This window comes from Klebsiella sp. HMSC09D12, assembly GCF_001808475.1.
Lineage (GTDB): Bacteria > Pseudomonadota > Gammaproteobacteria > Enterobacterales > Enterobacteriaceae > Klebsiella > Klebsiella oxytoca.
Map to the genome: position 1 here is coordinate 1 of NZ_KV793474.1, position 55,158 is coordinate 55,158.

The 55,158-nt window shown below is 54.7% G+C and carries 59 protein-coding genes and 3 tRNA genes (1 of these 62 only partly in view); 39 read left to right on the forward strand and 23 right to left on the reverse strand.

From position 1 onward, the window contains the following. Window positions 1-118 precede the first annotated feature (118 nt). Window positions 119-724 carry a glutathione transferase GstA gene (gene gstA, locus HMPREF3178_RS12685; RefSeq protein ID WP_004102649.1) on the forward strand — a complete coding sequence of 202 codons (606 nt, stop codon included), beginning with the start codon at window positions 119-121 and terminating at the stop codon, window positions 722-724. 42 nt (window positions 725-766) lie between these two features. On the opposite strand, the gene pdxY is transcribed toward gstA, so the two are convergent. From pdxY to anmK, 5 genes are all read right to left on the reverse strand, one after another. After that, entirely contained in the window at window positions 767-1,627 is an 861-nt protein-coding gene (pdxY, locus tag HMPREF3178_RS12690) for a pyridoxal kinase PdxY (protein WP_004102651.1), read from the reverse strand. 61 nt (window positions 1,628-1,688) lie between these two features. Then, on the reverse strand, window positions 1,689-2,963 hold the full coding sequence (gene tyrS, locus HMPREF3178_RS12695) for a tyrosine--tRNA ligase (RefSeq protein ID WP_004102653.1): 1,275 nt from the start codon (window positions 2,961-2,963) through the stop codon (window positions 1,689-1,691). A gap of 447 nt (window positions 2,964-3,410) precedes the next feature. Beyond that, window positions 3,411-4,067 carry a pyridoxamine 5'-phosphate oxidase gene (gene pdxH / locus HMPREF3178_RS12700; protein ID WP_029496813.1) on the reverse strand — a complete coding sequence of 219 codons (657 nt, stop codon included), beginning with the start codon at window positions 4,065-4,067 and terminating at the stop codon, window positions 3,411-3,413. Between the two features lie 57 nt (window positions 4,068-4,124). After that, window positions 4,125-4,448: a C-type lysozyme inhibitor gene (mliC, locus tag HMPREF3178_RS12705; RefSeq protein ID WP_024274269.1), complete on the reverse strand. Its 324-nt coding sequence runs from the start codon at window positions 4,446-4,448 to the stop codon at window positions 4,125-4,127. A gap of 92 nt (window positions 4,449-4,540) precedes the next feature. Continuing rightward, entirely contained in the window at window positions 4,541-5,665 is a 1,125-nt protein-coding gene (gene anmK, locus HMPREF3178_RS12710; protein WP_004102661.1) for an anhydro-N-acetylmuramic acid kinase, read from the reverse strand. Between the two features lie 269 nt (window positions 5,666-5,934). On the opposite strand from anmK, the gene slyB reads away from it, so the two are divergent. Together slyB and HMPREF3178_RS12720 are read left to right on the forward strand one after the other, a co-directional pair. After that, the gene (gene slyB / locus HMPREF3178_RS12715) at window positions 5,935-6,402 is read left to right on the forward strand and encodes an outer membrane lipoprotein SlyB (protein ID WP_004102663.1); all 468 of its coding nucleotides are present in this window, start codon (window positions 5,935-5,937) and stop codon (window positions 6,400-6,402) included. Window positions 6,403-6,631: 229 nt separating this feature from the next. Beyond that, window positions 6,632-7,984: a sensor domain-containing diguanylate cyclase gene (locus tag HMPREF3178_RS12720; protein WP_004113440.1), complete on the forward strand. Its 1,353-nt coding sequence runs from the start codon at window positions 6,632-6,634 to the stop codon at window positions 7,982-7,984. A gap of 41 nt (window positions 7,985-8,025) precedes the next feature. Here the strand turns inward: HMPREF3178_RS12720 and slyA are convergent, their stop codons facing one another. Then, entirely contained in the window at window positions 8,026-8,466 is a 441-nt protein-coding gene (slyA, locus tag HMPREF3178_RS12725) for a transcriptional regulator SlyA (RefSeq protein ID WP_016810099.1), read from the reverse strand. A gap of 171 nt (window positions 8,467-8,637) precedes the next feature. Between slyA and HMPREF3178_RS12730 the strand changes: the two genes are divergently transcribed. From HMPREF3178_RS12730 to HMPREF3178_RS12740, 3 genes are read left to right on the forward strand one after another with little or no spacing between them, the layout of a single operon-like run. Beyond that, on the forward strand, window positions 8,638-8,874 hold the full coding sequence (locus HMPREF3178_RS12730) for a DUF1656 domain-containing protein (RefSeq protein WP_004102668.1): 237 nt from the start codon (window positions 8,638-8,640) through the stop codon (window positions 8,872-8,874). Between the two features lie 10 nt (window positions 8,875-8,884). Further along, on the forward strand, window positions 8,885-9,781 hold the full coding sequence (locus HMPREF3178_RS12735; protein WP_017145745.1) for an efflux RND transporter periplasmic adaptor subunit: 897 nt from the start codon (window positions 8,885-8,887) through the stop codon (window positions 9,779-9,781). Further along, complete coding sequence (locus HMPREF3178_RS12740; RefSeq protein ID WP_017145744.1) at window positions 9,781-11,805, forward strand: FUSC family protein; 2,025 nt, start codon at window positions 9,781-9,783, stop codon at window positions 11,803-11,805. Before HMPREF3178_RS12735 ends, HMPREF3178_RS12740 begins: the two co-directional genes overlap by 1 nt. Here the strand turns inward: HMPREF3178_RS12740 and sodC are convergent. Genes sodC through HMPREF3178_RS12755 form a run of 3 tightly spaced genes read right to left on the reverse strand, consistent with a single transcriptional unit; the run spans window position 11,798 to window position 13,584 of the window. Continuing rightward, a complete protein-coding gene (gene sodC / locus HMPREF3178_RS12745; RefSeq protein WP_004102674.1) occupies window positions 11,798-12,319 on the reverse strand; it encodes a superoxide dismutase [Cu-Zn] SodC in 522 nt (173 codons plus the stop codon). The genes HMPREF3178_RS12740 and sodC overlap by 8 nt on opposite strands. A 59-nt stretch (window positions 12,320-12,378) precedes the next feature. After that, entirely contained in the window at window positions 12,379-13,275 is an 897-nt protein-coding gene (locus HMPREF3178_RS12750) for an aldo/keto reductase (protein ID WP_016810095.1), read from the reverse strand. 48 nt (window positions 13,276-13,323) lie between these two features. After that, window positions 13,324-13,584: a DUF1289 domain-containing protein gene (locus HMPREF3178_RS12755; RefSeq protein ID WP_153675721.1), complete on the reverse strand. Its 261-nt coding sequence runs from the start codon at window positions 13,582-13,584 to the stop codon at window positions 13,324-13,326. 121 nt (window positions 13,585-13,705) lie between these two features. Between HMPREF3178_RS12755 and HMPREF3178_RS12760 the strand changes: the two genes are divergently transcribed. The 4 genes from HMPREF3178_RS12760 to rnt all read left to right on the forward strand — a co-directional run bounded on the left by HMPREF3178_RS12760 (window position 13,706) and on the right by rnt (window position 16,695). After that, on the forward strand, window positions 13,706-14,305 hold the full coding sequence (locus HMPREF3178_RS12760) for a TetR/AcrR family transcriptional regulator (RefSeq protein ID WP_070585228.1): 600 nt from the start codon (window positions 13,706-13,708) through the stop codon (window positions 14,303-14,305). Between the two features lie 53 nt (window positions 14,306-14,358). After that, window positions 14,359-15,456 (forward strand): alkene reductase, encoded by a 1,098-nt coding sequence (locus HMPREF3178_RS12765; RefSeq protein ID WP_004113448.1) that lies wholly within the window; start codon window positions 14,359-14,361, stop codon window positions 15,454-15,456. Between the two features lie 80 nt (window positions 15,457-15,536). After that, window positions 15,537-15,944, forward strand: coding sequence for a lactoylglutathione lyase (gloA, locus tag HMPREF3178_RS12770; protein WP_004102689.1), 408 nt, complete (start codon window positions 15,537-15,539; stop codon window positions 15,942-15,944). Between the two features lie 106 nt (window positions 15,945-16,050). Further along, window positions 16,051-16,695, forward strand: a complete 645-nt coding sequence (gene rnt, locus HMPREF3178_RS12775; RefSeq protein WP_004102691.1) for a ribonuclease T — start codon at window positions 16,051-16,053, stop codon at window positions 16,693-16,695. Window positions 16,696-16,745: 50 nt separating this feature from the next. Here the strand turns inward: rnt and grxD are convergent, their stop codons facing one another. Further along, window positions 16,746-17,093 (reverse strand): monothiol glutaredoxin 4, encoded by a 348-nt coding sequence (gene grxD, locus HMPREF3178_RS12780; protein ID WP_004102692.1) that lies wholly within the window; start codon window positions 17,091-17,093, stop codon window positions 16,746-16,748. A 339-nt stretch (window positions 17,094-17,432) separates the two neighbouring features. Between grxD and HMPREF3178_RS12785 the strand changes: the two genes are divergently transcribed. Together HMPREF3178_RS12785 and sodB are read left to right on the forward strand one after the other, a co-directional pair. Further along, window positions 17,433-18,287: a C40 family peptidase gene (locus HMPREF3178_RS12785; RefSeq protein ID WP_016810094.1), complete on the forward strand. Its 855-nt coding sequence runs from the start codon at window positions 17,433-17,435 to the stop codon at window positions 18,285-18,287. Between the two features lie 311 nt (window positions 18,288-18,598). Next, window positions 18,599-19,180 (forward strand): superoxide dismutase [Fe], encoded by a 582-nt coding sequence (gene sodB / locus HMPREF3178_RS12790; RefSeq protein ID WP_004102696.1) that lies wholly within the window; start codon window positions 18,599-18,601, stop codon window positions 19,178-19,180. 56 nt (window positions 19,181-19,236) lie between these two features. Here the strand turns inward: sodB and HMPREF3178_RS12795 are convergent, their stop codons facing one another. After that, window positions 19,237-20,403 (reverse strand): MFS transporter, encoded by a 1,167-nt coding sequence (locus HMPREF3178_RS12795; RefSeq protein ID WP_016810093.1) that lies wholly within the window; start codon window positions 20,401-20,403, stop codon window positions 19,237-19,239. A 170-nt stretch (window positions 20,404-20,573) separates the two neighbouring features. Further along, a complete protein-coding gene (locus tag HMPREF3178_RS30925) occupies window positions 20,574-20,663 on the reverse strand; it encodes a cytochrome bd-I oxidase subunit CydH (protein ID WP_049082851.1) in 90 nt (29 codons plus the stop codon). 296 nt (window positions 20,664-20,959) lie between these two features. Here HMPREF3178_RS30925 and purR point away from each other — a divergent pair, with 296 nt between their 5' ends. Beyond that, window positions 20,960-21,985, forward strand: coding sequence for an HTH-type transcriptional repressor PurR (purR, locus tag HMPREF3178_RS12800; protein WP_016810091.1), 1,026 nt, complete (start codon window positions 20,960-20,962; stop codon window positions 21,983-21,985). 18 nt (window positions 21,986-22,003) lie between these two features. Here the strand turns inward: purR and punR are convergent, their stop codons facing one another. Further along, window positions 22,004-22,915, reverse strand: a complete 912-nt coding sequence (punR, locus tag HMPREF3178_RS12805; protein ID WP_004102702.1) for a DNA-binding transcriptional activator PunR — start codon at window positions 22,913-22,915, stop codon at window positions 22,004-22,006. Window positions 22,916-23,027: 112 nt separating this feature from the next. On the opposite strand from punR, the gene punC reads away from it, so the two are divergent. Together punC and cfa are read left to right on the forward strand one after the other, a co-directional pair. Continuing rightward, on the forward strand, window positions 23,028-24,212 hold the full coding sequence (punC, locus tag HMPREF3178_RS12810) for a purine nucleoside transporter PunC (RefSeq protein ID WP_004102704.1): 1,185 nt from the start codon (window positions 23,028-23,030) through the stop codon (window positions 24,210-24,212). Between the two features lie 300 nt (window positions 24,213-24,512). Beyond that, window positions 24,513-25,661, forward strand: coding sequence for a cyclopropane fatty acyl phospholipid synthase (gene cfa, locus HMPREF3178_RS12815; RefSeq protein WP_004113452.1), 1,149 nt, complete (start codon window positions 24,513-24,515; stop codon window positions 25,659-25,661). Between the two features lie 29 nt (window positions 25,662-25,690). Here the strand turns inward: cfa and HMPREF3178_RS12820 are convergent, their stop codons facing one another. Continuing rightward, window positions 25,691-26,332 (reverse strand): riboflavin synthase, encoded by a 642-nt coding sequence (locus tag HMPREF3178_RS12820; protein WP_004113453.1) that lies wholly within the window; start codon window positions 26,330-26,332, stop codon window positions 25,691-25,693. Between the two features lie 232 nt (window positions 26,333-26,564). Here HMPREF3178_RS12820 and mdtK point away from each other — a divergent pair, with 232 nt between their 5' ends. The 11 genes from mdtK to HMPREF3178_RS12875 all read left to right on the forward strand — a co-directional run bounded on the left by mdtK (window position 26,565) and on the right by HMPREF3178_RS12875 (window position 35,152). Beyond that, window positions 26,565-27,938, forward strand: a complete 1,374-nt coding sequence (gene mdtK / locus HMPREF3178_RS12825) for an MdtK family multidrug efflux MATE transporter (protein WP_017145742.1) — start codon at window positions 26,565-26,567, stop codon at window positions 27,936-27,938. Between the two features lie 209 nt (window positions 27,939-28,147). After that, a tRNA-Val gene (locus HMPREF3178_RS12830) sits at window positions 28,148-28,224 on the forward strand. Between the two features lie 4 nt (window positions 28,225-28,228). Then, window positions 28,229-28,305 (forward strand) — tRNA-Val (locus HMPREF3178_RS12835). 4 nt (window positions 28,306-28,309) lie between these two features. After that, window positions 28,310-28,386 (forward strand) — tRNA-Val (locus HMPREF3178_RS12840). Between the two features lie 441 nt (window positions 28,387-28,827). Continuing rightward, window positions 28,828-29,013 (forward strand): con-10 family general stress protein, encoded by a 186-nt coding sequence (locus tag HMPREF3178_RS12845; protein ID WP_004136767.1) that lies wholly within the window; start codon window positions 28,828-28,830, stop codon window positions 29,011-29,013. Window positions 29,014-29,103: 90 nt separating this feature from the next. After that, the gene (locus HMPREF3178_RS12850) at window positions 29,104-29,601 is read left to right on the forward strand and encodes a YciE/YciF ferroxidase family protein (RefSeq protein WP_004102712.1); all 498 of its coding nucleotides are present in this window, start codon (window positions 29,104-29,106) and stop codon (window positions 29,599-29,601) included. Window positions 29,602-29,633: 32 nt separating this feature from the next. Further along, entirely contained in the window at window positions 29,634-30,140 is a 507-nt protein-coding gene (locus HMPREF3178_RS12855; protein ID WP_004102713.1) for a ferritin-like domain-containing protein, read from the forward strand. A 19-nt stretch (window positions 30,141-30,159) separates the two neighbouring features. Further along, window positions 30,160-31,032: a manganese catalase family protein gene (locus tag HMPREF3178_RS12860; protein ID WP_017145741.1), complete on the forward strand. Its 873-nt coding sequence runs from the start codon at window positions 30,160-30,162 to the stop codon at window positions 31,030-31,032. Window positions 31,033-31,104: 72 nt separating this feature from the next. Further along, entirely contained in the window at window positions 31,105-32,508 is a 1,404-nt protein-coding gene (locus HMPREF3178_RS12865; protein ID WP_004102715.1) for a cytochrome ubiquinol oxidase subunit I, read from the forward strand. Continuing rightward, on the forward strand, window positions 32,508-33,518 hold the full coding sequence (cydB, locus tag HMPREF3178_RS12870) for a cytochrome d ubiquinol oxidase subunit II (protein WP_004102716.1): 1,011 nt from the start codon (window positions 32,508-32,510) through the stop codon (window positions 33,516-33,518). Before HMPREF3178_RS12865 ends, cydB begins: the two co-directional genes overlap by 1 nt. A gap of 8 nt (window positions 33,519-33,526) precedes the next feature. After that, the gene (locus tag HMPREF3178_RS12875) at window positions 33,527-35,152 is read left to right on the forward strand and encodes an alpha-amylase family protein (RefSeq protein WP_017145740.1); all 1,626 of its coding nucleotides are present in this window, start codon (window positions 33,527-33,529) and stop codon (window positions 35,150-35,152) included. Here HMPREF3178_RS12875 and HMPREF3178_RS12880 read toward each other — a convergent pair. From HMPREF3178_RS12880 to HMPREF3178_RS12895, 4 genes are read right to left on the reverse strand one after another with little or no spacing between them, the layout of a single operon-like run. Next, window positions 35,149-36,138: an SDR family oxidoreductase gene (locus tag HMPREF3178_RS12880; protein ID WP_016810083.1), complete on the reverse strand. Its 990-nt coding sequence runs from the start codon at window positions 36,136-36,138 to the stop codon at window positions 35,149-35,151. The two genes, HMPREF3178_RS12875 and HMPREF3178_RS12880, sit on opposite strands and share 4 nt — an antisense overlap. 21 nt (window positions 36,139-36,159) lie before the next feature. Then, complete coding sequence (locus HMPREF3178_RS12885; protein ID WP_004102720.1) at window positions 36,160-36,678, reverse strand: 2-oxo-tetronate isomerase; 519 nt, start codon at window positions 36,676-36,678, stop codon at window positions 36,160-36,162. Between the two features lie 12 nt (window positions 36,679-36,690). Beyond that, window positions 36,691-37,137: a DUF421 domain-containing protein gene (locus HMPREF3178_RS12890; RefSeq protein WP_004102722.1), complete on the reverse strand. Its 447-nt coding sequence runs from the start codon at window positions 37,135-37,137 to the stop codon at window positions 36,691-36,693. Window positions 37,138-37,146: 9 nt separating this feature from the next. Next, entirely contained in the window at window positions 37,147-37,650 is a 504-nt protein-coding gene (locus HMPREF3178_RS12895; RefSeq protein WP_017145739.1) for a hypothetical protein, read from the reverse strand. 344 nt (window positions 37,651-37,994) lie between these two features. Between HMPREF3178_RS12895 and HMPREF3178_RS12900 the strand changes: the two genes are divergently transcribed. From HMPREF3178_RS12900 to HMPREF3178_RS12920, 5 genes are all read left to right on the forward strand, one after another. After that, window positions 37,995-38,993 carry a LacI family DNA-binding transcriptional regulator gene (locus tag HMPREF3178_RS12900; protein WP_029496811.1) on the forward strand — a complete coding sequence of 333 codons (999 nt, stop codon included), beginning with the start codon at window positions 37,995-37,997 and terminating at the stop codon, window positions 38,991-38,993. A 46-nt stretch (window positions 38,994-39,039) separates the two neighbouring features. Beyond that, window positions 39,040-40,704 (forward strand): alpha-glucosidase, encoded by a 1,665-nt coding sequence (locus tag HMPREF3178_RS12905; RefSeq protein ID WP_017145737.1) that lies wholly within the window; start codon window positions 39,040-39,042, stop codon window positions 40,702-40,704. Window positions 40,705-40,711: 7 nt separating this feature from the next. After that, a complete protein-coding gene (locus HMPREF3178_RS12910) occupies window positions 40,712-42,109 on the forward strand; it encodes a PTS transporter subunit EIIC (RefSeq protein ID WP_017145736.1) in 1,398 nt (465 codons plus the stop codon). A gap of 116 nt (window positions 42,110-42,225) precedes the next feature. Then, window positions 42,226-43,800, forward strand: a complete 1,575-nt coding sequence (locus tag HMPREF3178_RS12915) for a carbohydrate porin (RefSeq protein ID WP_070585230.1) — start codon at window positions 42,226-42,228, stop codon at window positions 43,798-43,800. Window positions 43,801-43,983: 183 nt separating this feature from the next. Then, window positions 43,984-45,594: an FAD-NAD(P)-binding protein gene (locus tag HMPREF3178_RS12920; protein ID WP_029496809.1), complete on the forward strand. Its 1,611-nt coding sequence runs from the start codon at window positions 43,984-43,986 to the stop codon at window positions 45,592-45,594. A gap of 36 nt (window positions 45,595-45,630) precedes the next feature. Here the strand turns inward: HMPREF3178_RS12920 and HMPREF3178_RS31290 are convergent, their stop codons facing one another. Beyond that, the gene (locus HMPREF3178_RS31290) at window positions 45,631-45,780 is read right to left on the reverse strand and encodes a hypothetical protein (protein ID WP_004102735.1); all 150 of its coding nucleotides are present in this window, start codon (window positions 45,778-45,780) and stop codon (window positions 45,631-45,633) included. 21 nt (window positions 45,781-45,801) lie between these two features. Further along, on the reverse strand, window positions 45,802-46,194 hold the full coding sequence (locus tag HMPREF3178_RS12925) for a YdeI family stress tolerance OB fold protein (protein WP_004102737.1): 393 nt from the start codon (window positions 46,192-46,194) through the stop codon (window positions 45,802-45,804). Window positions 46,195-46,565: 371 nt separating this feature from the next. Between HMPREF3178_RS12925 and HMPREF3178_RS12930 the strand changes: the two genes are divergently transcribed. Then, entirely contained in the window at window positions 46,566-47,450 is an 885-nt protein-coding gene (locus HMPREF3178_RS12930; RefSeq protein WP_004113469.1) for an SDR family oxidoreductase, read from the forward strand. 21 nt (window positions 47,451-47,471) lie between these two features. On the opposite strand, the gene HMPREF3178_RS12935 is transcribed toward HMPREF3178_RS12930, so the two are convergent. Continuing rightward, the gene (locus HMPREF3178_RS12935) at window positions 47,472-48,278 is read right to left on the reverse strand and encodes an MBL fold metallo-hydrolase (protein WP_017145733.1); all 807 of its coding nucleotides are present in this window, start codon (window positions 48,276-48,278) and stop codon (window positions 47,472-47,474) included. Between the two features lie 104 nt (window positions 48,279-48,382). Beyond that, window positions 48,383-49,018, reverse strand: coding sequence for a carbonic anhydrase (locus HMPREF3178_RS12940; RefSeq protein WP_004102756.1), 636 nt, complete (start codon window positions 49,016-49,018; stop codon window positions 48,383-48,385). A gap of 225 nt (window positions 49,019-49,243) precedes the next feature. Between HMPREF3178_RS12940 and HMPREF3178_RS12945 the strand changes: the two genes are divergently transcribed. Next, window positions 49,244-49,873 (forward strand): LysE family translocator, encoded by a 630-nt coding sequence (locus tag HMPREF3178_RS12945; RefSeq protein WP_004102757.1) that lies wholly within the window; start codon window positions 49,244-49,246, stop codon window positions 49,871-49,873. A 13-nt stretch (window positions 49,874-49,886) separates the two neighbouring features. On the opposite strand, the gene HMPREF3178_RS12950 is transcribed toward HMPREF3178_RS12945, so the two are convergent. Then, window positions 49,887-50,657: a DeoR/GlpR family DNA-binding transcription regulator gene (locus HMPREF3178_RS12950; RefSeq protein ID WP_004113471.1), complete on the reverse strand. Its 771-nt coding sequence runs from the start codon at window positions 50,655-50,657 to the stop codon at window positions 49,887-49,889. A gap of 94 nt (window positions 50,658-50,751) precedes the next feature. On the opposite strand from HMPREF3178_RS12950, the gene HMPREF3178_RS12955 reads away from it, so the two are divergent. From HMPREF3178_RS12955 to HMPREF3178_RS12980, 6 genes are all read left to right on the forward strand, one after another. Beyond that, window positions 50,752-51,135, forward strand: a complete 384-nt coding sequence (locus HMPREF3178_RS12955) for a VOC family protein (protein WP_017145732.1) — start codon at window positions 50,752-50,754, stop codon at window positions 51,133-51,135. Window positions 51,136-51,165: 30 nt separating this feature from the next. Further along, the gene (locus HMPREF3178_RS12960; protein WP_016810075.1) at window positions 51,166-51,804 is read left to right on the forward strand and encodes a CatA-like O-acetyltransferase, family 1; all 639 of its coding nucleotides are present in this window, start codon (window positions 51,166-51,168) and stop codon (window positions 51,802-51,804) included. Between the two features lie 298 nt (window positions 51,805-52,102). Next, window positions 52,103-53,326 (forward strand): SfnB family sulfur acquisition oxidoreductase, encoded by a 1,224-nt coding sequence (locus HMPREF3178_RS12965; protein ID WP_017145731.1) that lies wholly within the window; start codon window positions 52,103-52,105, stop codon window positions 53,324-53,326. A 1-nt stretch (window position 53,327) separates the two neighbouring features. Then, window positions 53,328-54,002 (forward strand): methionine ABC transporter permease, encoded by a 675-nt coding sequence (locus tag HMPREF3178_RS12970; protein ID WP_004102765.1) that lies wholly within the window; start codon window positions 53,328-53,330, stop codon window positions 54,000-54,002. A gap of 22 nt (window positions 54,003-54,024) precedes the next feature. Then, window positions 54,025-54,801 (forward strand): MetQ/NlpA family ABC transporter substrate-binding protein, encoded by a 777-nt coding sequence (locus tag HMPREF3178_RS12975; RefSeq protein ID WP_017145730.1) that lies wholly within the window; start codon window positions 54,025-54,027, stop codon window positions 54,799-54,801. Between the two features lie 62 nt (window positions 54,802-54,863). Further along, on the forward strand, window positions 54,864-55,158 hold the start of the coding sequence (locus tag HMPREF3178_RS12980) for a methionine ABC transporter ATP-binding protein (RefSeq protein ID WP_004113483.1). Its footprint extends 752 nt past the window's final position; 295 of the gene's 1,047 nt are visible here — the first part of the coding sequence; it begins with the start codon at window positions 54,864-54,866; its stop codon lies beyond the right edge, outside the window.

Below are 55,158 nucleotides of genomic sequence, written 5' to 3' on the forward strand. Positions count from 1 at the left end.
CCACCTCCCTAGGAGGTGGTTTAGGGATGACAATTAAACCGCTAACGCTCTGTTAGCGGTTTTTTTTTGCCCCTGGGCGGACTAACATACAGAAAACCGCAGCCACGAGGAGTCACCGATGAAACTGTTCTATAAATCCGGCGCTTGTTCTCTCGCCTCGCATATCGCGCTACGCGAAAGCGGGCTGGACTTTACCCTGCAGGGCGTTGACGTGATGAAAAAACGCCTTGAAAACGGGGAGGATTATTTGCTGGTTAACCCCAAGGGTCAGGTACCGGCGCTGCTGCTGGACGATGACGTGCTGCTGACGGAAGGCGTGGCCATTATGCAGTATATCGCCGATCGCGTACCGGACCGCCAGCTGCTGGCGCCGGTAGGAAGCATCGCCCGCTACCAGACCCTGGAGTGGCTAAACTACGTGGCGACGGAACTGCATAAAGGCTTTACACCGCTGTTTCGCCCGGATACGCCGGAAGATTTCAAACCTATCGCCCGCGCGCTGCTGGATAAGAAAATGCAGTACGTGAACGAATGTCTGCAGGATAAAGAGTGGATTAACGGGCATCGTTTCACCATTGCAGATGGCTACCTGTTCACCGTACTGCGCTGGGCCTACGCCGTGAAGCTGAATATGGAAGGTTATAGCAATATCGCGGCCTGGATGAAACACGTTGCCGCGCGCCCGGCCGTAGCCGCTGCTCTTGAGGCTGAAGGGCTGAAGTAAAACCGATGCTTGCCCGACATGTCGGGCAAGTTCATACCCGCCTTAAAGCTGGGTGGCGCTAAAGTAGTGCTCCGGCTGCGCAATACGATCCTGAGCCGCCACAACCTGAAGCTCATATTCCTGCATGTTTTTAGTCGCCAGCATGATTTCATAAACCGCGGCGGTCACATGCTCCAGCGCATCGCGCAGAGTGGCGCCCTGCAGCAGTTTGACCAGCAGCAGCCCGCTGGTAACGTCACCGACGCCTACCGGCTGGCGCATGCCAAAATCCACCAGCGGACGGCTGATATGCCAGGCTTCCTGCGCGGTAACCAGCAGCATCTCAAAACGATCCATACTCAGTCCGGCACGCGAGAGATGCTTCACCAGCACCACTTCCGGCCCCTGAGCAATCAGCTCGCGCGCGGCCAAAACCGCCTCGTTAACGTTTGCCACCGGATGCCCGCAGAGGATCTCCAGCTCAATCAGATTTGGCGCAATAATATCGCTTGCCGGCAGCGCGTAGCGTACGTGAAACTCCGCTACGCCCGGCGCCACGATGCAGCCCTTTTCCGGATGACCCATTACCGGGTCGCAGAAATATTTCGCAGCCGGATTGGCGGCTTTAACCTGACGCACAATGCCAAGAATATGTTCGCCCTGTTCAGCCGATCCCAGATAGCCGCTTAGCACGGCGTCACAGCGCTGCAGTTGGTTAATATCGGCAATCCCCTGAACAATCTCCGTCAAATGCGCTGGCGGCATCACGCAGCCGGTCCATTTACCGTATTGGGTATGATTGGAGAATTGTACGGTATTAAGCGGCCAGACGTTGGCGCCAAGGCGGCGCATCGGAAATTCAGCGGCGCTGTTGCCCGCATGGCCAAACACAACGTGGGACTGGATGGCGAGGATGTTCTTCATCTTAATTACCTGAGAGCAAAAAATAAGGGGCGCGGTTTCCCACGCCCCTGCCTTTACGCAATTACTTCCAGCAGACCAGACAGTAATTTTTCTTACCGCGGCGCAGTAAGGTGTAGCGACCAAAGAGACGGTCGGCGTCGACAAATACGTATTCCGGGTCGGACTGTTTTTCGCCGTTGATGGTCACCGCATTGGATGCGATGGTTTTACGCGCCTGACCGCGGGACGGCTGCAGTTCAGAATCCACCAGCGCCTGCATCAGATCGGCGCCTTTATCCATTTCGATCATCGGCACGCCATCCTGCGCCAGCTGTTCGAAATCGGCTTCGCTCAAATCGCTCAGGTTGCCGTTGAACAGGCTCTCGGTAATGCGTTTTGCCGCCACCAGACCTTCTTCACCGTGCACCAGACGGGTCACCTGCTCGGCCAGCACGTACTGGGCGCGCGGCGCTTTACCGCTGTTTTTGTCTTCCTCTTCCAGGGCATTGATTTCAGCTATGTCCATAAAGGTGAAGAACTTAAGGAAGCGATAAACATCGGCATCCGCGGTGTTGATCCAGAACTGGTAGAACTTATACGGACTGGTTTTCTTCGGATCGAGCCACACTGCGCCGCCTTCGGTTTTACCGAATTTCGTGCCGTCGGCTTTGGTGATCAGCGGAACGGTGAGGCCAAAGACTTGATTCTGGTGCAGACGGCGGGTCAGGTCGATACCGGAAGTAATGTTACCCCACTGGTCAGAACCGCCGATTTGCAGCGCCACGCCGTGCAGCTTGTTCAGGCAAGCAAAGTCGTAGCCTTGCAGCAGGTTGTAGGAGAACTCGGTAAAAGAGATGCCCTGGTCGTCGCGATTCAGACGCTGCTTCACCGCTTCTTTGTTGATCATTTGGTTTACGGAGAAGTGCTTGCCGATATCACGCAGGAAGGTGAGCACATTCATGCTGCCAAACCAGTCGTAGTTATTCGCGGCGATGGCAGAGTTATCACCGCAATCAAAGTCGAGGAAAGGCGCGACCTGTTTGCGAATTTTATCTACCCACTCCTGCACGGTATCTTCAGTGTTCAGTTTACGCTCAGCGGCTTTAAAGCTCGGGTCGCCAATGAGACCCGTCGCGCCGCCAACCAGCGCAACAGGCTTATGGCCCGCCTGCTGAAAGCGTTTCAGGCATAACAATGGAACAAGATGCCCCAAGTGCAAGCTGTCGGCGGTTGGGTCGAAGCCGCAATAGAGCGCGATCGGGCCTTGCGCCAGTCGCTCTGCTAACGCTTCCTCGTCCGTCACCTGGGCTACCAGCCCCCGCTCCTGCAATTGTTTAATCAAGTTACTGCTTGCCATCAAATTCTCCATCTATAAACGACTGCACCTCTGCCGGTACACGACTTTTCGCCAGACGCGAAAAAAAACATCTATACCCTAAATAATTCGAGTTGCAGGAAGGCGGCAAGTGAACGACAAATTCGTCAGGAACGAATTTGAACAACCGAAGATGACCTTCGGTCAGGGACATGGATGTCCCTGATTCATCCCGATGAGCTTACTGTAGTAAGTGATTCGGGTGAGTGAACGCAGCCAACGCACATGCAACTTGAAGTATGACGGGTATACGCAAAATTGTTCAAGCTGCATCGCGGCGGCAAGCATATGAAAGCTCAGGGAACTTACACAGGTAAGCGACAGAGCGGGCAGGCGCAGCGGATAAAGATGCAGCTTGAAAAATGAAGCGTATAGAATAAAGCGCCAGGCCACGATGCACCAGCGCTTAAGACAACATTTTTGCGTCCTTTATGGCGCCAGTCGGTCGATCTGCCAGCCGCTGTTTTGGCGCTGATAGAGAAAACGATCGTGCAGACGATGCTCTCCGCCCTGCCAGAACTCCATCTGTTCAATACTGACGCGGAATCCGCCCCAGAAGCTCGGCAGCGGAACTTCGCCCTGCTGGAACTTTTGCTTCAGCTCGAGGAACTTACTTTCGAGGATGCCGCGAGCCGAAATACGGCTGGACTGCTGCGATACCCAGGCGCCAATCTGACTGTCGCGCGGGCGGCTGTGGAAATATTTGACTACTTCCAGCGTCGACAGGCGTTCCGCTTTACCGATAACCATGACCTGGCGCTCCAGCATATGCCATGGAAACAGCAGGCTGATGCGGGGATTTTTTTCAATCTGGTGGGCTTTGCGGCTGCCGAGGTTGGTATAAAACACCAGGCCTTTCTCATCGTAGTGCTTGAGCAACACGATGCGCTGGTAAGGCTGCGAGTTTTCATCAACGGTCGCGACAACCATCGCCGTCGGGTCAGCGAGCTTCGCATCACAGGCCTGCCGCAGCCAGCGTTCAAATAATGCCAGGGGTTCGGCAGGAAGGTCGTGGCGACGCAGGCCACCACGGGTATATTCACGGCGCAGATGCGCAATTTGCTGCAATTCTTCGTTATCAGACATGGCAATTGAGAAAGTCATCAATGGGTGGCGTTATTGTGCGCCCCCATGACTGAAATCTCAACGTTTGGCGGTTTGCAGCTGACAGTTTTCCAGCACAATACGGTCGCGTTTATAAACGGTGGCGCTATCGCCTTTAGACCAGAAGACGTATACGCCATCGGTATAGCGCGCGCCGGAGGCGGAGAGACCCTGCTGTAAATTTAACTGCTGGTTGTCGTAAATGAAGCTGACCTGCTGGCGAGTATTATTGAGATGGACGGTTAACGGTTTTTGCTCGCACTGGTACTCGAGGGTATCCGTGTTCATCCGCTCAACAAACTGGTTGTAGTAGCTACAGCCTGCGAGCATAAAAGGTACAGCAAGAATAAGTATTTTTTTCATCAGTATGCCTTCGACTTTCCCGGTCCGGGAAGGCATAACGCCCTCCCTCAACGTTGGCCAGTTTACGAAGAAACCGGCGCGGGTGATTTCAGTTAACTCTGATTTTGCTGCGGATTGGCCGGGAAAATCGCGCCCAGTACGGTTGCCTGCGACGCGCCGGTCACGGAAGGGAGATTGCCGGGTAAGCCGGCGAGGGTACGCCACGCCAGCCACGCGAAAGCCAGCGCTTCCATATCATCACCGCTAATGCCCGCCTCATCGGTCGTCGACACTTCGGTTCCCGGCAACAGCGCCGCCAGACGCGCCATCAGTAGCGGGTTACGCGCACCGCCGCCGCATACCAGTAGACGCTCGCAGCCTCCGCTTAGCAGCACCTGTTCGCTGATGCTGACGGCAGTCAGTTCGGCCAGGGTCGCCTGAACATCCTGGGCACGAAGCCCCGGATAACGCGCCAGATGCTGCGTGAGCCAGCCGTAGTTAAAGTATTCGCGCCCGGTACTCTTCGGCGCCGGCAGGGCAAACCAGGGATCGCTGAGCATATCCTGCAGCAGCGGCAGCACAATTTTCCCCTCGCTGGCCCACTGCGCGTCTTTATCATAGGGTTTGCCGCACTGGCGCCAGACCCACGCGTCCATCAGCATGTTGCCTGGCCCCGTGTCGTATCCACGTACCGGCTGCCCCGGCGCCAGTAAAGAGAGATTGGCAATACCGCCGATATTGAGAATCATGCGGCGCTCTACCGGATGCGCCAGCAGCGCATGATGGAAAGCAGGAACCAGCGGCGCCCCCTGCCCCCCGAGCGCCATATCGCGGCGGCGAAAGTCTCCGACCACGGTTACGCCGGTGCGCGCGGCAATCTGATTATTGTCGCCTATCTGCATAGTGTGCGGCGCATCACCCGTTGGCTCATGCCAGACCGTTTGCCCATGGCAGCCGATGGCGATGATATCTGCTGCCTGTAGCTTTTCCTGAGCCATTAGCGCCAGAACCGCATCGGCAAACAGCCGCCCCAGCCGCGTATCCAGCCGCCCTAGCTGCGAAAGCGTAAGCGGCTGCCCCTGACAGATAGCCAGAATCTGTTCTTTAATCGCAATGGGGATGGGATACGTCAGGCTGGCCTGCTGGGCGACCAGATCTTCATTAATTGCTGCAAGCACAACATCCACACCATCAAGGCTGGTGCCGGACATGACGCCGATAAAGCGGCCTGATTTCATACGCTTTCCTTCATTCCATGACTCTCGTATATCCCCACACTCCACCATAAACGAGGGGGCAATGCTATGCTGCTATAATACTTTTTAACAATACAAGCAGCGCGATGGTACTTAGCGTAAAGAACTTATGTTTAGTTTAGGTTGAGACGACTCTGATTATTATTTTTTGTATAGTCACGGTATCTGCTATGCCAGCAGACGCTTAAATGCCATATAATTGGCTACAAGGAAGTTCAACAGAACGCTTCTTGTGAACAGGAGATTCATAAATGATTTTACGTGTTTTGGCTGTCTCGATGATTGGTTTTACGCTTGCAGGTTGCGTCAGCAACAGCGGCCTGTCCGGCGATGTTTACTCCGCATCCGAAGCCAAACAGGTCCAAAGTGTGACCTACGGCACCATTGTGCATACCCGCGCGGTTCAGATTCAGGGCGGAGATGAAAGCAATGCTATCGGCGCCATTGGCGGCGCGGTGCTCGGTGGTTTCCTGGGTAACACCATCGGCGGCGGCACGGGTCGCTCTCTGGCAACCGCAGCTGGCGCTGTCGCGGGCGGCGTAGCCGGTCAGGGCGTCCAGGGCGCAATGAACAAAACCCAGGGCGTTGAGCTGGAAATTCGCAAAGATGATGGCAACACCATCATGGTGGTGCAGAAACAAGGCAGCACGCCGTTCTCCGTCGGACAACGCGTGGCTATCGCCGGCAGCGGCAGCCAGGTTACCGTATCCCCGCGCTAAATCTTTTCCCTGCGGCCCTTGCGGGCCGCTCATTTATATAAAATATGTATCATTTATCATAATAAATAAACACTGCAAATATATTTATATTTTTCCGCCTCCCATCCACAACTTGCGCCTGCTCAATATTCTCCCCTCCGCTATCAAGTAATCTGCACCCTATATTACGCAAAACATTTACGACAGAGACGTCGTTTTACCTTTGCCCTTTTATTCAGGGATGTTGACTATGTTTATTAATCTCAAACGCTTGCCTGACAGGCTATTTCTTTACGCTGTCGTATGCGGTTTTTCTATTGCTACGATTAATTTCGTTACCGGCTCATTAATTCATCGTATCTCTACAACTTCATCAATGCTGTTTCCCGTATTGACTATCTCACTGATGGGTTTCCATATTATGATTGCCTGTTTTATGGGCATGAAATATCTGTGCGATAAAAAGCAGCTGTACCTGGCGCCAATAGCCTTCGCTTTTGCCTGTTCGGCCCTGTTGATGCTCGGGACCATAGGCAGCTACCCGGACTGGCTGGTATGCGCCCAGGGGCGCCCCATCAACCAGAATGACGCGCTAATTTTTTATTTTTTCCGCAACGTCATGATGGCCGTTTTATTTATAACTTCGATCGTTTTATATCGGCTTCGCCACCGTACCACTCATTCAGGAAAGATTCACGGTCTGGTACTGCTGGGTTGTTTTATTTTGATCGCCGCAACGCTCATATTGTCGTGGGTTCATTCCAGCAACTCACCATTACTGAGCATTGAATTCATTGATAATCTGACCTATACCTTTACGCCGCTATGGCATAACCGGGTTGGCTGGGTATTAATTGGCACATGGTCATTTACGCTGATTTTACTTATTAGCCTGACCCGGCTACGCAATATATTCTGGTACAGCGGCGCTTTTTTTTGTACCGCCTATATATTTACGCTGCTGGTTCTGCTCTCTACGGTCAACGGTAACGCTCATTCCTGGAACCAGGCGCGGCTCTTTGAAACGCTGAGCACTCTGTTTTTGATTTTAGTTCTGCTTGTGGATGTTTTTATCCTCTACCGGGAGTCAAACGAAAGGTACGTTCGCTCGTACCAGAATTCTATTCGCGATCCCCTGACCCGGCTGTATAACCGCAGCTATTTCTACGACACCCTGAATCAACGATTAACAAAAGTCTCTGCATCACAGCCGCTATCGGTCATTGTCTGCGATCTTGACCGCTTTAAGCGCATCAACGACACGTACGGCCACGTGCAGGGAGATAAGGTCATTCAGTTTGCTGCCAGCGTGCTGCAGAATAACGTGCGCCAGGAGGACATTGCCGCGCGTATCGGCGGGGAAGAGTTCGCCCTGCTGCTGGTCAATATCGGCGCCAACGAAGCGCTGGCCATTGCCGAACGCATCCGCCTGTCCGTCAGTGAACAGCATGAAGGGTTACCGGAAAGAATGACCATCAGTATGGGGGTTTTCACCACTCAGGATGCGCATGTTGCGGCGGAGGAGTGCGTCAAGCGCGCTGATACCGCCATGTACGAAGCGAAAAACACCGGGCGTAATCGCGTAGTCGTCTGGCAGGCGTAAATAAAAAAGAGGCCTTGAGAAGATTCAAGGCCTCGTTAAGGTCAATCTTTTGCCTGGAGATCGAGGATGTTGTGTTCAAGTTTACGAATCAAATTGAGCAGCGTTTCCACCTCTTCTTTAGAAACGCCGGCCAGAATCTCATCACGCGTTTTGCCGATAACCTCTTCCATTTCGTTGATCAGGGGTTCGGCTTTTTCGGTAAGCTTGATACGTTTTGCCCGCCGATCGTTTGCACAGGTCTGGCGAGAAATAAGCCCCTTTTCCTCCAGCTGGTCGAGCGTGCGAACCAGCGAAGGCTGCTCAATACCAATGGCTTTCGCCAGCTGAATCTGCGACTGTTCAGGCGGCAGCTGGTGAATGTTATGCAGCGTGACCCAGTGCGTCTGCGTTAACTCCAGAGGTTTCAGGCGATGGTCGATTAGCGCGCGCCAGACGCGTACCAAACGTGCCAGATCAGAACCAAGTGGCGATTCCAATTTCATCTCCTTATAATTAGCTTGCTAAGTTATTATACTGATTTTAGAATAGTGTGCAGCATTTAAATTACCAAAACAAATGAATTACCTGATTCACTAAAATCAGAACAATGATTTACAATGTGAATAATCGCATAACCTGAACATTCATCCTGAAACGGCAAAGGATTTTTGCTTGTGAAACTGAGTCTTAACACTACCGGATTGCCGCTCCAGGACCTGGTGTTCGGCGCTTCGGTCTATTTTCCTCCTGTCTTTAAAGCCGTTCTGCTGGGCTTCTTTATCTGGTTGGTCGTTCATCGTCAGCTGCGGGACTGGATGTACGCAGGTGAAATCTGGCACCCCCTGCTCATGGATCTCTCCTTCTTTGCGCTCTCCGTTTGTCTGGCGCTGGTTTTACTGACTATCTGGTAATGTTCATTACATGAAGAAACTAAAATATTTATCCACGCTGCTGGTCGCCGCGCTGGCCATTATTGCCGCCTGGCTGGTCTGGAATTACTACACGCAGTCCCCGTGGACCCGCGACGGGAAAGTCCGGGCCGAGCAGGTAGGCGTCACGCCGCAGGTGTCCGGGAGCATCCTGCAGCTCAACGTACGCGATAACCAGCTGGTTAAGGCCGGTGAAGTACTGTTCAGAATTGATGATACGCCTTATAAAATTGCGCTGCTCAACGCCCAGGCCCAGCTCGACAAGGCTCGAGCTGAAGTTGCCCGCGCGCAGGCTGAACAGAAAAAAGCCGCCAGCGATGCCGCTCGCCGACGCCATCTCTCCGAGAATTTCATCTCCGCAGAAGATTTAGAAAACGCCAATACTGCGCTTAATACCGCTAATACTAACCTGGCAGCGGCTAAGGCCGTCGTGGGAGCCGCCCTGGCCACCCTCGATCATGCCCAATGGCAGCTCGCGCAGACCGAAATTAAGGCCCCGGTTGACGGCTGGGTAACGAACCTTTCGACCCGCATTGGCGACTACGCAACCGTAGGCCATCCGCTTTTTGCCCTCGTCGACAGCCACTCCTTTTACGTGATCGGTTATTTTGAAGAAACGAAACTGCGTAATATCCGTCCCGGCGATAGCGCGCAGATCGTCCTCTATAGCAGCAAACAAAAGTTACAGGGTCACGTAGGCAGTATCGGACGCGCTATTGTCGATCAGAGCGTAGAGAGCGGAAGTGGTCTGGTGGCGAATATTAAACCGAATATTCCCTGGGTACGCCTTGCCCAGCGCGTGCCGGTGCGCATTGAGTTTGACCATCTGCCGCCGGATATCACGTTGGTCTCCGGTACCACCTGCACCGTTGCCATTGGCCCACAGTAATGAAGCTACAGGCCCTGACGTGGCGCTCTCTTCCCTGGATTAAGGCCAGCCGTCCGCAGTGGCGCTATGCCCTGCGTAACGGGATTGCCATGTGCCTGGCGTTGAGCATCGCCTACTGGCTGGATCTTGACGAACCCTACTGGGCGATGACTTCCGCCGCGGTAGTCAGCTTTCCCACCGTCGGCGGCGTGATCAGCAAAAGCTGTGGCCGTATTGCCGGCAGCCTGCTCGGCGCCTGCGCGGCGCTGCTGCTGGCCGGCCATACGCTCAACGATCCGTGGCTATTTCTTTTTAGTATATCGGCGTGGATAGCTCTCTGTACCTGGGCCTGCGCGATGTTCACCAATAACGTCGCCTATGCATTCCAGCTTGCGGGCTACACCTGCGCGATTATCGCTTTCCCGGTTATCAATATTACCGATGCTAACGAACTGTGGACTATCGCCCAGTCGCGCGTCTGCGAGGTTATCGTCGGTATATTGTGCGGCGGGCTAATGATGATGATTTTACCGAGTACCTCCGACGGCACCACGCTACTGAGCGCGCTAAAAAATATGCATGCCCGCCTGCTGGAACACGCCAGTCTGCTGTGGGTCCCGGAAACAACCGATGCTATCCGCGCCGCGCACGAGAGCGTGATTGGGCAAATCCTGACCATGAATCTGCTGCGCATTCAGGCCTTCTGGAGCCACTATCGCTTTCGCCGGCAAAATCCGCTGCTCAACTACCTGTTACATCAGCAGCTACGAATGACCAGCGTCATTTCGAGCCTGCGGCGGATGCTGCTTAACTGGCCCGCCGCGCCCGCTCGTACTCGCGAGATTCTGGAGTCTTTGCTCAGCGAGTTAGCGCTTTCAAACGCCGATGCTTACAGCGTTGCCCGCATTATCGCGCCGCTTGCGCCGCCCGCCGATGCCGACTACCGACACATCGCCTTCTGGAAGCGCCTGCGCTATTTTTGTCGCCTGTATCTGGAGAGCAGCCGCTGGCTCAAGCGCATCGAAAACGCCACTGCGATCACCGAATTCAACGTACCTTCCGCACCCGCGCTGGCCCGCCATACCGATCAGGCCGAAGCTCTCTGGAACGGAGTTCGCGCTTTTTGCGCGCTGGTGATGGTCGGCGCATGGGGTATAAGCACCCAGTGGCAGGCCTGCGCTGCAGCGCTTACTCTGGCGGCTATCTGCTGCGTGCTGTATTCGGTTTCACCCTCACCGTTTAAATCATTAACGCTTTTAATGCGTACCCTGATCCTGCTTTCGCTCTTTAGCTTTGTCGTGAAATTTGGCCTGATGGTGCAGATAACCGATTTATGGCAGTTTTTGCTATTTCTGTTTCCCCTGCTGACCACAATGCAGTTGCTCAAACAGCAGATGCCAAAGCTCGCCGGACTTTGGGGGCAGTTGATCGTTTTTATGGGCTCATTTATTTCGGTCACCAACCCGCCGGTGTACGACTACGCTTCGTTTCTTAATGATAATCTGGGAAAAATCATTGGGGTAGGACTTGCCTGGCTGGCTTTCGCCATTATCAGTCCAGGTTCAGACGCGCGTAAAAGCCGTCGGCACATCCGTGCGTTACGGCGTCACTTTGTCGACCAATTGAGCCGTCGTCCGCAGCATAGTGAACATGAATTTGAGTCGCTGGTTTATCATCACATTAGCCAGCTTAGCAACAGTCAGGATGCGCTGGCGCGCCGCTGGCTGCTGCGCTGGGGCGTCGTGTTACTCAATTGTTCCCACGTGGTGTGGCAACTACGCGACTGGGAAACGCGCTCCGACCCGCTCTCGCAGGTGCGCGATCTGTGCATTAGCCTGCTGCGTGACGTGATGAGCGAGCGCGGCGTTCAGCAGCGCCCTCTCGCTTCAACGCTGCAGGAACTGCAGCGCATCTGCGACGCGCTTAATCGCCACCACCAGCCCGCCGCCAGAGAGCTGGCGGCGGTTATCTGGCGACTCTGGTGCGCCCTGTCTCAGCTGGAACAGGCGCCGATCGCAGGAACGTTGACGGAAAGGACTACTTGATGACGCCGCAGGCGAAGCGCTCGCCGCCACCGCCGAGAGGCTGCGGGCTGTCGGACATATTATCGCCCCCCACGTGAATCATCAGCGCCTTGCCTTTCACTTCATCGAGGGTTTTTAAACGCGGCGCGACCACCGGCTGGGTGGCTTTTCCGTCGTTATTAACCACCAGGAACGGCAGATCGCCGAGATGACCGGCGCCGTCAGGACCTTCATGCTTTCCGGTGTTTTGCGGATCGTAATGTCCGCCGGCTGCGCCAGCGGCGACGGCTTTACCTTCTTTGATGGCCGGCTGGCAGCTACCGTTGGCGTGAATATGGAAGCCGTGCTCGCCGGGAGGCAGCGCTTTCAGGTCCGGAGTAAACTCGAGACCTTTCGCGGTTTCACTAATTTTCACGCTACCGATGGCCTGACCAACGCTCTGGCTGGTCACAAGATTGATATCGACGCTTTCGCTGGCCGCCTGCGCGCCCGCACAGGCGGCCAGGGTAAGTATGGCGAGAATACATCGTTGCATAACACCTCCTCAATGGCTCTATCACTATTCAGTGTAGGCCATTGCTGAGGTGTCGGTGTTTACGGAACGTCGTAGCCTAAGGCCGCTTTGCGAATGCGGAACCACTGCTGACGGCTCATATTTAGCTTTTCAGCGACAACCGCCGAGCGCACGCGCTCAATTTTTCCTGAACCGATAATTGGCAGCGGCTGCGACGGCAGACGCAGGATCCAGGCGTACACCACCTGCTCAATGCTTTCCGCATTGAGCTCCTGAGCGACGCGGGCCAGCTCATCGCGCAGCGGCTGGAAGCTTTCGTCGTTAAACAAACGACCGCCGCCGAGGCAGGACCAGGCCATCGGTCGGATACGCAGCTGCTGAAGCTGATCGAGCGTACCGTCAAGCAGCAGCGGCTGGTGAACCGGGGAAATTTCCACCTGATTAGTCGCCAGGGTAAACGGCAGGCGCGACTGCAGCAGGGTAAACTGGGCGGGGGTAAAGTTCGACACGCCGAAGTGGCGAACCTTGCCGCTATGATGTAAAGCCAGGAAGGCCTCAGCCACTTCGTCAGCATCCATCAGCGGGTCCGGGCGATGAATCAGCAGCAGGTCCAGATGGTCGGTCGCCAGATTACGCAGCGACTGCTCCGCGCTCAGCACAATATGGTCGCGATCGGTAATATAGTGGCCGATGGTATTTTCTGCCCGCGCTTTCGTGGCAATTCCGCATTTGGTGACGATCTCCATCCGGTTGCGCAGATGGGGCGCCAGCTTTAGCGCTTCGCCAAACGCCGCCTCACAGCGATAGTCGCCGTAAATGTCGGCATGATCGATGGTGGTGATGCCCAGATCCAGGTGTTGCTCCACAAAGCCCACCAGCGCCTGAGCGGACATATTCCAGTCCATCAGACGCCAGTAGCCCATCACGAAACGAGAGAATTCCGGCCCCTGGGGAGCCATAGCAATACGCTGAACCATAACAGCTTCCTCAATAAAAAAGTGTCCTGAGTATACGCAATTTTTTGCTTAAAACAGTGAGGGTTGCTGCGGTTCTTCCGCACTATCCTGCTTAGCTGCGCGTAATTTACGCAGCAGCCGCTGGCGACACAGACGCAGAACATCCTGCTTTTGCGCATCGCTCATTTTCTGCCAGTTGAAACGCTCATCGCGGCTACGCATGCACCCCCGGCAGTAGCCGCGTTCATCAGACTGACAAATCCCCCGGCAGGGACTCTGTACCGGGAAGAACTCCAGTTGTTCAGCCACTTCGCCTCTCCAGCCGCTCATCTCTGTCTTTATTGAAGACGTTTCATCCGCCGTACGCAAATTTTGTTCGTCGCCCTCTGCGCCAGGCAGCATTTTTAATTATGGCTTGCATTAGACCAATCGGTCTATTACAGTGAGCGCCATGAACAAACACAGTGAATGCAATACCCGCGAACATATCCTGGCCACCGGCGAGCAGCTTTGTATGCATCGGGGTTTTACCGGTATGGGGCTGAGTGAACTGCTAAAAACAGCGGAAGTGCCGAAAGGTTCTTTCTATCACTATTTTCGCTCTAAAGAAGCCTTTGGCGTAGCGCTGCTCGACCATCACTACGCCGGATATCTTCAGCGCCTGGTTGAGCATTTTGCCCACGGCGAGGGAAACTATCGCGACCGCCTTTTGGCCTACTATCAGCATACGCTGACCCAGTTTTGCCAGCAGGGCATCATTAGCGGCTGCCTGACGGTGAAGCTGTCGGCAGAGGTCTGCGATCTGTCGGAAGATATGCGCACCGCGATGGATAAAGGGGCCAGTCAGATCATTACCCTGCTGGGCGATGCGCTGGAGCAAGGTCGTCAGGAAGGTAGCCTGACGTTTGACGGTGACGCATTAATGCTCTCACAGGTGCTTTACTCTCTGTGGCTGGGGGCGAATCTGCAGGCCAAGATTACGCACAGCGCAACGCCGCTGGAAAGCGCCCTGGCCCACGCAAAAAAAATTATTGCTGCGCCTGCCCTATAACAGGCGTTTTTATTTAACCCGTTTCAAGACGACCGGTCTACTCAGGAGTCATTATGTCAGAATCAAAGTTGTTTACCCCGTTGAAAGTAGGTGCGGTAACCGTGCCGAATCGCGTGTTTATGGCTCCGCTAACGCGTCTGCGCAGTATTGAGCCGGGGGATATTCCCACCCCGCTGATGGGCGAATACTACCGCCAGCGCGCCAGCTCCGGCCTGATTATTTCCGAAGCGACCCAGATTTCCGCTCAGGCTAAAGGCTACGCGGGTGCGCCAGGGCTGCACAGTCCGGAACAGATTGCCGCATGGAAAAAGATCACCGCCGGCGTCCACGCTGAAAACGGGCGTATTGCCGTCCAGCTGTGGCATACCGGGCGTATTTCGCACAGCAGCATCCAGCCCGGCGGCGCCGCCCCGGTTGCGCCATCGGCCATCAGCGCGGGCACCCGGACTTCGCTGCGCGACGAAAACGGCCATGCCATTCGCGTTGACACCTCAATGCCGCGCGCGCTCGAAACCCACGAGATCCCAGGGATCGTTGATGATTTCCGTCAGGCGGTAGGTAACGCCCGCGATGCCGGATTCGATCTTGTCGAACTGCACTCCGCCCACGGTTACCTGCTGCACCAGTTCCTTTCCCCTTCTGCCAACCATCGTACTGACCAGTACGGCGGCAGCGTGGAGAATCGCGCTCGCCTGGTGCTGGAAGTGGTTGATGCGGTGAGTAAAGAGTGGAGCGCCGACCGTATCGGTATTCGCGTCTCGCCCATCGGCAGTTTCCAGAACGTCGATAATGGCCCGAATGAAGAAGCCGACGCGCTCTATCTGATCGAAGAGCTGGCGAAACGCGGTATTGCCTACCTGCACATGTCCGAACCGGACTGGGCTGGCGGCCAACCGTACAGCGATGAGTTCCGCCAGAAAGTGCGCGACCGTTTCCCGGGCGCTATTATCGGCGCGGGCGCCTACACGGTTGAAAAGGCCAACGATCTGATCGGTAAAGGGCTGATCGATGCCGTGGCCTTTGGTCGCGACTACATTGCTAACCCGGACCTGGTGGCGCGCCTGCAGAAAAAGGCCGCTCTGAACCCACAGCGTCCGGAAAGCTTCTACGGCGGCGGCGCGGAAGGTTATACCGATTACCCTACCCTGTAATCCCTCCATTGATAGCGGCGGGTTATCGCCGCTATACTCAACGCTCTGATGTATCAAAAATAAACTGCATAGGGGACATTATGCGCTTACTTCACACCATGCTGCGCGTTGGCGACCTGCAACGTTCTATTGAGTTTTACACCAACGTGCTGGGCATGAAACTGCTGCGCACCAGCGAAAACACTGAATATAAATACTCGCTGGCATTCGTGGGTTACGGCGAAGAAAGCGATACCGCCGTGATTGAGCTGACCTACAACTGGGGCGTGGATAAGTACGATCTCGGTAACGCGTATGGTCATATTGCGCTGAGCGTTGAAAACGCGGCGGAAGCCTGCGAACGTATTCGTCAGAACGGCGGCAACGTGACCCGTGAAGCCGGCCCGGTTAAAGGCGGTACGACGGTCATCGCCTTCGTCGAAGATCCGGATGGTTATAAAATCGAGCTGATTGAAGAGAAAGACGCCGGAAAAGGCCTCGGCAACTAATCTGCTGCGGGCGCCCGCGGTGCCCGCTGTTTTATCCCCTTCCTGCTGCAAGCCGCGGCAAAATTTGCCATAATGCGCGCTACTTTTTTCCAGCTAAGAGAATCTGATGTCCGAGAACGCTCAACTGAATGGTCTGTGCGACCGTTTTCGCGGTTTTTATCCAGTGGTAATTGATGTTGAGACCGCCGGATTTAATGCCAAAACCGACGCCCTGCTGGAGATCGCCGCTATTACGCTGAAAATGGACGAAGAAGGCTGGCTCATGCCGGACGAAACGCTGCATTTTCATGTTGAACCTTTTGAGGGCGCAAACCTGCAGCCCGAAGCTCTGGCTTTTAACGGTATTAACCCCAACGATCCCGAGCGCGGCGCGGTGAGCGAATACGATGCGCTGCACGCGATTTTTAAAATGATCCGCAAGGGCATGAAAGAGAGCGACTGCAGTCGCGCTATTATGGTCGCGCATAACGCCACCTTCGACCATAGCTTTACCATGGCGGCGGCAGAACGTGCGGGGCTGAAACGTAATCCATTCCATCCGTTCGTCACCTTCGATACCGCGGCCCTGAGCGGTCTTGCGCTTGGCCAAACGGTATTGTCGAAAGCCTGTATCGCCGCCGGAATGGCATTTGACGGGACTCAGGCCCACTCTGCGCTTTACGATACCGAACAAACGGCGCAGCTATTCTGCGAAATCGTCAACCGCTGGAAGCGTCTTGGCGGCTGGCCCTTACCCGTGGCCGAAGAATAAATGAAAAAAAAGCGACTTCACGAGAAGTCGCTTTTTTATTTAAAGCAAAATTACTCTGCTTTCGGCTCGTCAGTTTTGTACTTAGCGGCCGTTTCTTTGATCAGCTGCTGCAGTTCGCCGCGCTGATACATTTCAATCACGATGTCACAGCCGCCGACCAGCTCACCGTCTACCCACAGCTGCGGGAAGGTTGGCCAGTTAGCGTATTTAGGCAGTTCCGCGCGGATGTCCGGGTTTTGCAGGATATCGACGTAGGCAAAACGTTCGCCACAGGCAGAGAGCGCCTGAACGGCCTGAGCGGAGAAACCGCAGCTTGGCAGCTTCGGAGACCCTTTCATATACAGCAGGATCGGGTTTTCAGCGATTTGACGTTGGATTTTTTCTAAAGTCGTGCTCATTGTCGTGCTTCCTTAAACTTCTCTACGGCAGTAATTTGTCATTGTAGCGCCCTGAACGCAGGACCGATAATAACATTTTTTTCACTTGCCACATTTTATCTTCTGTAGGCAAAAGTTGCCTCAAAAATATCATTTTATTGCTATACGCAGCAACGCATTGCGCGTTTTTCATGCGGCGAGCCCGCCGGGAGACGCATTTTTTTGCAAATGTTAACCAAACGAGACTTTAGATACAAAAGAGTATTAACTTTCCACGATTTTATGCTTTAGAATCGATGCGTTTTGTCATTCATCGTCAGGCATAGGTATATGTCTGTAATTTAATCAGGGGATTGCTCAGTGGCGCGTCTTAACAAAATCGCGATTTCGCTCTGTGCATTACTTTTCACATCTATTTCACTTACGCCGCTGGCGCATGCTTCCGGGCATACGCACGCTTCGGCCACGCCCAAAGCGCATCCGGCTAAAGGCACTACCGCAGAGCGTAAGAAAAAAGCAGCCAGTTCCAAAAGCAAAACCACCGCCAAAACCTCCAGCAAAAAAACACCGACCGCCAGCCGCAGCAAAACAACCGCTTCACGCCAGACCGCCAGCGCCACCAAAAAATGCGTCCTGCGCAAGGGCTACAAAAAGCTGTGCGCCAGCTCGACAAGGTCGATTGCGGAAAGCAAGCTGGCCGCGGCGAGCCTGCAGAAAAAGTGCGTGGTGCGTAAAGGCTATAAAACCCGCTGCAAACCCATTGCCGACGAGCCGCAGCTGACTATCGCCGATGCGCATAAAGCGCGGGTACAAAAAGCGCAAAGCACCGCGATGTCAAAGTTGATGGATCAGATTGGCAAACCTTATCGCTGGGGCGGGACCTCTCCGCGCACCGGATTTGATTGCAGTGGTCTGGTCTATTACGCCTATAAAGACCTGGTTAAAATTCATATTCCGCGCACTGCCAATGAGATGTATCACCTGCGCGACGCTCGTCCAGTGGATCGCGGCGAGCTGCAAAGCGGGGATCTCGTCTTCTTCCGCACCCGCGGGCGCGGGACGGCAGATCACGTCGGGGTATACGTCGGCAACGGCAAGTTTATTCAGTCTCCGCGCACCGGTCGCGATATACAGATTACCTCTTTAAGCGACGATTACTGGGTACGCCACTACGTCGGCGCGCGTCGCGTTATGACGCCGAAAACCATTCGCTAAATGTGCCTTGTCGCTGCGGCGACAGGGTAACTCTCTCTTTTGCCACATCTTTTAATTTGCTACTATTACCTTGCGCAATACAGGGTTATTGCGCGCACCAGACCCAGAATAATTGCAGCAGCATCACAAGACGCCCTGCCGTTTTGAACCGCGCTTGCGCAGGCCCCAAAGGGGCGAGGCTTAAGCCGAGTCTTGCGGCAGCTCAGCGCATCCCGGGAGCGAACAACAGTACATGACCGGGGTAAGTGCAGGTAGTCAACACAGATGCCGCTGGGATTATGAAGGGTATAACGATAAAAAGGAGAGTAGCAATGTCGTTCGAATTACCTGCATTACCATATGCAAAAGACGCCCTGGCGCCGCACATTTCAGCGGAAACCCTGGAATACCACTACGGTAAGCACCACCAGGCCTATGTGACTAACCTTAACAACCTGATCAAAGGCACCGCGTTTGAAGGCAAAACCCTGGAAGAGATCGTGCGTTCTTCCGATGGCGGCGTCTTTAACAACGCCGCGCAGGTCTGGAATCACACCTTCTACTGGAACTGCCTGGCGCCAAACGCCGGTGGCGAACCGGAAGGCGAACTGGCGGCGGCTATCGCTAAATCTTTCGGCAGCTTCGCGGATTTCAAGGCCAAATTCACCGACGCGGCGGCAAAAAATTTCGGCGCAGGCTGGACCTGGCTGGTGAAAAATGCCGACGGTAGCCTGGCCATCGTCTCTACCAGCAACGCCGGTACGCCGCTGACCAGCGACGCTACCCCGCTGCTGACCGTGGATGTCTGGGAACATGCGTATTACATCGACTACCGTAACGCCCGTCCGAACTATCTGGAACACTTCTGGGCGCTGGTAAACTGGAAGTTTGTTGCCGCTAATCTGGCAGCATAAAAGCCTACCGCAGAAGCATTGCTGCTTCTGCGGTTATTATTTCACTTCACGTGAACTTAATGGTTAGCAAACGCCTCTTCCGGTTGCGCCCGCCCGCTGAACAGCACCAGCAGTAGCGCTACGCCCGCGATAATCGCTCCCATCACCGGTACGAACGCATATCCCAGGCCGCCGGATATAACCGCGCCGCCCGCCGCCGCGCCCAGCGCGTTACCAAGATTGAAGGCCCCGATATTAACCGATGAAGACAGCCCCGGCGCCTCATGAGCGACGCGCATCACGCGCATCTGCAAAGGCGGTACCACCGCAAACGTCGCCGCCCCCCAGACAACCATACTTATCGCCGCTCCCACCTGCGACTGAGCCAGCAGCGGGATCGCCAGCATAATGACCATCAGCAGCAGAAGAAAGCCCTTCAGCGTTGCGGTAACGGAACGGTCGGCAAACTTACCGCCGAGATAGTTACCCAGCGAGAAACCGACGCCAATCAGCACCAGCATGGCGGTCACAAACAGCGGTGAAGCGTGGGTGATGGTATGCAGAACCGGGGAGATATAGGTATAAAGCGTGAACATCGCCCCGGCGCCCAACACGGTGGTCAATAGCGCCGACAGCACCTGCGGACGCATCAGCACCGCAAGTTCCTGCTTCACGTCCGGACGTTCGCCGGCGCTGCCCTTCGGTAGCGACAGCCACAGGCCGATCATCGCTACAACGCCCAGCCCCGCCGTTGCCAGAAACGACATTCGCCAGCCGATAGTTTCGCCCAGCCAGGTTGCCGCAGGAACGCCGCCGATATTGGCGATCGTCAGCCCCATAAACATCGTTGCTACCGCGCTGGCCTGCTTATGTTTAGGCACCACGCTCGCCGCCACCACCGAGCCGAGACCGAAGAAGGCGCCGTGGTTGAGGCTGGTAATAATGCGCGACAGCAGCAGCGTAGTGTAATCCGGGGCAATTGAAGAGAGCACATTACCGAGGGTAAAAATGGCCATCAGAAAGATTAGCGCATTTCTGCGCGCGCGGTGGGAGAGCAGCAGGGTCATTAACGGCGCACCGACCATCACGCCGATGGCATAAGCGCTAATGAGCATTCCCGCCGCCGGAATAGACACATCCACGCCTTTAGCAATAACCGGTAATAGTCCCATCGGGGAGAACTCGGTCGTGCCGATACCAAAGGCGCCGATCGCCAGCGCGAGCAGGGGAAAGTTGATTTTCATGCAGGAACTCCATCAGGCCGCCTTCAGCGACGGCATCTTATTCAGAAGTCAAAAGCATGACATCAATCACAGAAAAACAAAAGTAAACGAAATGGCAAAAGATTTTTGCGAAATTGATAATAATAGGCGGGGGGGTAAAGGGAGAGCGGCCCCTCCCTCTCAGTAAAGAATTAGTGCAGTACTGCAGTCAAACCTGCGGCAACAATCAAACCCAGAACAATAATCGTTGTCGTCAGCGAAAACTTTAAATTTGTATCCATCAATTTTTCCCCCTGATTATCCCCACATGAAAAGTGAGCTTGCTCATTTTTACACAGAATAGCGTAAAAATCTTCCGAGATTTAGAGTGATGCACATTTTTGCTCTTCCCCTTTGCCCCAAGATCGGACAAAATCCCACGCTAATTTGAAAGCGTATCGGCCATTGACCCCTTCCTGTCGTTCTGTGTCGTTTTCCCGACGTGATGCCATGATCCATTTTGGCGCCAGGGTGTGTACAGGCAATCGTTTACGTACCGATAGACAGACGATCAGGTCAAGGTCTGGAGTGAGAAGTAATGGCAACTATTAAAGATGTAGCGAAACGCGCAAACGTTTCCACTACAACAGTATCACATGTAATTAACAAAACCCGATTCGTAGCGGAAGAGACGCGCAATGCGGTATGGGCGGCCATTAAGGAGCTGCATTACTCCCCCAGCGCCGTTGCTCGCAGCCTGAAGGTCAATCACACCAAGTCTATTGGTCTGCTGGCGACCAGCAGCGAAGCGGCTTATTTCGCCGAGATTATCGAAGCGGTCGAGAAAAGCTGCTTCCAGAAGGGCTATACCCTTATCCTCGGCAACGCCTGGAACGACCCGGAGAAACAGCGCGCCTATCTGTCAATGATGGCGCAGAAGCGCGTTGATGGCCTGCTGGTGATGTGCTCCGAGTATCCGGAATCAGTTTTAAGCATGCTGGAAGAGTATCGCCACATCCCGATGGTGGTCATGGACTGGGGCGAGGCAAAAGCCGACTTTACTGATTCGGTCGTCGATAACGCCTTCGAAGGCGGCTATATTGCCGGACGCTACCTGGTTGAACGCGGCCACCGCGATATCGGCGTGATCCCAGGCCCACTGGAGCGTAACACCGGTGCGGGCCGGCTGGCAGGCTTTATGAAAGCCATGGAAGAAGCGCAGATCGGCGTTCCGGAAAACTGGATTGTCCAGGGCGATTTTGAACCGGAGTCCGGCTATCGCGCCATGCAGCAAATTCTCAACCAGCATCCTCGCCCGACGGCTATTTTCTGCGGCGGCGATATTATGGCCATGGGCGCCATCTGCGCGGCGGATGAAATGGGGCTGCGCGTGCCGCAGGATATTTCGCTGATCGGTTATGATAACGTGCGCAACGCCCGCTACTTCAGCCCGGCGCTGACCACCATCCATCAGCCTAAAGACTCTCTGGGCGAAGCGGCCTTTAATATGCTGCTGGATCGCATCGTCAATAAGCGCGAAGTCTCGCAGTCGATTGAAGTCCATCCGCGTCTGGTCGAGCGCCGCTCTGTGGCCGACGGCCCGTTTGTCGATTACCGCCGTTAACCTTTCCTGCGGCGTCGGTTATTCCGGCGCCCGCAGCCACTCCCGATTCAGCGTTTCGCTATCGCCAAGATAATCCAGCAGCCATAACAGGGCCGGAGAGGCATCGCTTTGTTGCCACGTCAGACAGCAGGCAGCATCCGGGAATGGGTTCTCCAGCTCCAGCGCCGTCCATTCACCGCTATCGAGCCACGGCTTTGCTAAATGCCCGGGCACCATCCCGACGCACAGCCCCGCGGAGAGACAGGTTTCAGAGGCATCCCAGTCCGGCACAACCACCCTCTTCTGGTTATCGAGCAGCCAGGTGGTCCGCTTCGGCAGCGAGCGTGAGGTATCCTCTCTGACCAGCGATGGCCAGTTGCGCAGGACGTCATCGCTTAAAGGTCCCGTCATTTTGGCCAGCGGATGGTGGCTTGCGACGACGCAGTCCCAGCTCAGCATTCCCATATCCCGAAAGGCGTAGCGGCCCCCGACCGGAATTGAGCGCGTTGCGCCGATCGCCAGCTCCACGCGACCGTCGGCCAGCGCATCCCAGACGCCGTTGAACACCTCCTGAAAAACAATCAGCTCAACGTCATCAAAGTGACGATAGAAATCAACGATCATCTGCCGCATACGCGTTGGCTTAACGATATTATCCACCGCGATAGAGAGCTGTCCGCGCCAGCCGTTGGCTATCTGCTGACACTGCTGGCGGGTGATCTGCATTTTTTTGATAACAGATCGCCCTTCCTGCAAAAACCAAACGCCGGCAGGGGTTAGCTCGACATCCCGATGGCGGCGTTCAAATAGCGGCACCGCCAGCCACTCTTCCAGCTGACGCACGGTATAGCTGACGGCCGAAGGGACGCGGTGCAATTCCTGCGCAGCGGCGCTAAAGCTGCCGTTGCGGGCGACAGCATCGACAACTTCAAGCGAGTATTCAGACCACATTTTCTGCCTGCAAAATTTTTGAATTCACCTGACAAATATTAGCGTTTCACAAGCCTGAATGCACTCCCTACACTCTGCGCCATCGTACCTGCATCACTAAAAAGAGAATGATATGCAACAACCTGGGAAAGGATTTTTAGTCTGGCTGGCCGGACTCAGCGTTCTGGGCTTTCTGGCCACCGATATGTACCTGCCGGCTTTTGCGGCCATGCAGCAAGATCTGCATACCTCAGCGGCGTCGATCAGCGCCAGCCTGAGTCTGTTTCTCGCGGGCTTTGCGCTGGGCCAGCTTTTCTGGGGGCCCATCTCCGATCGTTACGGCCGTAAACCGGTGCTGTTGAGCGGACTGGCCATCTTTGCCATCGGCTGTCTGGGCATGCTTTGGGTCCGCGATGCTACGCTGATGCTGGCGCTGCGTTTTATCCAGGCTCTGGGGGTTTGCGCCGCCGCGGTGACCTGGCAGGCCATGGTGACCGATTATTATCCTGCCCAAAAAACCAACCGCATTTTCGCCGCCATTATGCCCCTGGTGGGATTATCGCCTGCGCTGGCGCCGCTGCTCGGCAGCTGGTTACTGGTTCATTTTGAATGGCAGGCTATTTTTGCCGTTCTGTTCGCCATTACCCTGCTGTTAATGCTGCCAGCCCTGCGCCTGAAGGCGGCGAAAAAAAGGATCGTCAGCGCCCAGCAGAAGCTTACGTTCCTCGCCCTGCTGCGTTCGCGGGAATATAGCGGCAACGTGCTGATCTACGCCGCCTGTTCCGCCAGCTTCTTTGCCTGGCTGACGGGGTCGCCGTTTATCCTTCACGAGATGGGCTACGGCCCGACCGTTATCGGCCTGAGCTATGTTCCGCAAACCATCGCGTTTCTGGTAGGTGGCTACGGCTGCCGGGCGGCGCTGCAAAAATGGCAGGGCCAGCAAATTCTGCCGTGGCTGCTGGCGATCTTCGCCGTCAGCGTGGCCGCCACCTGGCTGGTTGGCCTGCGGGAAAATGCAACCCTGGTGGGATTAATGATTCCGTTCTGCGCCATGGCAGTGGTGAATGGCGGTATCTATCCTATCGTCGTCGCCCAGGCGCTGAAGCCCTTCCCTGAGGCGACAGGCCGCGCCGCGGCGTTGCAAAACACCCTGCAGCTTGGCCTCTGTTTTTTGACCAGCCTGCTGGTCTCCACGCTGATCGCCACTCCGCTGCTAACGACCACCAGCGTGATGCTGGTCTCCATCGTGCTGGCCGGAATCGGCTACCGCATGCAGCATAAGGCCGCGCATCTGGAAACAGAATCGTCACATGCTTAAGGTATTCTGCTGATAGTTGCCAGATCCAGTAGTTAGCTTGCTAAGATATTTTTGTTGAAAGCCTGTTTTTAGCGGCCTATACTGGATCCGGCATCACATAAATAGAAAGATTAGTTGATTTTTAACGGGAGCAGGATGCATCCCGTTTTACCATGGAAGGCCTTTCGGCAAGGGTTATCTCCCTTCCTCTGTTCTACGTCGGATAGCAGCCTTACGGATTATCCGTGAGATTTCTCACAAAGCCAAAAAAGCGTCTACGCTGTTTTAAGGTTCTGATCACTTGGGCGTGATGGAGAAGCTATGAGTTCATCGTGTATAGAAGAAGTAAGTGTACCAAATGATGACTGGTACCGAATCGCAGCTGAATTATTAAGCCGTGCGGGCATTGAAATTAATGGTCCTGCGCCCTCCGATTTGCGGATTAAAAACCCTCATTTTTTTAAACGCGTTTTGCAGGAAGGGTCGCTGGGTTTAGGCGAGAGCTATATGGACGGCTGGTGGGATTGCGAGCGGCTGGATATATTTTTCCATAAAGTATTACGCGCCGGTCTGGAAAATCAGCTTCCCCATCATTTCAAAGATACCCTGCGTATCGCCACTGCACGCTTATTCAATCTGCAAAGTAAAAAACGGTCCTGGATTGTCGGGAAAGAGCATTACGATTTAGGCAACGATCTGTTCAGCCGCATGCTCGATCCCTATATGCAGTATTCCTGCGCTTACTGGAAGGATGCGCAGAATCTGGAAGACGCACAGCAGGCAAAATTAGATCTCATCTGCCGTAAACTTCAGCTTGAGCCGGGGATGCGGGTGCTGGATATCGGCTGTGGCTGGGGTGGACTGGCCTACTATATGGCCAAAAATTACCAGGTCAGCGTTGTCGGCGTCACGATTTCAGCTGAGCAGCAAAAAATGGCCCAGCAGCGCTGCGCAGGTCTTGACGTTACTATCCTGCTGCAGGACTACCGCGACCTGCAAGAGAGCTTTGACCGTATCGTCTCAGTCGGCATGTTTGAACATGTCGGGCCGAAAAATTACGCCACCTACTTCGACGTGGTCGACCGGAATTTGAAACCCGAAGGCCGCTTCCTGCTGCATACTATCGGCTCGAAAAAAACCGACCATAACGTCGACCCGTGGATCGATAAATATATCTTCCCTAACGGCTGTCTGCCCTCAGTACGCCAGATTGCCGAAGCCAGCGAGCCGCATTTTGTTATGGAAGACTGGCATAATTTCGGTGCCGACTACGACACCACGCTAATGGCCTGGTATGAGCGCTTTCTGAATAGCTGGCCGGAAATTGCCGACAATTATTCGGAGCGCTTCAAACGCATGTTTAGCTATTACCTGAATGCTTGCGCCGGCGCTTTCCGCGCGCGCGATATTCAGCTCTGGCAGGTGGTTTTTTCTCGCGGTGCCGAACACGGTCTGCGCGTAGCCCGCTAAAAATTCCCCCGCTTCGGCGGGGGAATTTATTATTCGGCCGCGTTTTTCAGGGCCGCTGCTGCTTCTTTTGCCGCCAGAACGCGCTCAACGGTATCGATAACGGCCTGAGTCTGCGGATCGATCTCAATATTTACCCGGTCCCCCAGCTTTTTCACGCCAAGGGTGGTGCGCTGCAGCGTTTCCGGGATCAAATGCACGCAAAACCGGGTGGGCGTCACTTCCCCTACCGTGAGGCTAATACCATCGACGCCGATATAGCCTTTATAAAGGATATATTTCATCAGCGTCGGGTCCTGAACCTTAAACCAGATTTGGCGATTATTTTCCGACGTCAGAATTTTAACCACTTCCGCGGTGGTCATAATATGGCCTGACATCAGGTGGCCGCCAATTTCATCGCTGAATTTTGCCGCCCGCTCGACGTTAACGCTGTCGCCCTCGCGCAGCGCGCCCAGATTGGTGATGCGCAAGGTCTCTTTCATCAGGTCAAAACTCACTCGCGCGCCATCGATATCGGTGACGGTTAAACAGCAGCCGTTATGAGCTACCGAAGCCCCGGTTTCGAGCCCCGCAAGCATATGCTCAGGCAGCTCCACGACGTGGGTGCGAAAGTTGGGTTTTTCATCAATGGCCACCACTCTGGCGGTCCCCTGCACAATACCGGTAAACATATTTTGCTCCTGTATGAATTCGTAACGGTATCAAGACCGTTTTAGGCTATGACACGAACAATAACAGGTGGCAAAACAGGTTGCCAGCGCACAACGTGTTGTGCGATTTTTTCACTGGCTAAATGGCTAATCCTCGCTACAATAGTCTGGCAAATCCCTCTGCTTTTTCTTCTTGCTGCCCCTGATGGCGGCTTTTTTAGTCCTCCAATAACAACAATATAAAGGTGTTTACGTGCAGAAGTATTTTATTGAAGCGCGTCAGTTATTAGCACTGGCTATACCCGTTATACTCGCCCAGGTCGCCCAAACCGCCATGGGCTTCGTCGATACCGTGATGGCGGGCGGCTATAGCGCCACCGATATGGCGGCCGTCGCCATCGGTACCTCCATCTGGCTGCCGGCAATCCTCTTCGGCCACGGCCTGCTGCTGGCCCTGACGCCCGTTATTGCTCAACTGAATGGTTCCGGCCGTCGCGACCGCATCGCCCACCAGGTACGCCAGGGGTTCTGGCTGGCGGGCTTCGTCTCGATCCTGGTCATGGTGGTACTGTGGAACGCTGGCTACATCATCAGCTCCATGCATAACATCGACCCGGCGATGGCGGAGAAGGCGGTCGGCTACCTGCGGGCGCTGCTGTGGGGCGCGCCCGGCTATCTGTTCTTCCAGGTAGCGCGTAACCAGTGTGAAGGCCTGGCAAAAACCAAGCCGGGCATGGTAATGGGGTTTATCGGTCTGCTGGTTAACATTCCGGTGAACTACATCTTTATCTACGGTCACTTTGGCATGCCTGAGCTCGGCGGGATCGGCTGCGGCGTGGCGACGGCTTCGGTGTACTGGGTGATGTTTTTCTGCATGCTCTCCTGGGTTCGCCGCGCGCGTTCGATGCGCGATATTCATAACGCTGAGCGCTTCAGCAAACCGGATTTCGTCGTTATCCAGCGTCTGGTGCAGCTGGGCCTGCCGATTGCGCTGGCGCTGTTTTTCGAAGTGACCCTGTTTGCCGTCGTCGCGCTGCTGGTCTCACCGCTGGGCATTGTCGACGTGGCCGGGCACCAGATTGCCCTAAACTTCAGCTCGCTGATGTTCGTATTACCGCTCTCCCTGGCGGCGGCGGTGACCATTCGCGTCGGTTTCCGTCTCGGGCAAGGCTCGACGCTGGAGGCGCAAACGTCGGCCAGAACCGGCGTCGGGGTTGGAGTGTGTATGGCCGTGATTACGGCGGTTTTCACCATTCTGATGCGTGAGCAAATCGCCCTGTTGTATAACGATAATCCTGAGGTTGTCGCGCTGGCGTCCCAGCTGATGCTGCTCGCGGCGATCTACCAGATCTCTGACTCCATACAGGTGATCGGCAGCGGCATCCTGCGCGGTTATAAAGATACGCGTTCCATCTTCTTTATTACCTTTACCGCATACTGGGTTCTGGGGCTGCCGAGCGGCTATCTGCTGGCTCTGACCGATATCGTGGTGCCGCGCATGGGTCCTGCTGGCTTCTGGTGCGGATTTATCATTGGCCTCACCTCCGCTGCCGTAATGATGATGCTGCGCATGCGTTTCCTGCAGCGTCAGCCTTCCAGCGTCATATTGCAGCGCGCCGCGCGCTAATCTCTGGCGGCAATTTATCGATACCTGACGGCGCTGATTCAGCGCCGTTTTCGTCTCTTGATGAGCAAATCCTCTTTCGCATCAGTAAAATATAACCAATATGGATAAAACTTCTGCGATCGCGAGAAATCTGGAAGAAAAGTGACGTTTGCCTCTTGCCACAACCCCTCCCTGCCGCTAATATGCGTCCCCGTTGCCACTGCAACAATGCGTTCATAGCTCAGTTGGTTAGAGCACCACCTTGACATGGTGGGGGTCGTTGGTTCGAGTCCAATTAAACGCACCATAATGCGTCCGTAGCTCAGTTGGTTAGAGCACCACCTTGACATGGTGGGGGTCGTTGGTTCGAGTCCAATTGAACGCACCATAATGCGTTTATAGCTCAGTTGGTTAGAGCACCACCTTGACATGGTGGGGGTCGGTGGTTCGAGTCCACTCGGACGCACCATTTCACAGCCTCGTGATCTGGTGCCTTATTTCTCTCCCGCATTGAATTATCCTAAAATGACCTTCAGCATTGGCAAAACGCTATTTTCTGATTTTTCCCGGTTGTGTTCTTAATATCTTTCACGATTCCGACAACTTATTTTTCGCGCTTATGTAAAGAGACGTAAAGCCCTGCGTCGCCCGTTTCCCCCCGTATTAACGCAGCGGTCATAAATATATCCTGCAGTAATATAAATGTTTTCGTTAGTTCCTAGCCTGTTATGATCGCAGCCGCTTTAAACAAGCGGAACGGTAGCCGCGGCATAATTCAGATTATTTCAAAAAATATCACCGCAAACCGGTTTGACTGTTCAAAAATACCGACTAAATTTAATTGCTGAACGACAACGGATACGTAATTAAATCGTATCTACCTGACATAAACTCACAGAGGTATGAAAATATGGCAGAACATCGTGGTGGTTCCGGTAATTTCGCTGAAGACCGTGATAAAGCATCTGAAGCTGGACGTAAAGGCGGTCAGCACAGCGGTGGCAATTTTAAAAACGATCCGCAACGTGCATCTGAGGCCGGTAAAAAAGGCGGCCAAAATAGTCATGGTGGTGGACGCAAATCTGACAACTCCTGATTATTAATCGTTTCATTCTCTTGTAATTAATAAGAGTATCCTGCGGGTCTGCGGACTCGCAGTTATTCTCTAGCATTAAGGATATTCCCAATGAATATGAAGAGCATAGAAGACGTTTTTATTCATCTGTTATCGGATACTTATAGCGCAGAAAAACAATTAACCCGCGGCCTGGCTAAACTAGCCCGGGCGGCGTCAAGCGAGCAGCTTAGCGCCGCATTCAAAGCGCATCTGGAGGAGACCCAGGGGCAAATTGAACGTATCGATCAAATTGTCGAACAAGAAGCCAATATTAAAATTAAGCGCATGAAATGCGTGGCGATGGAGGGGCTTATAGAAGAAGCTAACGAGGTTATTGAGAGTACTGAGAAAAATGAAGTGCGCGATGCCGCGTTAATTGCCGCTGCGCAAAAAGTTGAACATTATGAAATTGCCAGCTACGGCACTCTCGCCACTTTAGCCCAACAGCTGGGTTATAAAAAAGCGGTTAAGCTTTTAACAGAAACGTTAGAAGAAGAGAAGTCAACCGATCTGAAATTAACTGACCTGGCGGTCGGCAATATTAATAAAGAAGCACAAAATAAATAGCCAGAAAATAACCTGATATTAAGGAGTTCATTATGAATCACGTTGAACACTATCACGACTGGCTACGCGATGCGCATGCAATGGAAAAACAAGCAGAATCCATGCTGGAGTCGATGGCTGGCCGTATCGATAACTACCCCGATTTGCGCAGCAGAATTGAACAGCACGTCACCGAAACCAAGCGCCAAATTACGGTTCTGGAAGAGATTCTGGATCGTAATGATATATCGCGGTCGGTGCTGAAAGATTCAATGAGTAAAATGGCTGCGTTAGGTCAATCTATTGGCGGCATGTTCCCTTCCGATGAAATCGTTAAGGGTTCAATTAGCGGCTATGTTTTCGAACAGTTTGAAATCGCGTGTTATACCTCTCTGCTTGCCGCTGCGAAAAGAGCCGGTGACACCGCGTCTATTCCCGCCATCGAATCCATTCTGGCGGAAGAGCGGGCCATGGCCGACTGGCTGCTGAAACATATCCCGCAAACAACGGAAGAGTTCCTTCTGCGCTCTGACGCAAAAGGCGTTGAAGCTAAAAAATAAGCAATAAGGATAAGAGCCTATGTTCCGACACGTTAAGCAACTTCAGTATACCGTCAGGGTCGCGGAACCTAATCCGGGGCTGGCTAATCTCCTTCTGGAGCAATTCGGCGGCCCTCAGGGCGAACTCGCCGCCGCATGCCGATATTTCACACAGGGCCTGAGCGATGACGATCCGGGTCGCAAGGATATGCTGATGGACATTGCTACCGAAGAGCTGAGCCACCTTGAAATTATCGGCTCGCTGGTAGGTATGCTCAATAAAGGGGCGAAAGGCGCCCTGGCGGAAGGTACGGAAAACGAAGCCGATCTGTACCGCTCGCTTACCGCTAACGGCAACGACAGCCATATTACCTCTTTGTTATATGGCGGAGGCACGCCGCTGACCAATTCCGCCGGCGTGCCCTGGACCGCAGCATACATTGACACCATTGGTGAACCCACCGCGGATTTACGCTCCAACGTGGCCGCCGAGGCGCGCGCTAAAATCATCTATGAGCGCCTGATAAACGTCACCGATGACCCCGGCGTGAAGGATGCGCTGGCCTTTCTGATGACCCGAGAAGCCGCCCATCAGCTCTCTTTTGAGAAGGCGCTTCAATCCATCAGAAACAACTATCCGCCGGGCAAACTACCGCCAATCACTGACTACGCCAGCACCTACTACAATATGTCAGAGGGCGATGACATTCGCGGCAGCTGGAATAGCGATCTGCACTTCGAGTATGTTGCGAATCCGCAGCCTGCAGTAGATGGCGGAGATGGCGGTGCCAGCGTTAAGCTAACGGCCGAACAAAAGGCCCTGGTGAAAACCATGGCGAAACGCACCCAATCCGACCCGGAAGGCGATCCTCTCACCGGCGCAGAACTTGGCGCGGGTAAGAAAAAGCCGTAATCAGCAACGATCGGTTGTTAATCACTTCCCCCTGCCTGGTTCGGGGGGTTGTTATGTGATGGGGTTCAGAACATGTTTGAACTCGATGCGTTTAATCTGGCAAGGCTACAGTTCGCATTTACCGTCTCTTTTCATATCCTGTTTCCGGCGATTACCATCGGACTGGCCAGCTATCTGGTGGTGCTGGAGGGGATGTGGCTGCGGACAAAAGATGACGTCTGGCGCTCGTTATATAATTTCTGGCTGAAGATTTTTGCCGTTAATTTCGGCATGGGCGTGGTATCAGGCCTGGTGATGGCCTATCAGTTCGGTACCAACTGGAGCGGTTTCTCTCAGTTTGCCGGGAGTATTACCGGTCCCCTGCTGCTGTATGAAGTCCTCACCGCGTTTTTCCTCGAAGCGGGCTTCCTGGGCGTCATGCTTTTTGGCTGGAACAAAGTCCCCCCAGGACTGCATTTTTTCACCACCTGCATGGTGGCGCTCGGCACGCTAATGTCCACCTTCTGGATCCTCGCCTCCAATAGCTGGATGCAGACGCCGCAGGGCTTTACCATTGAAAACGGTCACGTCATTCCCCAGGACTGGCTGGCGATTATTTTCAACCCATCTTTCCCGTATCGCCTGTTACACATGGCGATCGCCGCTTTTCTCAGCAGTGCGATGTTCGTGGGCGCCTCTGCCGCCTGGCACCTTCTGCGCGGGAACAATACCCCTGCCATACGTAAAATGTTCTCCATGGCGATGTGGATGGCCCTGCTGGTTGCGCCAATTCAGGCCTTCGTTGGCGATATGCACGGCCTCAATACCCTTGAGCATCAGCCGGCAAAAATCGCCGCCATAGAAGGCCACTGGGAGAATAAACCCGGCGAGGCCACCCCGCTGCTGTTGTTTGGCATACCGGATATGGAGGAAGAGCGTACCAAATACGGGCTGGAAATTCCGGCGCTTGGCAGCCTGATCCTGACCCATAGCCTGGATAAGCAGGTCCCGGCGCTGAAAGATTTTCCGAAAGAGAATCGGCCAAACTCCCTCATCGTTTTCTGGTCGTTCCGTATCATGGTGGGTATGGGCGTGCTGATGATTGCCCTCGGCGTCTGGAGCCTGTGGCTTCGCTATCAGCAGCGTCTTTTCCACTCTCGCGCCTTCCAGTGGAGCGCCCTGGCGATGGGGCCGGCAGGACTGCTGGCGCTGTTGGCCGGCTGGATCACGACCGAAGCGGGACGTCAGCCCTGGGTCATTTATGGTTTTTTACGCACCCAGGATGCGGTTTCGCTGCACAGCACGGCGCAAATGGTCGTCAGCCTGCTGGTCTTTATCGTGGTGTACTGTTCGGTCTTTGGCGTCGGTTATTACTACATTGTCCGGCTTATTAAGAAAGGGCCGCAGCCCGTCAGCGAATTGACATCGTCAACGTCCGGCACGCCGGCTCGCCCCCTTTCTGCCGCAGAAGCCGTGCCTGAAGAGGAGACTCGCTAATGGGCATCGATATCCCCGTTATCTGGTTTGTCATCATTGTATTCGCCACATTGATGTATATCGTTATGGACGGCTTCGATCTTGGCATCGGAATTTTATTCGGCTTTGTACCGAATGCTCAAGAACGCGACGTGATGATGAATAGCGTCGCCCCGGTGTGGGATGGCAATGAGACATGGCTGGTGCTGGGCGGCGCGGGGCTATTTGGCGCCTTTCCCCTGGCCTACGCCGTTATCACCGATGCGCTGGCTATCCCGCTCACCGCCATGCTCATTGGCCTGATCTTCCGCGGCGTCGCCTTTGAGTTCCGCTTCAAGGCCACCCCCTCGCATCAAAAGTTCTGGGACTACTCTTTTGTCAGCGGCTCCCTGCTGGCGACCTTTAGCCAGGGGATGGTGGTAGGCGCGGTCATCAACGGTTTTGAGGTCGCCGACCGCAGGTTTGCCGGCTCGGCGCTCGACTGGCTGACGCCCTTTAGCCTGTTCTGCGGCTTAGGGCTGGTCGTCGCGTATATGCTGCTTGGTACGACCTGGCTGATTATGAAAAGCGAAGGCGCCCTACAACAGCGCATGCGTGAGCTGACTCGCCACACGCTTCTGGCGCTGATGGCGGTCATCGCCGTTGTGAGCGTCTGGACGCCGCTGGGCTGGCCCTCCGTGGCTGAGCGCTGGTTTACCCTGCCTAATTTCTACTGGTTTGTACCCGTTCCTGTACTGGTCATTGCCTTAAGCCTGTGGATCTGGCGGTTAAGCGCCCATCCTGGTAGCCATGCCCGCCCTTTCCTGCTTACGCTTGGGCTCATTTTTCTTGGCTTTAGTGGTCTGGGTATCAGTCTCTGGCCCAACATCATCCCTCCGCATATTACGCTGTGGGAAGCCTCCGCGCCGCCCGCCAGCCAGCTCTTTATGCTGGTAGGGACCCTGCTTATCATTCCGGTGATTTTGGTTTACACCGCATGGAGCTACTACGTATTCCGCGGCAAAGTTTCCGGCACTGAAGGCTATCACTGAGGTGCGCTATGGCGGACTGGCATACGCGAGCCATCATTTATCAGATTGATTCAGCCCTGTTTTACGATCTCAACGGCGATGGCTGCGGCGATATCGCCGGAATGACGGCGAAGCTGCGCTATATTCGCCGAATGGGCGCGACGGTGATCTGGATAACGCCCTTCTACCTGACGCCTTTTCTGGATGAGGGTTACGATGTCAGCGATCATCTGCAGGTCGATCCGCGCTTTGGACAACTGGCGGATATCATTGCCTTTATCGAGCAGGCCCGTGAACTGGGGATGCAGGTCATTATTGAATTGCTGATTCAACATACCTCTGACGCGCACCCCTGGTTTCAACAAGCGCGCCGCAGTCGACGCTCGCCGTTTCGCGACTATTACCTGTGGTCAGACAACGATGATGATGATACGCCGCCGATGTTCCCCGGCGTCGAAGAGAGCATCTGGTCCTGGGATGCTGAGGCCGGGCAATATTATCGGCATATGTTTTATCGTCATGAACCGGATCTCAACCTGGCCTCGCCAGCGGTCATCAAAGAGGTCGAAAATATCGTCATTTTTTGGCTAAAGCTGGGGGTGTCCGGCTTTCGCCTCGATGCGGCCTCACATCTGACTAAGCAGGCCGGACGCGGCGAGGAGAAACGCGGGCTGTGGCTTCTCGAACATCTACGCCGCCTGATTGAACGGCACAACCCGCAGGCCATACTGCTCGGCGAAGTCGACGTTGAGGTGGCGGAGTATCGCGACTATTTTGGCGATAATAATCGACTTAATATGGTGCTTAACTTCTGGTTGAACAAAAATTTTTACGTCAGTCTCGCGAGTAAGAACGCCCGTCCGCTGATCGACGCCATCACGAAAACCATCGTGCCGCCCGACGCCTGCTGCTTCGCCAACTGGCTACGTAATCACGATGAACTGGATCTTGAAGGGGTAGGCCGCAAGAAAAAGCAAACCGTGATGGATGCCTTCGCCCCGGATAAGGAGATGAACGTTTACCAGCGCGGTATCCGCCGTCGGCTGGCCCCCATGCTGAACGGCGATCGGCGGCGGCTGGCGCTCTGTCATGCCGTACTCTTTTCGCTCCCCGGCGTACCGATAATGCGCTACGGGGATGAAATTGGGATGGGTGACAATCTGGCCCTGGAAGAGCGCTACGCGGTGCGCACGCCGATGCAATGGGCCGGCTCAGCGGGCGGCGGTTTCTCCGCAGCCGATCCTGCTACTTTTGTCGCTCCATTGATCGATAAGGGGCCGTTTCGCTATCAGAAGGTCAACGTCGCTGATTCGCTGCTGCACCGCCATTCCCTTCTGCATCGCATTATAGATATCGCCAATACGCGGTGCGAGTTTCCGGAAATCGCCGTTGCGCCTTTTCGCATTATCGGCATCGATCGGCAGGCGATTCTGGGGATTTGCTACGATGCCGACCAACGCCGCGTCATCACCTTTCTTAATTTCAGCGACAAGCGCGTGCGCTTCACCGCGAAAGAGATTGCCAAGGGCGTCTGGACGCCCTGCCTGGCCGACAAAACCTATGCTGACGACCTTGTTGCGGGTAAGCGCGTTGAGCTGGAGATTGGCGCCTATGGCTACCGATGGTTCTGGACCAACAGTAGCGCGCTGCGTTAGCGTTTTTTACGCGAGATAAACCATTTTGCCAACAACCATCCCGCCGCTGCCGCGCCGCCGAGCAGCGCTTTTCCCGGCACGCCGGAGGTGATGGCGGCGGCGCGATACTTCGCCTCTGAGGAAAAACGCCCGTGGGTTTTATGCAGTCTGCTGACCGGCTGTTGTAGATAATCCTGCCGGTCAGCGACATTCCTGTGCCGGGTCATTTGCCCTTCCCATGCTTTATTAACCATCAGTCGATCGAGGAAGCCGGGGAAGAGAAATTGCCCAACGATAGACTGGATTGTGCTGCTCCCCACCCAGAGTTCACGCACGGGCCTGCGTGCAACGTTGAAGATAGCCTCTGCGGCCACCTCCGGCTGATAGACGGGGGGCACCGGGCGCATCGCCCAGGCAAACTTATTGCGCGCCCACTCAAACTGCGGCGTATTCAGGCCAGGCATCTGTACCATTGAGATACTCACGCCGCTCTTTTCATGCATCAGTTCCGTGCGAACCGCATCGGTAAAGCCCCGAATCGCGGCCTTCGCCCCGCAGTAGGCGGACTGTAGCGGAATGGAGCGATAGGCCAGCGCGGAACCGACCTGGATAATGATGCCGCGATCGCGGGGCGTCATTAGCTCCAGCGCGGCGCGGGTGCCGTTGACGTAACCAAGATAGGTGACTTCGGTGACCCGCGAAAATTCATCGTGGGTCATCGTCCTGAAAGGCGCCAGCACCGCGCACATGGCGTTATTGACCCACACCTCGATAGCCCCTAATTGCTTTTCGATCTCGCAGGCGGCAGTGTTAATCGCATCCGCATCAGCGACATCGGCCTGAACGACATGCACCCGAACGCCAAACTGCCGCAGCGCCTGCTGCGTCGCTTCAAGGCTTTGACGATCGCGGGCGATAATCCCCACGTCATAGCCTGCCCGCGCAAAGCGAACAGCCGTTGCTTTGCCGACGCCCGCGGTACCGCCGGTGATCGTCATGACCGCCATAGAACCTCCGCCATGAAAGTGTTATTCGCCCTGCCAGCCGGGCAGTTTCTCCATCAGCATCGCCAGCGAGTAGCGTACGGATTTCTCAACGACATCCTGGCAGCCGCCGGAAAACAGCACCTTCTGCGCGTCGATTGCGCCGCGAAAATTCCATGCGAACCAGACGGTTCCCGCAGGCGTCCCGTCCTCGCCGCCGTCCGGCCCAGCGTATCCGCTTATCGCGATGCTGATATCCGCTCCGGAACACTCCAGCGCGCCCGCCGACATCTCTTCCACGGCCTGTCGACTGACGGCGCTATACTTTTCCAGCGTCGAAGCCTTAACGCCGAGAAGTTTTTGCTTCGCACGGTCGCTAAAGGTGATTAAACCAATATCGTAAAACGCAGCCGTATCCTCCTCCGCGCACAGCGCTGCCGCCAGGCTTCCCCCGGTACACGACTCAGCGGTGGTTAAGCGTAAACGACGGTCGGTCAATGCGATGGCGACTTGTTTGGTCAGCTCACCGGTGGTTTTCGCCTGGTTATAAGGATTATTCGCCATAAAGATACCTTCTTAACTTTCAGCAGGAATAATAGAAATATGTCCGTTCCTTTCCAGTATGGCATATTTGATTTTACTTAATTCCGTAATACCCTGATTCTGCCGTGCGGCCACAAGAATATCATCGCAGGAGACATCCACTTTTTTGAGTTTATCAATTAACGGAACGCCGTTTTCGACTAAAATTACCGGGCAGCCATCAAGCGCTGACTCGGCGCCAGCCATATATTTTTTCATTAAGCCGAACAGCATATCCACCACCACCAGCGTGATAATCGTCAGCATGGCGCCGGTAACCGAAAAGTCGTTCCCCAGCAGCGCCTGTTGTGTCGCTTCGCTGATGATAAGTAATAAAATCAGATCAAAGCTGGTCATTTGTAATAGCGCCCGGCGTCCGGCGATTTTAAAAACCACCAGCAAAATTAAATAAATGGCCAGCGCCCGCAACACCATCTCCATCACGTTCTCCTAAGGATAAATAAATTGCCAGAAGCGAATTTCGGGTTCGCTATTAAGCTGTAAAGCGTGATTCAGCTTGCCGGGAGCGGTGGGCGTAACGTAGAGCCATATGGAAAAATTTTCCATACTTTTCAAATTATTATAAACCAAAAAGAGTCGATCGTCCTTACTGTACATACTATCTGGCTGGGGCCAGATAGTATTGGTTTCGAGCGATGAAGTAAAATCACCGCCAAGGCTAAAAACATATTTATTGGCGACGCGCGAATGGGCAGTAATTTTTAGTCGGAACTCAGTTTGCAAACGGCCAAAACGCTCATAAACCACGGTTAAATTTTGCTGGGCATTTGTTTTTTCAGCACGGCTCAAATAGCCGGTGGAAAAAATCCCCGCCAGCGCTGCGAAGATGATTAATAATAATATCCCGAACCCGATCTTACGAGCAGCACATTCAAAATTAAGAAAAAGTTCACTCTCTTTTATCCCGGGCAGCTTCTCTTTTTCACTGACCATTTTTCACCTCACCGTTGCGCTTATCATCGCGGCGCCAGCTTAAGGAATAGCAATCAGGTTTAATATGTCAAGTTCATCGCGGCAAACCAGGAATATTAGCAAAACAAAAATACCGTGCATTATTCATTGCGCCGCTTCTCCCCTCCCCACGCTCAGACCCGAACGGTCTTGCCGACCCGGCGGTCCGCGTCGCGAACTCACCTTCAACGGATACGCAAACCGTAGCACGCGGATAGCGCAGGAAAAATTTATTGTGAGTCAGATCATGTTTTATAACAAGGCGGTTGACCCGGCCGGTCAGCAAAAATATTTTATGCCCATGTGATATCGATTTCATAACCATCATGGCAACCATAAAAGACGTAGCAGAAAAAGCAGGTCTGTCGGTGACGACGGTCTCCCGCTTCCTGAACAATCATCCTTATATCGCTGAAGATAAAAAGGAAAAAATTCTCGCGGCGATGAAAGAGCTCGATTACGAGCCAAGCACCGTCGCGCAGCAGATGCGCGGCGTGAAAACCCACCGCATTGGCGTACTCATTTCGAGGATCACTAACCCCTTTTTCGCCAGCCTGGTGGACGCTCTCGAAGTCACCGCGCGTAAACACGGCTACTCGGTGCTGATCGTTCAGAACCACAATAGCGCGGGCGAAGAGGAGAACTGTCTCGATCTGCTGAAGAAAAAGATCATCGACGGCCTTATCTTGTGCGCCGTCGAAAGTGATAAGGACGTGATCGAGCAATATCAGAAATATGGCCCGATCCTGCTGTGCAACACCAGCATCGATAACACGACTCTGCCCGTGGTCAGAATGGACGATGAACTGGCGACCTATCGCGCCGTCAGTTGGCTGCTGCATAAAGGGTATAGAAGAATCGCCTACTCTACCGGCGGCGCATTCCAGCAAAAGGGCCACGGTAGCAGAAGGAACCGCGGCTTTATTGCCGCCATGCAGCAGGGGCAGCAGCCGATTGACGAGCGGCTGGTTTTCCGCCACGTCCACACCTGGCGCGACGGGCAGCGTCTGGCTGAGCAGATCCTACAGATGGCTAAAAGCGAACGTCCCGATGCAATTTTCACCGGCAGCGATGAAGTCGCCTGCGGCTTAATTTCTGCGCTCTCGGCCAACGGCGTCAGCGTTCCCGGCGAACTGGCGGTTATGGGCTTTGATAACCTTCCGGTGGCGGAGATGGTGCATATTCCGCTCACTACCGTTAGCCAACCCATCGAGCAACTGGGCCGCATCTCGGTAGAACGTCTGCTGGCCCTGATCAACAACACGCACTATCGCTATGACGAGGAAGACCTGAAATCGGAACTGGTCATCAGGGCCTCGGCGTAATTTTTTTTAACTCTATATGGTATCGATTTCATACTCAGGAGAAACGATGAATCAGTCACAACAAGGGGCATGGTGGAAGGAAGCGGTCATTTATCAGGTGTACCCAAAAAGCTTCTATGACAGCAATAACGATGGCACTGGCGATATCCAGGGGATAATCGCGAAACTGCCGTATCTGAAAACGCTGGGCATCACCATGATTTGGGTCTCGCCGTTCTACCTCTCGCCGGGTGCGGACAACGGCTACGATATCGCCGACTACTATGCAGTGAACCCCGATTTAGGTCAGCTGCAGGATGTTGACGACCTGATTAAGCAGGCAGGCGAACTGGGGATTGGGATCATGGTGGATCTGGTGGTTAATCATACCAGCGATGAACACCGCTGGTTCCAGGCCGCACTGGCGGACCCTGCCTCAAAATACCGTGATTACTATATCTTTAAGCCCGCCGTTGCTGGTGCCGCGCCTAATAACTGGCGTTCGATTTTTGGCGGCAGCGCGTGGGAAAAAGTGGCTGGCGAAGAGTGCTACTATTTGCACGTTTTTCATAAAAAACAGCCCGACCTGAACTGGGAAAACCCGCAGCTGCGCCAGGAAATCTACGCCATGATTAACTGGTGGCTGGATAAAGGCATCGCCGGTTTTCGCATCGATGCGATTACGTTTATTAAAAAAGATCAGGATTACGCCTCCCTGCCCGCCGACGGCGTCGATGGACTGGCCTCCATTAAAACGAAATCGCGCAACCGTCCGGGAATTGAATGTTTTCTGAACGAGCTGAAAGAACACACCTTCAACCGCCATCGTTGCGTGACGGTGGGCGAAGCGCCCGGCGTGCCTCTGCAGGAGTACGACAGCTATATCGGGCCGGACGGCTATTTCAATATGATCTTCGATTTTCACGCTGCCGATATCGATGTCGAGAACGGCTCGGAGTGGTTTAAGCAGCGCAACTGGCGCGTGGGCGAATTCAAAGAAGCGCTTTTTGCCAGCCAGCGCGCTTTTTGTCAGGCCGGCTGGGGGACGACGTTTATTGAAAACCACGACCAGCCCCGCGCGCTGTCCAAACTCATCCGCGACGCGGATTACCAAAATGACATCGGTGCCAAAGCGCTGGCCGCGATGTACTTCTTTATGGCCGGAACGCCGTTTATTTACCAGGGCCAGGAGCTGGGGATGAAAAATTTCTGCCGGCAGTCAATTGCGGAATTTGACGATATTTCCAGTCTGGATAACTATCACCGCTCCCTGGCGGAAGGTTTCTCTGAACAGCAGGCGTTAGGCTTTATTAATCAGCGCTCCCGGGACAACTCGCGAACGCCCTTCCCGTGGTCGAATAGCGTCAACGGCGGATTTAATCAGGGTGCGCAGCCCTGGCTGGCGTTTTCTTCAACCGACTTTAGCGTCAATGCGCAAAGCCAGATAAACGATGCGCATTCGGTGTTCGCGTTTTACCAGAAGATGATCGCCTTGCGGAATAAGCACTATCCGCAAGCGCTGATTTATGGGGCATTCGCCGCCGTGGAGGACGTTGACGAGCGTATCGTTGCCTACCAGCGCGCAACACACAACGAACGTTTTATCTCTATCACCAACTTAAGCGCGCAGCATCTGCCTTACACGCTCCCGGCAGGAGAGATTGTACTCAATAATTATGCCGACGCCGACGCCACCCTGAAACCTTATCAAACCATTCTCGTTAAGGAATGAGTTAAATATGAACAAATATAAAAATATCGCCGTTGAGATAGTGAATACCATCGGCAAGGAAAACATTGCTTCCGCCACCCACTGCGCCACCCGATTACGTTTGCAGGTAAAAGACCGGCAGAAAATCGATGATGATAAAGTCCGTAATATCAGCGAAGTTAAAGGCGTATTTTTCAATTCCGGTCAGTATCAGATAATCCTCGGTACCGGGATCGTCAATAAGGTTTATCAGGAGTTTGTTAACGAATATCAGGTTGCCGAAGTCAGTAAGGATGAAATGACGAAGCAGAGTTCGGGCCGATTACAGCGGGGAATACGCAACTTATCGGACGTTTTTGTGCCAATTGTCCCGGTTCTCGGGGCGACCGGTCTGTTTCTCGGCCTGAAAGGGGTCATTTTTAATGATACCGTGCAGGCGTGGTTTGGCAGCAGCGTCCATCAGGTTCCGGCGGCCCTGCAAACGCTGACCACGGTACTCTGCGATACCGCTTTCGCCTTCCTGGCGGCGTTTATCTGCTGGTCAGCCTTTAAGAAGTTTGGCGGTACGCCGATTATCGGTTTTTTAATCGGCCTGATGCTGGTTTCCCCGGCGCTGCCGAACGCCTATGACGTGGCGTACGGCAATAGCAGCCCGATTTATGTGTTTGGCGTTATTCCGCTGGTGGGCTATCAGGGGTCAATTTTGACCGCACTCATCACCGGTATTATCGGCGCAAAACTGGAAATCTTTTTCCGCCGGGTGATGCCCAACTCGATGGACCTGATTTTCACGCCGTTTATCGTCATTCTGATTGCTGTGGCCATCGCTTTACTGATTTTAGGTCCGCTGGTACATGGGTTTGAACACTACGCCGTGATGGCTATTCAGCAATTTTTGACGCTGCCTGCGGGTATTGGCGGCCTGTTAATCGGCTTTATCTATCCCATTGCCGTAATGACCGGAATGCATCACATGTTTATTATGATTGAAACCTCGCTGATTGCCGGCACCGGGTTTAATCCACTCATTACGGTTTGCGCGATGTACGGTTTTGCCAACGCCGCCGTATGTCTGGCTATTTCACTGAAGGCGAAAAATATCGCGTTTAAAACCGCCGGAATTTCCGCGACCATTACTCAGCTATTAGGCGTCTCGGAACCGGCTTTATTCGGTATCGTGATGCAATCCGGGCTTCGGGCGATAATGGTGATGCTCACCAGCTCGGCGCTGGGGGGCATGATTCTGTCGCTGCTGTCGATAAAAGCGAACTCATACGGTCTGGCGGTCCTGCTGTCGCCGCTAATGTATCTCTACGATCGCTATCAGTTTGTCACCTATATTACCGTGGGACTCACGGTGTTTATTTTTGCTTTTATTATTACCTTCCTTTTTGTCAAAACTGCTAACACCCGCAAAGAGAGCTGAAAATAATACAACCCGAATATTAATTTAGCCTGCGGATAACTATCCCGTTTATTAGCACAGTCATCTGTGCTCTGCACCCGCACGTCCAGAGCACAGCCACTCTTGTACAGGTATAAATGATGAAAGCCTATATGCTTACGCTCTGCGCGCTGGCTTTGCCAGCATCCGCCGCTGCGGCGGATACCACCCTGAATGAAATTAATGCCCGGCTTGAAAGACTTGAGGCCGAATTAAAGCAGTCGCGCATCCAGTTACAGGATGCGACGCGGAAAATAGATCGCGCGGAAAAAAGAGCGGCCAGCGCCGAACAAAACGCGGCGCGCGCGCAAGAAAGACTGCTGGCCGTTGAGCACAAAACCGACCAGGATCTGGCGTTAATAAAAAACCAGCCGGCGCAGAATGTCGTCGCGCAGGCGAAGCTTCAGGAAATCACCTTCGGCGGCTACGCGCGCAGCGGCATATTAACAAGCAAGGGCACAACCAGTACCGTCGGGCCTTCCCTGACGCCTGCGGGCAGCACCGGGGGGAGCGTCGGTCGCCTTGGCAATGAGTCGGATACCTATGTGACCGCCGATATTAACTACCGGCGAAAATATGATAACAATAGCCAGCTGCGTTATTACATGAAAATCGCCGAGTGGGATAAAACCTATAATACCGACAGTTCCTTTAACGGCCAGATGAACGTCCGTCAGGCTTTTGTCGAAATGAGCGATATGCCCGCGTTTAGCGGCGCGTTTAAACAGGCGACGCTGTGGGCCGGTAAGCGGGAAGATCGGGATAACTTCGATATTCACTGGCTTGATTCCGATATGATGAATTTAATCGGTACCGGAGCCGGTATTTATGATGTGAATTTCTGGGGAGATATCAAAACCAACCTCGTGGTATATGGCCGTAATTTCAACGATATCGATACGATGGACAACGTTGAATATAACAACATGACCGGCGCGGATAACACGTATATTCAAAACTATACCTTCTCGCTTAATCACCGTCTGGCGAACTGGCAGTGGATGCTCAACGGCCTCTACTCGCAGGACAACGACAAACGCATAAACGATGGTCTGGCGTCGGATAAAGCGGCCTCGCAAGGGTTTAACACCATGCTGGCGTACCACGGCGACAGCTTCTACGGCCTGCGCCCCGGCAGTACGAAAACCGCGCTGCTTTATGGCCGCGCGCTGGGAGCTGAAGTTCGCGGCCCGGGCTCCGACGGTTATTTGATTCAACCGGCATGGACCGTGAAGTTCGCCTCTTACGGTATCACATCACTCACCGACAGGCTGAGCTTCGCGCCGCTGATCGTCGCTCAGAGCAGCAATAATCGCTATATCGATTCTGACCATTACGACTGGGTCACCCTGAACGCAAGAATCATTCAGCAAATTAATCAGAACTTCGCCCTGCAATACGAAACCAGCTATCAGTATATGGATATCGACCCGAAAGGTTTTAACGGCAACAGCGCCGCCAGCGGTAGCTACTACAAGCTGACGTTTGCTCCTACTTTCAAGCTGCAAAACGTCACGGACTTCTTTGAGCGTCCGGAAATCCGCTTTTTTGCCACCTGGATGCGCTGGGATAAATCGCTGGATAACTACTCCTCAACAGACGCCTTCGGCAGCGCCGGATACCATAGCGCTGGTACGCTGTTCTTCGGCGCCCAGCTCGAAACCTGGTTCTGAAAACCGCGTCTCGTCGGCTCATCACAAGGGAGAGGCGCGCCAGCCATTGGCCCTCTTCCACATTTTGAACCACAATTATTGTGCCAGATTTCCGTTACCCGGAAATGAACTATCGTGGAGCTTTTCAACTGGCGGAAGGCCACCGATAACAAATGTGATAACAACAACGGCGGGTCAGTCATTATGAAGAAAATTGCCATTATCGGCGCAGGTCCTACCGGGATTTATACCCTGTTCTCATTGCTTAAACAGGGCGAGCCGCTGGACGTGTCAATTTACGAGCAGGCCGAGGAAGCGGGCGTGGGTATGCCCTATAACGATGAAGAGAATTCGCGCATGATGCTGGCCAATATCGCCAGTATTGAAATCCCTCCTGTACAAAGCACCTATCTTGACTGGCTAAAAGCCCAGAGCCCGTCGCGCCTGGCGCGCTATGGAGTAGAGTATGAAACATTGCACGATCGCCAGTTTTTGCCGCGCATCCTGTTGGGCGAATACTTTCGCGACCAGTTTCTTGCGCTGGTCGTAAAGGCCCGGGAACTGGGATTTAACGTCCAGGTCAATGAGTCCTGTCGGGTCAGCGACCTGCAGGCGACCAAAGAAGGAGTGAGGCTGTGGGTGGAGGAGCAGCCCGTCGCCGAAGTGTTTGACCTCGCGGTGCTTGCCACCGGTCATGTCTGGCCGGATGAAGAAGAGTCAACCCGCACCTGGTTTCCCAGTCCGTGGTCTGGGCTGATGGAAGCCACCATTCCGCCCTGCCGGGTGGGAATTATGGGCACCTCGCTAAGCGGAATTGATGCCGCAATGGCCGTCGCCGTCCAGCACGGTCAGTTTATCGGTTCCGACGATGAGGCGCCCACCTTCAGGCTTAACGAAACCAGTCAGGCGCTGCACATCGTGCTGATGTCGCGCTCCGGCATTCTTCCGGAAGCGGATTTTTACTGTCCTATTCCCTGGGAGCCGCTGGAAATCGTCACCGACAGCGCGATGGAAAATGCCATCGCCGCAGGAAGCGACGGCCTGCTTGACCGGGTCTTTGCTTTGCTGGCGCAGGAAATTGCCCTGGCCGACCCCCTGTGGAGCGAAAATATCGCCCTTCACAGCCTTAACGCCGATAGCTTCAGCGAAGCGTGGTTTGCTAAACGCCAGCAGCATAACCCTTTCCACTGGGCGATGGATAACCTTGAAGAAGTTGAGCGTAACAAGCGCGCGCGCTACACGGTCCCCTGGCGCTACGTTATCCTGCGGCTGCATGAAGCCGTTCAGGCGATGGTGCCCCACCTTAATGACCGCGACCGGGAGCGATTCAAAAACGGCCTTGCCCGGGTCTTTATTGACTGCTATGCCGCCATTCCTTCGGAGTCTATCCGCCGACTGCTGGCGCTGCGCGAAGCGGGCGCGATCGGCATTCTCGCCTTAGGGCATGATTATGATATGGCGGTGCAGCAGGAGAAGACGGTGATTACCAGCGGGCAAAATCGCTATACGTTTGACGTGTTTATTGATGCGAGGGGGCAAAAAGCGCTGAAAAATAAAGATCTCCCCTTCCCGCATTTGAGGGAGCAACTGATGGCGACGGGCGAAGAGATCCCGGAGGTTGGCGACGACTATACGTTAAGAGAGCCGCCCGTAGCGCGCGGGCGTATTGCCTTCGCCGCAATCCCCTGGCTGATGCACGACCAGCCTTTCGTTCAGGGGATTACCGCCTGCGCGGAGATCGGCGCAGCAATAGCCAGGGCGATATCGCAGCCGGCGAGCCGCTCACGCAGACGTTTAGCGCCCTTCGATCTTTAAGAAAGAGAACTAGCCGCCCGTTAACGGCGGCTAGTTTTAGCGTTTTTCAGGTTGGGGATGCCAGGGATCTTCTTTATGATCTTCGCTGTCGTCTCTTTTACGCGGAACTTCACCCTGCTCGCGCGGATCCTCTTTCGACGGATGACGACCGCGTTTATCCGGGTCGGCTGGATGCTGTACGGACATCTATTCCTCCTGTTTGCAAGGTTATTTCTGGATCCGGTCGACCCGCACCACTGGCGGCGTCATTTTCTTATCGAGACTGCCGTTAATGCTGATCATCTGATCGGGCTTCACTTCCCGGCCATCAAAAACTGCCGCGGGAATAATGACCCCTATGGTGTCGGTTTTATCGCGGAAGCTGTAGCGGTCATCACCCTGCTGCTCGATAAGATTGCCGCGTAATGAGATGGTGGCCCCATCATGCATTTCCATGGCCTGGCGCACGGTCATGATTCGCCCGTCCTCGGTCCCACGATAGCCATCATCAATCTTGTGCGGCGGCGGCGGCGCAGCGTCTTTTTTAAACCCGCCATCATCCGCGGCAAAAACGCCCTGAGCCATCAACGAACAAAAAATAACTGGCAGTAACTTTTTCATCAACAACACCTCCGGCGTATTTTCATCTTGTCTTAATAAGTCTGGGTGCTGATGTTCATTTTCACAAGCTAATGGCTAATGAATCGTCTGAGAAATATATTTCCTGGCTCGATAGGCGGAGAAAATATTACCGCCAGGCCGCAATAAAATGCGCTAAATATACCGTCAGGCTTGCGATAGAATAATCCTAAAATACTAAACGCCTCTACCGCCTCACATTTCGAAAAGTTTCCCGGCAATCAGTAAATTACCGTTCAGAGATGAACGTAAGCGCAAAAATTATAAAAACGAATCCGTTCGATTATTCGTCAATCATCCACGACAGGCTGACCTGGCAACTACGCTTAATCTTTTAACACGAGGAGGTCAGTATGAGCGAGAACGCTAACAATACCGCGAAGTATCCCCGTCCCCCCTTTGTTGACCAGCCGCAATCGCCGCCGGGTCTTGCCGAAGAGATGAAGCCGCAGCCGGATCACGGCGAACTGAGCTACGTCGGTTCCGGTCGGCTGGCAGGTAAGCGCGCGCTGATCACCGGCGGTGATTCCGGCATTGGGCGCGCGGTAGCGATCGCCTTCGCCCGCGAGGGCGCCGACGTGGCGATCAACTATCTGCCGGAAGAGGAGTCCGATGCTGAAACCGTGATTGCCTTGATTGAGGCCGAAGGGCGTAAAGCCGTAGCGATTCCGGGCGATGTGCGCGATGAAGCCTTCTGTGAATCCCTGGTCGAGCAGGCCGCCAGCCAACTCGGCGGGCTGGATATTCTGGTCAATAACGCCGGACGCCAGCAATATTGCGAGTCGCTGGAAGAGTTAACCACCGCCGACTTTGACGCCACCTTTAAAACCAACGTTTATGCGGCCTTCTGGATCACAAAAGCCGCCCTGCGTCATCTTAAAGAACACAGCGTAATTATTAACACCTCATCCGTGCAGGCCTTTAAGCCGAGCCCCATCCTGCTCGACTACGCGCAAACCAAAGCCTGCCTGGTGGCATTCACGAAGTCGCTGGCTAAACAGCTGGGGCCGAAAGGTATCCGGGTGAACGCGGTCGCGCCCGGCCCTTACTGGACGGTGCTGCAGTCAAGCGGCGGCCAGCCGGATGAAAAAGTGCGTCAGTTCGGCGCCGATACGCCGCTGGGCCGTCCAGGGCAACCGGTGGAGATCGCGCCGCTGTACGTTACCCTTGCCTCTGATGCCTGCTCCTTCACCTCCGGCCAGGTGTGGTGCTCCGACGGCGGCGACGGCGTGCTGTAACCCGTTGAGGCGGCGGACCTCTCAGCGGCCCGCCGTCGTGCGCAGACAGTCGAGATACTTCTGCGCTGAATCCAGTACGATCTGACGGGCATTTTTGGTGATGTTCTGCCCTTCGAAGGCGCCATACAGCGCCCCGAAGGGCGCATCGCCCAAACGCTCAACGATATTCTCGACGCTGGGGGCCGCCAAAGGCAGCAGATTAGGATAGCTCCACATAAAAGAAACGGCGCGTGCGCCCGGCGTGACCTGGATAATATCTCCCGCCAGCATAATACCTCCCTCTTTTGCCCAGTGCAGAACGGTTCCCCCGGCGAAATGCCCACCCAGGCGCAGCAACCGTACCGACGGAAGGATCTCCAGCGCATCCCCTTCCCATAATGTGATGGCAGGGCTATCGCGCATGATCCATTCGCGATCGCTGGCATGAAGATAAATGCGCGCATCAAAGACTGCTGCCCAGTCCTGCATCGTGGTGTAGTAGTGAGGATGAGAAATGGCGATCGCTTTTATCCCGCCAAGCGCGGTGATCAGCGTTTTGCTGGCGGCATCAAGATTAGCGATGCAGTCCCACAGAATATTCCCCTGCGGCGTGAGCAGCAGAAAAGCGCGCTGATCGATAGCAAATTTAGGTACCGTCCTGAAACTCAACAGCCGTTCGTTATGCTGCTGCCATTTATTCATATGCGTCGCGATCAGATCGTCAGGTTTAATCCAGGCCTGTCCGCTGGCCGGGACGTACTGGCGTTCATCCTCACAGATACGACAATGGTTCAGGGTATTGCCGCGATCGTCGTAAGACGTACCGCAGGTTGCGCACAGCGTAATCATCACATCTCCTTCAGAATCATTCAGGAAGTCGTAATGAGTATGGCAGACGGGAAATTTATGGCAGGAAGGCGGGCTTCGCAGGGCTTCCGTGCCCTGAGAGGAATTTATTCGAAATAGACGTCAGGGTTTTCCGACAGCGACACGAAGGTTTTGCTGTTTTTATCCAGCGCGCGAATGTCGCCGCTTTCAATATCGTAGAACCAGCCGTGCAGACGCAACGTGCTGTCGCGCAGGCCGACGGCAACGGAGGGGTGGGTTTTAATATTGTTCAGCTGGGCGATGACGTTTTCCTGCACCATACCGTTGACTTTATCGGTCTCGTTAGCCCAGGTTTTCTTCTCCACGACGGCCTTCGCCGCGTCGGAGTAGCGCAGCCAGTGGGACACGGCAGGCATCGGCTCCAGACACTGGCAGGTGGCGATGGCTTTCATCGCGCCGCAGTTAGAGTGGCCGCAGATGACGATATCGGTCACGCCCAGCGCGACGACGGCGTACTCGATTGTCGCGGAAACCCCGCCCGGTTCAGGGCCAAATGAGGGGACGATATTCCCGGCGTTACGGATCACAAACAGCTGACCCGGCTCCTGCTGAGTCACCAGCTCCGGGACCAGACGGCTATCGGAACAGGAGATAAACAGCGCTTTGGGATTCTGGCTGGATGCCAGGCTGCGAAAGAGCTCTTTACGTTGCGGGAAGATCTCTTTCTGGAAGTTGAGGAAGCCCTCAATGATATGTTGCATAGCAGTGTCTCTTTTCTCTGTTTTAATGACGATATGACAAAGATCACATTTAGCCAGTTTATCACTGACGCGCGAAATGGGAATCGTTATTCGAGGATGAGATAAAACATCGTCCCGCAAAGCCTGGTGACAGCGCGGTAAAGATTGTTTATTTTTTGACAGAGAAAACATTGATGAGCCGGAGCCCCATGCGACTTTAGCGCTCAACATCAACCAGGAGCGCTTATGTTCTTATCCAGCCTGATGGCCATTGCCGCGGTTCTCATTATGGGCGTTATCAGCCCCGGTCCAAGCTTTATTTACGTGGCCCGCAACGCCGTTGCGCGCTCGCGGGTGCACGGTCTGGTCACCGCGCTGGGAACCGGCGCGGGCGCGGCTATCTTTTCGATAATGGCCATGATGGGGCTGCAAAAAGTGCTGACGGCGGTGCCGGAAATGTTCATCGGCCTGAAGGTTGCGGGTGGCCTGTATCTGCTGTGGCTGGGTTATAAAATTTACCGCGGCGCGGCGCAGCCGATGGATTTTGCCGCAGGCGGCATGGCGGCGGAACATTCACTATTGAAAACCTTCCGCGATGGCCTTTATACCCAGCTCAGCAACCCGAAAACGGCGCTGGTATTCGCCTCTATCTTTACCGCCCTGCTGCCGGAACGCATCCCGTTGGCCTTTTACTATATCGTGCCGCTGATGAGCTTCCTGATCGACGTCAGCTGGTATTCGCTGGTGGCGCTGGTGCTCTCTTCCGCCCGCCCGCGCAGCGTCTATCTGCGCATGAAGCGTAAGATTGATATCGTCACCGCCACGGTACTGGGCGCGCTCGGCCTGCGCCTGATTGCCACTTCGCTGTCAAAGTAGGCCAACATACCGTTTAAACGGTATAAATACGGATGTCGTGCTCGCTGAACGCGTCGCGATATTCCCGGCTAATATTTTCCTCCACGACCAGTACGTCAATGGCGCTGCTCTCGACCACCACGAAGCGCGCCACCGCCGGGATCTTATCGGAGGTCAGGCCGACAATAATTTCGCTGCACTGTTTAATGACCGCTTTTTTAAATTCGCAGTCGGAATAGTCAAAGCCTGTCAGGCCCGACTCAGGCGCCATGGCGCAGCCGCCGATAAACCCCTGATCGAAAAGCATACCCTGAATCTGCGCCACGGCGGAGGCCCCCACGCAGCCGCCGGTGGCGCGTTGGATCTGCCCGCCAAGCATCACGACGTCATACAGCGGTTTTTTGAGCAATACGGCAGCGATCTCGGGGGAGTTGGTGACCACCGTTAGCGCCAGCTCCGCCGGTAGCGCCTCCGCCATCGCCAGATTGGTGGTGCCGGTATCAATGAATATGCAGCCGCCGGGCTTCACCAGCTTTGCGCATTTCTGCGCGATTCTGCTTTTTGTCGCCGTATTTTTCTCTTTGCGCGCGCTGTAGTCACCGGCCTCAGGCAGGGTCATCACCGCGCCGCCGTAGACCTTTTTGCAGTATCCCTCGCGGCTAAGCTCATGTAAATCACGTCGAATCGTATGCTCGGAGACGTTCAGACGGCTGGCCAGTTCGGCGCAAACCACTCTGCCGTTCTCCTGGAGGATCTGGCAAATAAGCGCTTGTCGTTGTTTAGGAAAAGCAGCATAATCGAGCAAAAAATAACTCCTGAAAGATTGTTCATCGAGCAATAAAGCGCATAATCGTGCATTCGTACCCTGACTGTCAACACACCCTATACCGAGGTTTGCCATGAAAATTGCCCATATCGCCCTTTGGGCCCGTCAGCTTGAGCAACAGGCCCGCTTCTGGGTAGCCTTCTTCGACGGTGAGATAAATGAGAAGTACTGCAGTCAGACCAACCCGGGGTTTGAATCCTTTTTTGTCAGGATCGGCGATGATATTGCCATTGAATTGATGACCAAGCCGGGATTGACTGCGCTGACGGCGGATAATAACCACACCGGCTGGGTGCACCTGGCGATAACCGTTGGCGGTACGGAGAACGTCGACAGGCTGTCAAAACGCGCCGCTGAGCAGGATATTCTGGTTTCTGCGCCTCGGACCACCGGTGACGGCTATTATGAAGCGGTAATTAAAGACCCCGATGGCAACCTGATTGAAATCGTCGCATAGTGTCAGACAGTGATTCAACAGGAGACGCCCGTGGCCAACTATCACGTCATAGACAAACAAACCTGGCCGCGAAAAGATCATTTTGATTTTTATCGCGGTTTTGCCAATCCCAGCTTTAATCTCTGCGTTCCTGTCGAGGCGCAGCGGCTATATGAGTGCGCGAAAGATCGCGGCGTCTCGTTTTTCCAGCTGGCCCTCTTCGCCCTTGTGCGCGCAGCGAACGAGGTGCCGCAGCTTAAACAGCGGCTGTTGGGCGACGATATTATCGAATATGACCAGCTGGCGGTGATGACGCCAGTGATGACCGCCCAGGAAGGTTTCCGCCAGGTCTGGTGCGAGAATGCCGCCGATTTTGCCGCCTTCAGCCAGGCCGCCACGCCAAATATCGAGGCGGCAAAACACACCGCGCCGGCGCCGCTTATCGTCAACGGCGAAAATTTCTTCTGCGCCAGCTGCCTGCCGTGGCTGCATTTCAGCGCCATGACTCACGCTGAGTATTACGTTGGCGCGTCGGTACCCGCCCTCACCTGGGGCAAGCTGAAAAACGGTATTATTCCGGTCGCGGGCAAATTCAATCACGCCTTTGTCGACGGCCTGCACGCCAGCCGTTTTTTTGCCCGCGTCGAAGAAAATTTTGCTCAACCGGAGATCCTCTGGCAGGCGCGATAATTCCCCGCCATCCCTCAACGACACTCGAGCCCCGGTAAGCCGGGGCCGAAACGCCTGCGTGACTCCCGGCCTGTTCACTCTGCCCACTGTTGCAAATCCAACACGCTGATTCATTCTGCGTTGCAATTGCAGCAGTACGAGCCCGTACCAAAAAACTAACTTACTGTTTAATAAACATTAAATAAGAAACGCGTTCTGGCATGTCCTTTGCTTTAACAGTTATATAACCCACTGGAATTATCAGGCATTTACTTAGCTATTTTTAGCATATGCCGTTTGTTAACCATGAGATGTGACTATGCCCGACGAAAAACAGACCCTTCACTATTGCCGCCAGACGCCAAAGGCATACGTTATCCGCAGCGATGACGAAGCCATCGCCATCGCCCATGAAATCGCGGCGGTACTGCAGCCCGGCGCGGCGCAACGCGATCGCAGCGGCAGCGTGCCGCCGGAGATTATCGATACCTACTCCAATAGCGGCCTGTGGGGTATCACCGTCCTGCGGCAATGGGGCGGAGCCGAGGTATCCGCCGCCACGCTGGCCCAGGTGATAGCGATTATTTCCGCCGCCGACCCGTCGCTGGGGCAAATTCCCCAGAACCATTACTGTCTTCTGGAGGATATCCGTCTGCAGGGCAGCGAAGAGCAGCAGGCATTTTTCTTCGCTCAGGTGCTGCAAGGCTATCGCTTTGCCAACGCGCTTTCTGAAACCGGCGGCAAGACGGTACTCGATATCCGCACTCGCCTGGAGGCCAGCGAACGCGGTCTGAGCATCACCGGCCGAAAAGGCTACTGCACCGGTTCGCTCTACGCCCACTGGATCGGCATTCTGGCGCTCGATGCAGAGAATAACGCGCAGCTGGCGTTTGTGCCGCGCGAATCGGCTGGGCTGACGGTCATCGACGACTGGGCCTGCCTCGGCCAGCGTACCACCGCCAGCGGAACGGTCCTGGCGGAGAATCTTGTCGTCGAGCCTTTCCACCTGTTCCCGACCTGGAAATCCTACGCGACGCCAACCCTTGCCGGGCCGTTTGCCCAGCTCACCACCGCCGCTATCGACCTGGGGATTGCCCGCGCGGCGCTTAACGACACGGTGAACTTTGTCAGCCAGTTTGCTCGCCCGTGGATCGATGCCGGCGTTGAGCGGGCCAGCGAAGACCCGCTGACTATCTACCATATTGGCCAGCTTGACAGCCGGCTGGCCGCCGCCGATGCGCTGCTGGAGCGGGCCGGCAAAGTGCTCGATCGCTATAAATACGCACTGAGCGAGGATAACGTTGCTCAGGCGTCTATCGCCGTGGCGCGCGCCAAGGTCTTTACCACCGAAGCGGCGCTGGAAGCCGCCAGCCGCCTGTTTGAGCTTAGCGGCACCCGCTCAACCAGCATCGCCCTCAATCTTGATCGCCACTGGCGCAACGGCCGCGTCCACACCCTGCACGATCCGGTGCGCTGGAAATATCAGCTGCTGGGCAACTGGGTGCTGAACGGCATTCCTCCACAACGCCATGACTGGAACTGAGATGAACGGCGCGCTGGCTTTTTTCGCTGATATCGACTGGGGCGACGTGGCGCAGGCCAGCCTCGATACCTTGACCATGCTGGGCTGGTCGCTGGGCTTTACCGTGCTGATTGGCCTACCGCTGGGAATTGTGCTCTATCTCAGCGGCCAGCCTCGCCTGCTCCATGCTCCGCGCCTCTATCGCCTGCTGTCGCTGGGGGTCAACGTTCTGCGCTCGCTACCCTTCATCATTTTATTGATTGTGATGATCCCGGTGACGACGCTGATTACCGGCACCTCGCTGGGCGTTGAAGGCACCATTCCGCCGCTGGTTGTCGGCTGCGCGCCTTTCTTTGCCCGGCTGGTTGAGACCGCGCTGCGCGAGGTGGAGCACGGTCTGGTGGAGGCCAGCTGGTCGATGGGCGGCAACACCTGGCAGCTAATCTGGCACACCCTGCTGCCGGAGTCGCGCGCCGGGCTTATTGCCGCCGTGACCGTGACCGCGATTTTACTGGTCGATTATACCTCCATGGCAGGGGTCATCGGCGGCGGCGGGCTGGGCGACCTGGCCATCCGCTTTGGCTATCAGCGCTTCCAGACGGACGTGATGGTGATAACCGTTCTGCTGCTGATTGCTCTGGTGCAGATAGTACAGATGAGCGGCGATCGTCTGGTGAAGGCGATGAGCCGCAAATAACAATAGCTTCAGGAATAAGACAATGAAAAAAACAACACTCGCAGCCGGGCTCCTGGCCCTCTTCGCTTTATCCGCCAGCGCCAACGAGACGCTGACCGTGGGCGCGACGCCGGTCCCCCATGCCGAAATTCTGGAGTTCGTTAAGCCCGAGCTGGCGAAACAGGGGGTCGATTTGAAAATTAAAGTCTTCAACGACTTTATCCAGCCCAACCAGCAGCTGGCGGAGAAAAATCTCGACGCCAACTACTACCAGTACCGCCCTTTCCTCGATAACTACAACCAGACCCGCCACACCCATCTGCTGCCGGTGGTCGGCGTGCATATTGAACCCTTTGGCGCTTATTCGAGTAAATATAAAACGCTCAAAGAGGTACCGGATGGTGCCACCGTTGCCATTCCGAACGATCCGGTGAATACCGGTCGCGCGCTGGTGATGCTCAGCAATGCCGGGCTGATTACCCTGAAAAACCCGCGCGATCCGCAGTCGGCGACCAAAGATATCACCGCTAATCCGCACCATTTTAAAATTCGCGAGCTGGAAGGCGCAATGCTGGCGCGGGCGGTGAATCAGGTCGATCTGGCGTTTATCTTCGCCAACTATGCGCTGGAGGCCGGAATTGATACCGACAAGGCGCTGCTGGTGGAAAAAGGCAGCGACCTGTACGTCGAGTATCTGGTGGCGCGTCCCGACAACATCAACGATCCCGGCATTCAGAAGCTGGCGAAAGCCCTGAACTCAGACCGCGTGCGCAGCTTCATTCTCACCCGCTATAAAGGCAAAATCCTGCCCGGTTTTTAATCGCCGGATGTTCATCGGCAGCCTGCAGGCTGCCGTTTAATTTCGTTAACAGAGCCGCCATCGTGACGCAAAAACCCAACGCCACAACGCATATTCAGTTGAGCCAGATAAGTAAAGCCTACCCCAACGGCGTGCAGGCGCTGCGGGATATAAATCTGCAGATCGCTCAGGGAGAAATCTTCGGCATTATTGGCCGCAGCGGCGCCGGAAAATCAACCCTGCTGCGCCTGTTCAACCGCCTGGAAAACGCCGACAGCGGTGAGATTACCATTCACGGCGAACATACTCGGCACTACTCCCGCAGCCAGCTGCGCGACCTGCGCCGGCGGGTCGCGATGATCTTTCAGCACTTTAATT

What these genes read in the sequence shown, in the direction of transcription:
- gstA (WP_004102649.1), top strand. Translation starts at nt 119, where the DNA reads ATGAAACTGTTCTATAAATCCGGCGCTTGTTCTCTCGCCTCGCATATC.
- pdxY (WP_004102651.1), bottom strand. Translation starts at nt 1,627, where the DNA reads ATGAAGAACATCCTCGCCATCCAGTCCCACGTTGTGTTTGGCCATGCG.
- tyrS (WP_004102653.1), bottom strand. Translation starts at nt 2,963, where the DNA reads ATGGCAAGCAGTAACTTGATTAAACAATTGCAGGAGCGGGGGCTGGTA.
- pdxH (WP_029496813.1), bottom strand. Translation starts at nt 4,067, where the DNA reads ATGTCTGATAACGAAGAATTGCAGCAAATTGCGCATCTGCGCCGTGAA.
- mliC (WP_024274269.1), bottom strand. Translation starts at nt 4,448, where the DNA reads ATGAAAAAAATACTTATTCTTGCTGTACCTTTTATGCTCGCAGGCTGT.
- anmK (WP_004102661.1), bottom strand. Translation starts at nt 5,665, where the DNA reads ATGAAATCAGGCCGCTTTATCGGCGTCATGTCCGGCACCAGCCTTGAT.
- slyB (WP_004102663.1), top strand. Translation starts at nt 5,935, where the DNA reads ATGATTTTACGTGTTTTGGCTGTCTCGATGATTGGTTTTACGCTTGCA.
- HMPREF3178_RS12720 (WP_004113440.1), top strand. Translation starts at nt 6,632, where the DNA reads ATGTTTATTAATCTCAAACGCTTGCCTGACAGGCTATTTCTTTACGCT.
- slyA (WP_016810099.1), bottom strand. Translation starts at nt 8,466, where the DNA reads ATGAAATTGGAATCGCCACTTGGTTCTGATCTGGCACGTTTGGTACGC.
- HMPREF3178_RS12735 (WP_017145745.1), top strand. Translation starts at nt 8,885, where the DNA reads ATGAAGAAACTAAAATATTTATCCACGCTGCTGGTCGCCGCGCTGGCC.
- HMPREF3178_RS12740 (WP_017145744.1), top strand. Translation starts at nt 9,781, where the DNA reads ATGAAGCTACAGGCCCTGACGTGGCGCTCTCTTCCCTGGATTAAGGCC.
- sodC (WP_004102674.1), bottom strand. Translation starts at nt 12,319, where the DNA reads ATGCAACGATGTATTCTCGCCATACTTACCCTGGCCGCCTGTGCGGGC.
- HMPREF3178_RS12750 (WP_016810095.1), bottom strand. Translation starts at nt 13,275, where the DNA reads ATGGTTCAGCGTATTGCTATGGCTCCCCAGGGGCCGGAATTCTCTCGT.
- HMPREF3178_RS12755 (WP_153675721.1), bottom strand. Translation starts at nt 13,584, where the DNA reads ATGAGCGGCTGGAGAGGCGAAGTGGCTGAACAACTGGAGTTCTTCCCG.
- HMPREF3178_RS12760 (WP_070585228.1), top strand. Translation starts at nt 13,706, where the DNA reads ATGAACAAACACAGTGAATGCAATACCCGCGAACATATCCTGGCCACC.
- HMPREF3178_RS12765 (WP_004113448.1), top strand. Translation starts at nt 14,359, where the DNA reads ATGTCAGAATCAAAGTTGTTTACCCCGTTGAAAGTAGGTGCGGTAACC.
- gloA (WP_004102689.1), top strand. Translation starts at nt 15,537, where the DNA reads ATGCGCTTACTTCACACCATGCTGCGCGTTGGCGACCTGCAACGTTCT.
- rnt (WP_004102691.1), top strand. Translation starts at nt 16,051, where the DNA reads ATGTCCGAGAACGCTCAACTGAATGGTCTGTGCGACCGTTTTCGCGGT.
- grxD (WP_004102692.1), bottom strand. Translation starts at nt 17,093, where the DNA reads ATGAGCACGACTTTAGAAAAAATCCAACGTCAAATCGCTGAAAACCCG.
- sodB (WP_004102696.1), top strand. Translation starts at nt 18,599, where the DNA reads ATGTCGTTCGAATTACCTGCATTACCATATGCAAAAGACGCCCTGGCG.
- HMPREF3178_RS12795 (WP_016810093.1), bottom strand. Translation starts at nt 20,403, where the DNA reads ATGAAAATCAACTTTCCCCTGCTCGCGCTGGCGATCGGCGCCTTTGGT.
- HMPREF3178_RS30925 (WP_049082851.1), bottom strand. Translation starts at nt 20,663, where the DNA reads ATGGATACAAATTTAAAGTTTTCGCTGACGACAACGATTATTGTTCTG.
- purR (WP_016810091.1), top strand. Translation starts at nt 20,960, where the DNA reads ATGGCAACTATTAAAGATGTAGCGAAACGCGCAAACGTTTCCACTACA.
- punR (WP_004102702.1), bottom strand. Translation starts at nt 22,915, where the DNA reads ATGTGGTCTGAATACTCGCTTGAAGTTGTCGATGCTGTCGCCCGCAAC.
- punC (WP_004102704.1), top strand. Translation starts at nt 23,028, where the DNA reads ATGCAACAACCTGGGAAAGGATTTTTAGTCTGGCTGGCCGGACTCAGC.
- cfa (WP_004113452.1), top strand. Translation starts at nt 24,513, where the DNA reads ATGAGTTCATCGTGTATAGAAGAAGTAAGTGTACCAAATGATGACTGG.
- HMPREF3178_RS12820 (WP_004113453.1), bottom strand. Translation starts at nt 26,332, where the DNA reads ATGTTTACCGGTATTGTGCAGGGGACCGCCAGAGTGGTGGCCATTGAT.
- HMPREF3178_RS12845 (WP_004136767.1), top strand. Translation starts at nt 28,828, where the DNA reads ATGGCAGAACATCGTGGTGGTTCCGGTAATTTCGCTGAAGACCGTGAT.
- HMPREF3178_RS12850 (WP_004102712.1), top strand. Translation starts at nt 29,104, where the DNA reads ATGAATATGAAGAGCATAGAAGACGTTTTTATTCATCTGTTATCGGAT.
- HMPREF3178_RS12855 (WP_004102713.1), top strand. Translation starts at nt 29,634, where the DNA reads ATGAATCACGTTGAACACTATCACGACTGGCTACGCGATGCGCATGCA.
- HMPREF3178_RS12860 (WP_017145741.1), top strand. Translation starts at nt 30,160, where the DNA reads ATGTTCCGACACGTTAAGCAACTTCAGTATACCGTCAGGGTCGCGGAA.
- HMPREF3178_RS12865 (WP_004102715.1), top strand. Translation starts at nt 31,105, where the DNA reads ATGTTTGAACTCGATGCGTTTAATCTGGCAAGGCTACAGTTCGCATTT.
- cydB (WP_004102716.1), top strand. Translation starts at nt 32,508, where the DNA reads ATGGGCATCGATATCCCCGTTATCTGGTTTGTCATCATTGTATTCGCC.
- HMPREF3178_RS12875 (WP_017145740.1), top strand. Translation starts at nt 33,527, where the DNA reads ATGGCGGACTGGCATACGCGAGCCATCATTTATCAGATTGATTCAGCC.
- HMPREF3178_RS12880 (WP_016810083.1), bottom strand. Translation starts at nt 36,138, where the DNA reads ATGGCGGTCATGACGATCACCGGCGGTACCGCGGGCGTCGGCAAAGCA.
- HMPREF3178_RS12885 (WP_004102720.1), bottom strand. Translation starts at nt 36,678, where the DNA reads ATGGCGAATAATCCTTATAACCAGGCGAAAACCACCGGTGAGCTGACC.
- HMPREF3178_RS12890 (WP_004102722.1), bottom strand. Translation starts at nt 37,137, where the DNA reads ATGGAGATGGTGTTGCGGGCGCTGGCCATTTATTTAATTTTGCTGGTG.
- HMPREF3178_RS12895 (WP_017145739.1), bottom strand. Translation starts at nt 37,650, where the DNA reads ATGGTCAGTGAAAAAGAGAAGCTGCCCGGGATAAAAGAGAGTGAACTT.
- HMPREF3178_RS12900 (WP_029496811.1), top strand. Translation starts at nt 37,995, where the DNA reads ATGGCAACCATAAAAGACGTAGCAGAAAAAGCAGGTCTGTCGGTGACG.
- HMPREF3178_RS12905 (WP_017145737.1), top strand. Translation starts at nt 39,040, where the DNA reads ATGAATCAGTCACAACAAGGGGCATGGTGGAAGGAAGCGGTCATTTAT.
- HMPREF3178_RS12910 (WP_017145736.1), top strand. Translation starts at nt 40,712, where the DNA reads ATGAACAAATATAAAAATATCGCCGTTGAGATAGTGAATACCATCGGC.
- HMPREF3178_RS12915 (WP_070585230.1), top strand. Translation starts at nt 42,226, where the DNA reads ATGATGAAAGCCTATATGCTTACGCTCTGCGCGCTGGCTTTGCCAGCA.
- HMPREF3178_RS12920 (WP_029496809.1), top strand. Translation starts at nt 43,984, where the DNA reads ATGAAGAAAATTGCCATTATCGGCGCAGGTCCTACCGGGATTTATACC.
- HMPREF3178_RS31290 (WP_004102735.1), bottom strand. Translation starts at nt 45,780, where the DNA reads ATGTCCGTACAGCATCCAGCCGACCCGGATAAACGCGGTCGTCATCCG.
- HMPREF3178_RS12925 (WP_004102737.1), bottom strand. Translation starts at nt 46,194, where the DNA reads ATGAAAAAGTTACTGCCAGTTATTTTTTGTTCGTTGATGGCTCAGGGC.
- HMPREF3178_RS12930 (WP_004113469.1), top strand. Translation starts at nt 46,566, where the DNA reads ATGAGCGAGAACGCTAACAATACCGCGAAGTATCCCCGTCCCCCCTTT.
- HMPREF3178_RS12935 (WP_017145733.1), bottom strand. Translation starts at nt 48,278, where the DNA reads ATGATTACGCTGTGCGCAACCTGCGGTACGTCTTACGACGATCGCGGC.
- HMPREF3178_RS12940 (WP_004102756.1), bottom strand. Translation starts at nt 49,018, where the DNA reads ATGCAACATATCATTGAGGGCTTCCTCAACTTCCAGAAAGAGATCTTC.
- HMPREF3178_RS12945 (WP_004102757.1), top strand. Translation starts at nt 49,244, where the DNA reads ATGTTCTTATCCAGCCTGATGGCCATTGCCGCGGTTCTCATTATGGGC.
- HMPREF3178_RS12955 (WP_017145732.1), top strand. Translation starts at nt 50,752, where the DNA reads ATGAAAATTGCCCATATCGCCCTTTGGGCCCGTCAGCTTGAGCAACAG.
- HMPREF3178_RS12965 (WP_017145731.1), top strand. Translation starts at nt 52,103, where the DNA reads ATGCCCGACGAAAAACAGACCCTTCACTATTGCCGCCAGACGCCAAAG.
- HMPREF3178_RS12970 (WP_004102765.1), top strand. Translation starts at nt 53,328, where the DNA reads ATGAACGGCGCGCTGGCTTTTTTCGCTGATATCGACTGGGGCGACGTG.
- HMPREF3178_RS12975 (WP_017145730.1), top strand. Translation starts at nt 54,025, where the DNA reads ATGAAAAAAACAACACTCGCAGCCGGGCTCCTGGCCCTCTTCGCTTTA.